The organism is Flavobacterium sp. N2550 (genome assembly GCF_025947265.1).
GTDB classification, from domain to species: domain Bacteria; phylum Bacteroidota; class Bacteroidia; order Flavobacteriales; family Flavobacteriaceae; genus Flavobacterium; species Flavobacterium endophyticum.
Window position 1 is genome coordinate 2,999,985 of the sequence record NZ_CP110007.1, and the last position, 57,671, is coordinate 3,057,655.

Sequence of the window (57,671 nt, forward strand, 5' to 3'; positions counted from 1 at the left end):
CCAATCAGTCATAATCAAAAAGCCCAAGATAAACCCTACGGAATATCTTGGACTAAGCTTATGAAACAGAACGCTTACAGCTATTCTTTTATGATTTTGTAAGTTTCAGTTTTTGAATTCGTATTTATCTTTACTAAATAGGTTCCTCGCGAAAGGCTTGAAACATCTACTTGTTTATCTCCATCAATATCCATTTTTCTCATGACTTCTTGTCCCAACAAGTTATAGATGGCAACATTAGAAACTTCTTTTAGCCCAGAAATATTCAATACGTTTGTAACTGGATTAGGAAATAATTTCACTTTATCTTGACTTATATCCTCGGTGCTTAATGCTGGGGGTGTTACCGTGAAGTTGGTCACATCAAAATCTAAAACTTTTGGATCGGCCCAAATTCCGACACCAAAATATATCGTTTGATTTGCCGCTAGATTTGTTACCGTAACCGATAAAGTTCCTGTTTCAGTGTTAAACGATCCTGAATACGCTCCTGATAAACAACCTGAAATTACTGTTCCATTGCAATCAGAAAAAGCCATCAAGCCCATATAATCTGTCTTGATAAGAATTTCAAAATACGCTGTTTCTCCTGCAACTGGTCCTGATGTATATTTAAACATATAATCATCACCTTGAGAAATAAATACATCATCAAAACAAGTCGTGTTAAAACTTAGCGTGCTGCTAAAACCCCCTGTTCCTTGGCAGTTTGGTGCAGATGTTACCCAAGATCCTGGACTTCCTGCTCCTGGCGTGACAATATTAGGTTGCGTAAAGCCACTTGTTATAGGAATGGCATTGGCACATGAATATTGCCCATAAGAGGCTATTCCTCCTATAAAAAACGTAAAAAGTAATAAAGTAATTTTGCTCATAGTTTATTGATTTTAAGTATAATAATCTCAAATTTAGCTAATTACTTTTTATCACAACAAAAAAAGACAGCTTTTTAGAAACTGTCTTTTTTATGATTTATAGAAATTTACTTTAATCGTGATTTTCAATCTGCTTATAGGCGTCGATTACTTTCTTAACTAATCTATGACGAACGATATCTTTATCATCAAGATAGATGATGCCGATTCCGTCAATATCTTTCAACACCAGAAGAGCTTCTTTCAAACCAGAAATCGTTCTTCTCGGCAAATCGACCTGACCGGGATCTCCAGTAATCATGAATTTGGCATTCTTACCCATACGCGTCAAGAACATTTTCATCTGGGAGTGTGTTGTGTTCTGCGCTTCATCGAGAATAACGAAGGCATTGTCGAGCGTACGTCCGCGCATGAAAGCCAAAGGTGCAATCTGAATAATTCCTTTTAGGATATAATCTTCGAGTTTTTCATTCGGCAGCATGTCTCGTAGCGCATCATATAAAGGCTGCATATACGGATCTAGCTTTTCTTTCATGTCACCAGGAAGAAATCCAAGGTTTTCACCAGCTTCAACAGCCGGACGCGTCAAGATAATTCTTTTGACCTGCTTTTCTTTCAGCGCTTTTACTGCCATCGCAACACCTGTATAGGTTTTTCCTGTCCCGGCGGGACCAACGGCAAAAACCATATCGTTCTTGTTCATCGTATCGACGAGCAACTGCTGGTTTGGAGTCATCGCCTTGATGATTTTTCCTCCTACTCCATGAACCAAGATTTTGTCATGGTCGCCCATTCTTTCGATTTGCTGGCTTCCTCCTTCAATCACTCTTTCAATAACGTTATCGTCAATATTATTGTAGCGTGTGAAGTGGAGCATCAATCGCTGGAAACGGTTTTCAAACTCGTCTAAAACTTCTTTTTCTCCAAAAGCCTTAATCGTAGTTCCTCTGGCAACAATCTTTAATTTAGGATAATATTTTCTAATGGTTTCAAGATGAGAGTCTTGAGCGCCCCAAAAATCTTTTGGCGCGATGTCTACGAGTTCGATGGTTCTTTCGTTCAAAAGCTATAGTATTAAATTAAAAAATTATCTGGCTATTTTGTTAGCTTTGCATATCTCAAATTTAATAAAAATTTAGGCGCTTAGGCGTTAATGTTATAAACAATTTTATGTCAATAATTACCCTTACGACCGATTTTGGATACAAAGACCACTTTGTCGGTACTTTAAAGGGCAAGATTTATTCTGAATATCCTGATGCTAAAATTGTAGACATTTCGCACGAGATCGATTTGTTCAATGTTTCTGAGACAAGTTATATTATTGGAGCTTCGTATTCTAGCTTTCCAAAAGGAACTGTACATATAATAGGAGTTGATTCTGAATTACACCAAGAAACACAGCATATTGCCATGCAATGGAACGACCAGTATTTTATCTGTGCCGATAACGGTATCCTAAGTATGCTGACGCAAAAGATCATTCCACAGAAAATCGTGTCTATTAATATTCACGACAGGCTAGCCATTAATGCTACAGCAATGGATGTTTTTGTAACAGTCGCTTGCCATGTTGCACGCGGTGGCTTGTTGAATGTCATCGGAAAAGAAATTACCAAGATAAAAGAAGTAACCGAATTACAGGCTGTTGTCAGTCAAGACAGCAGTTCTATTAAAGGCTATGCAATCTATATCGACCATTTTGGCAACGTGGTAACGAATATTTCAAGGCAGCTTTTTACCGAAATCGGAAAAGGAAGAAAATACGAAGTGAGTTTTAAAAATTATAAATTAAAGACCATCTTGCCGAATTATTCTTCGATTATTAATTTTGAGCAGAATTCCATGAAATTTTACGAAGGAAAGGAACTTGCCATTTTTAATGAAGCTGGTTTTTTAGAAATCGCAATGTACCGCAGCAACCCGAATTCTGTTGGAGGCGCTTCAAGTTTGTTGGGATTGAAATATCGGGATTTCGTAAGCATTAATTTTATTTAGCTTTAAGCTGTAGGCAATACGCTTTAAGCATACAAAAAGTCATAAATCAAAATTCATAAATCATATATCAAACATTATGTTCGTACGAATTGTAAAACTATCCTTCCATGAAGAAAACATTCCTGCTTTCTTGGAAAATTTCGAATTGATGAAGGAAAAAATACGAAATGCCCCAGGAAACCGTTTTCTAGAATTATACCAAGATAAAAACAATCAGAGCATTTTTTTTACGTACAGCTATTGGGAGACGGAAGAAGATCTGGAAAACTATAGGAAATCGGCTCTTTTTGATAGCGTCTGGACATTTACAAAGAAATTATTTAACGACAAACCTGAAGCGTGGAGCGTGGATAAGCTGGTAACGCTTGAATAATTTTTGATTTTAGATTTTAGATTTTTGACGTAACTTGTCCCACTTCAAACATTCAACTATCAACTATCAACTATCAACTATCAACTATAAACTATAAGTTATAAATGAAGTCAATTTTACTACGAGAGATCAAATCCTTTTTCGGTTCGCCGATCGGTTATTTGGTTATTGCTATTTTCCTCTTGCTCAACGGACTTTTCCTTTGGGTTTTTGAAGGCGATTTTAATATTCCTAATTCGGGATTTGCAGACTTGAGCCCGTTTTTTACGTTAGCTCCCTGGATCTTGATTTTTCTTATTCCAGCCGTAACCATGCGAAGTTTTTCGGATGAGAAAAAACAAGGGACTATTGAGTTGCTTTTCACAAAACCTTTAAGCATTTGGGAAATCGTAAACGGAAAATTCTTTGGCGCGTTCTTATTGATCGTAATCGCTATTATTCCGACTCTCATTTATGTGATTATGGTTTACAATCTTGGAAATCCAGAAGGAAATTTAGATTTCGGAAGTACCTTAGGTTCGTATTTCGGGTTATTATTCTTGATTGCTTCTTATACTTCTATCGGAATTTTTACTTCTACGCTTTCTGAAAACCAAATTGTCGCATTTATAATTTCGGTGCTTTTGTGCTTTGTGTTCTATTTCGGATTTGACGGAATTTCAACTTATGCTGGAGGATTCGACCTTGTTGTATCATCAATTGGAATGGATTATCATTTCAAAAGCATGAGCCGCGGCGTATTGGATACGCGAGATATTCTTTATTTTGTAAGCATTACGATATTGTTCTTATCCTTTACTGCTTTTAAACTTAAATCTTTGAAATCGTAATGAAAGCCTCTAAGAAAAAAAGCCTGCAGCAGCTCGGCCTTATCATCATAGCCGTAATTGCGGTAAACATTGCCGGAAACTTCTTTTTTAAGCGATTCGACCTTACCAAAGACAAACGCTATACGCTGTCGAAAAGTACGCTCGACATGATCAAAAAAGTCGATCAGCCGTTGTATATCGACGTATTTCTTGATGGACAGTTTCCACCAGAATTTAAACGTCTGCAAGGAGAAACAAGACAGATGCTAGAAGAATTCAGAGCATATAACTCTAACATTATCTTTAATTTTACGGATCCTTTGGCCGACGAATCTAAAGCAGATCAATTTGTTGCCGAATTGTCGGGATTGGGCTTCTCTCCTACCAACATCCAAAGCAACAAAAACGGAAAAAAATCAATGATTCAGGTTTTCCCGTGGGCTATTGCGAACTACGGTACTAAGTCTGTCCGCGTTCCTTTATTGATCAATAACTTCGGAAATAATGCAGATGAAAATATCAGCAAATCTGTACAATTATTAGAGTTTGCTTTTGCTGATGCTCTTACAAAACTGGCTACGACCGAAAAGAAAAAAATTGCTGTATTAAAAGGCAACGGCGAGATGAACGACAAATATCTGGCGGATTTTATCCTAAACTTAAAGGAATACTATCTGATTGGAGAATTCAATCTCGATTCGCTAGCCAATGACCAAAACAAGACGATGCAGAATTTGGCTCATTTTGATGCAGCTATCATTGCCAAACCAACCGAAGCATTTACAGATTCTGAAAAATACATTCTAGATCAATACATCATGAATGGCGGCAAGACGCTCTGGCTTATCGACAAAGTCGTGGCTGATATTGACAATCTTCAGAATGAGTCTCAGTCCGCTTTGGCGTATCCACTAGAGCTAAATCTTGACGATATGTTTTTCAAATACGGTATCCGTATCAATTACAATTTGGTTCAAGATTTGTTATCCACGCCAATTACAGCGCGTTCTGAAAATGGGGACTTCCCTATCGACTGGCTGTATTCGCCTATCATAAAATCGGGAGAAAACCATCCGATAAATAAAAATGTGAACTTGGTAAAACTAGAGTTTGCCAACCAGATCGATACGCTAAAAAATAATATCAAGAAGACAGTATTGCTGAAAAGCTCTCCTGAATCAAAACTTGTCGGGTCTCCAATTGAAATGAGCTTGCACCAGTTTATGGAAGAACTAAATGAAGCCGAGTTTTCAAAAGGGAACCAAACATTAGGTGTCTTATTAGAAGGAAAATTCACTTCGGCTTTCAAAAACCGGGTGAAGCCTTTCAAGGCAGACAAATCGCTTGACGAAGGAAAAAACAACAAGATGATCGTGATTGCCGATGGCGATATTATCAACTATACGTATGTCAACAAAAAACCGCTTTTGAATGGTCTAGACCAATGGACACAGCAGATTTATGGCAATAAAGATTTTCTGATGAATTCTATAAATTATCTGCTAGATGACAACGGACTTATCAACATCCGAGGCAAGAATGTAGAACTGCCGCTTCTTGATGAAAAGAAAGTAACAGAAAATTATACTTTTACCCAATTCATAACTATTGGATTACCAATTCTTATCCTCGCAATTTTTGGATTATTATTTACCTACCTCAGAAAGCGTGCGTATAGCAAATAATGTTAATAAATTGGTTTTGTTTTAGAATTAGTTTAAGATATATTTGTGCAATGTAAAATTTTGTAGTTTTACAATCCTTATTAAATAAAAGACGAAAATGAAGTTTATAGTATCGAGTTCATACTTATTAAAACAATTGCAAGTTTTAGGAAGCGTTATCAATAGTAGCAACACCTTGCCTATTTTAGATAATTTCCTTTTTGAATTGGATAATAATCAATTGACTGTTTCTGCATCCGATTTGGAAACAACAATGTCTGCTACGCTAGAAATCGATTCTACGAGTACCGGAAGCGTTGCTGTTCCAGCAAAATTGCTTTTGGAAATCTTGAAAACTTTTCCAGAGCAGCCGCTTACTTTTACGGTGGAAGAAAACAGCACGATTGAAATCAGTTCTAATTCTGGTAAATATGCCTTGGCCTATGCTCCAGGCGAAGAATTCCCGAAATCTGTAAACCTTGATGATCCGTCTTCTACTATCGTGCCTGCTGGCGTTTTGGCAACTGCTGTAAGCAAGACCATTTTTGCTGCTGGAAACGATGACTTGCGTCCAGTAATGTCTGGGGTATTTTTCCAGTTCTCTCCAGAAGGACTGACTTTTGTGGCAACCGATGCTCACAAACTAGTAAAGTATGCGCGAACTGACGTAAAAGCATCACAAGTGGCTGATTTTATCATGCCGAAGAAACCATTGAATATCTTAAAAAGTATTCTTGGAACTTCTGAAGCAGAAGTAAAAATCGAATACAACGATTCGAATGCTACTTTCTCTTTTGACAATTATGTATTGACTTGCCGATTGATTGACGGAAAATATCCAAATTATGAAGCGGTTATCCCAAAAGAAAATCCAAACAAATTGATGATCGACCGTTCTCAATTCTTGAGCTCGGTTCGTCGTGTTGCGATTTTCTCAAATAAAACTACGCACCAAATTCGTTTGAAAATTGCTGGAGCAGAATTGAATATTTCTGCCGAAGATATCGATTACTCAAACAAAGCGGAAGAGCGTTTGACTTGTGATTATCAAGGCGACGATATGCAAATCGGTTTCAATTCACGTTTCTTGACCGAAATGCTGACAAACTTGCAATCAGACGAAATCATGCTGGAAATGTCTCTTCCTAACAGAGCAGGTATCCTTACTCCTGTTGACGGACTAGAAGAAGGCGAAACAGTAACGATGCTTGTAATGCCGGTAATGCTGAACAACTAAAATCTTTTTTATGCGCAATATCATCAAAGTATTTCCTTTTTTAGCGGTTTTTCTTTTTCTGTCTTGTTCAGATGACGACGGAAGAACTTTAGGTGAAAACGGATTTACTTTTAACGGAGCTTTTCATGTTTTGAACAATGCTTTTGTTACGGATGACAATATTGTAGATGAAAATCCGAGTACCATTTCTATAGTGCTTTCAAATGTAAACCTGAGCGATTCTACTGCCGTATCGAACATATCTAAAGTCTATTTTGATTTTAATGGTGTCAATTTGGAACCAGGAACTTTAACCGATATTCCTAACTATTCTATTGAAACAGGTGGCGCTTTTGTACAAAATGCAGAAGATGAAGATTTCACGTATACAAACGGTACTTTCTTGCTAAAAAGTTCAGACCCTGGGCTGACAGCAACTGAGAAAACGGTTACCATCAATTCTGTTACAGAAACTAAAGTTGACCTTACATTCTCGTTTACAAGAGCTGATGGCCAGACTTTTACAGGAAAATACAACGGATTATTTACTGACTTGAGCAGTACCGAATAAGCTACAACCAACCCTTTATACCAAAAAATTACCGTAGTCTCTTTGAGCTACGGTTTTTTATTTATAGGTAAGCTAAAAATTATTTGTCGCTGATGCGGATAAGCTTTTTATTAACGAACTCTTCAATTCCTAATTCTGACAATTCCCTGCCATACCCCGAGCGTTTGGTTCCGCCAAAAGGCAAATCCGGACGAGATGCTGCATGTTCGTTGATAAAAATCATTCCCGTTTCAATCTGGCTGGCAACTTCGATTGCCCTGTCAATATTTTGGCTAAAGACAGAACCGCCTAATCCAAAAGTAGAATCATTGGCCAACGCAATTGCTTCTTTTTCGTCCTTTACTTTATAGAATGAAGCTACAGGTCCAAAAATTTCTTCATGATATGCTACCATTCCTGGCTTGATATCGGTTAAAATTGTAGGTTCAAAAAAAGCTCCTTCTCTGGCAATTCGCTTCCCTCCCAATACGACCTTCGCTCCTGCTTTTACGGTTTCATTTACCTGCTCTTCAATCTTCTTGGCAGCTTCCTCACTGCTCAAAGGTCCAACTTGAGTATCTCTTTCCATAGGATCGCCTATTTTCAACCCTGTGAGCTTTTCTTTAAACTTTTCCAGAAATTTATCAGCTACTTCTTCTACCACAATAATTCTTTTAGACGAGGTACAGGCTTGCCCCATATTGCCGAATCTTCCCTTGACGGCATTTTGTACGGCCTTGTCCAAATCAGCATCTTCTAAAACAATGAAGGGATCGCTACCTCCTAATTCCAAAACCGATTTCTTTAAGTTTTTTCCAGCGGCTTCAGCCAAACTAGAACCCGCCTTTTCGCTTCCCGTCAAAGACATACCTACAATTCTCGGATCTTCCGCAATTTTAGCGATTTTCGGGCTCGAAAGAAATAAATTAGTATAGATTCCTTCCTTAGCACCGGCTTGCCTAAATATTTCTTCTATGGCTTGAGCACATTGCGGAACGTTGGAAGCATGTTTCACCATGATTACATTTCCAGCCATAATATTCGGCGCAGCGACCCTTGCTACTTGATTAAAAGGATAATTCCATGGCTCGACCGCAAGAATGATTCCTATCGGAGTGTATCGAACGAATGCCTTTCCATCTTTTACCTCAATAGGTTTGTCTTCTAAAAAAGTAGCGGCATTTTGGGCATAATATTCATATACCGAAGCGCACATGTCAATTTCTGCTTCGCTTTGGGCTATCAGTTTTCCCATTTCGAGCGTTATCAATTTTGCCAGTTCTTCTTTTCTTTCGCGTAATATCGACGCCACATTCATCAAAAGCTTGGAGCGTTCTTTTACTGGAACCGATTTCCAAACTTGATACGTTTGATCAGCTTGCGCTATTTTTTGCTCAACAGTTGCTGCCGAAAATTCTTCAAAAGATTTGACTTCTTTATTGTTATAGGGATTGATTGTTTGGATTGCCATTTTTTAATTATTTATGCATTAGTACTACTTCTTTCGTGTAGTGCCAACATTGGAATATCGATCTTATAGGACATTTTTTTTGTCAGACTTGAACTAAAGAAGTCTTCCCAAAAACCTCTTCTTTCCGTCAGCATGGTCAGCATATCGATATGCTGATTATTTATAAAATCTTGGATGGTTTCTTTTACGTCGTCATGAGGAACGACAAAAAACTGGACTGGCCAAGCACTGCAGCGACCTTCCCATATTTTAATCTCTTCATCTGAAATAGTAGAAGATGATTTCTTGACATATAAGCTTTTAATAGAGGCATTAAATTTTACTGCAATTTCGACTACGCGTTCCAAAGCCTCAAAATCTTTTTCTCTATAAAGATTGGTAAAAGCGATTGTTTTTATTTTCTTGTATCTCGCTTCTATCGGAATACTCAGTACCGGAACTGTAAGTGAGGTTATAGCTTCGCCTGTCTGAGAACCAAAAAGCGAGTCAAACCAATTCGAAACGCCGCTTGTTCCCATAACCACTAAGCTTATATTATGTTCTCCCACCGCATCTTGCATCGCAAAAGTTAAATCGCCCGATTTGAGTAAGTGTGTTATTTTAATATGTCCCATTCCATGAGCATCGGCTATTCTCTGAAGTTTCGGAATATAATCTTGAAAATGGGCCATCTGCTGAAGCTCAAGCGAATCATACATTTCCTTAAAATTAATCGGAATTTCAGCCCCATCGATAATTGGCATATCAAAAGTATGAAGCAACATTATCTCTGCTTCAAGCGAATCTGCCATTTTCAGCGCGTAGAGAAAAGCATTATCAGCTATTTCTGAAAAATCTGTTGGAAAAAGAATGCGTTTCATAATACAAGTCGTTTTGTACATATAAAGTTACAAAAAAGTAAAGCCTAAAGAAAATCATACGCTTGAAGTTTGCTTTTATTTAACACTGTCGGTGGTTTTGCCACATAGCAACTTTCCTGCTATCTTTGCATAAAATAAAAAATATGCTTTCACAAGATACTATCGTTGCCTTGGCTACTCCATCAGGTGCTGGAGCGATTGCCATCATTCGGATTTCGGGAAAAGATGCACTGACAATTGCGGCTTCGTTATTTGAGTCGGTTTCTGGAAAAGACATCCTGAAACAGAAGACGCATACCATCCATCTGGGGCATATCGTCGACGGCGCGAAAGTATATGACCAGGTATTGCTTTCTATTTTTAAGGGTCCTAATTCTTATACGGGAGAAAATGTGATTGAAATTTCATGCCACGGCTCGACTTACATTCAACAGCAGATTATTCAATTGTTGCTCCGCAAAGGATGCAAAATGGCCGAACCGGGAGAATTTACGCTCCGCGCTTTTATTAATGGAAAACTGGATTTATCGCAAGCAGAAGCTGTAGCTGATCTTATTTCTTCAGAGAATGAAGCTTCGCACCAGATTGCCATGCAGCAGATGCGAGGTGGTTTTTCTAATGAAATTGCCAAGCTCCGTGAAGAACTCCTGAATTTTGCTTCCCTAATCGAACTGGAATTGGATTTTGCAGAAGAGGATGTAGAATTTGCCGATCGTACGCAATTTCATGAGCTCTTGGAACGCATCGAATTCGTTTTAAAACGACTTATCGACTCGTTTGCAGTCGGTAATGTGATTAAAAATGGTATTCCTGTTGCGATTGTCGGCGAACCAAACGTTGGGAAATCAACCCTTTTGAATGCTTTGCTGAACGAAGAACGTGCTATCGTTTCTGAAATTGCAGGAACAACACGTGACACGATTGAAGACGAGCTTGTAATTAACGGTATCGGCTTTCGATTTATCGATACGGCTGGAATCCGAGAAACTGCAGATATTGTGGAAAGTATCGGTATCAAAAAAACTTTTGAAAAGATTGAACAGGCACAAGTTGTCGTTTATCTTTTGGACAGTTCCCAGATTTCGGATTTCAGACTTCAGACCTCAGAAAATAGCAGGCTGCATACTATAAAAATTGAAGTTGAAAAGATAAGAAATCAGTTTCCGTTAAAACCTTTAGTCATTATTGGAAATAAAGCTGATATGCTGACTGAATCTCAAATCGAAAATTTAAAATCTGAAATCCCTGAAATTCTTTTAATTTCTGCTAAAGAAAATACAAATATTGAAGACTTAAAAAATCAGCTACTTTCCTTTGTGAATACAGGCGCCCTGCGAAATAACGAGACTATCGTGACCAATACAAGGCATTATGATTCCTTGTTAAAAGCGCTGGAAGAAATCCAAAAAGTCAAATTCGGGCTGCAAACTGGAATTTCAAGCGACCTGATGGCAATCGATATCCGCCAGGCTTTGTATTATTTTGGAGAAATAACCGGGCAAGTAACTAATGATGAGCTCTTAGGAAATATTTTTGCTAACTTCTGCATCGGCAAATAGAGAGGTATAAAAAACACATAACATCACAAACAAAACCAGTTAAAAAGCTTGAAAAACAGCATTTTAGCTGGTTTTTAATTTTTGCGATATTTTGCATTGGTTTGCGTTTTTTGTATCAGATTTGTACCCCATTTGTACCTCAAAATTATTTTTTTTTCGAGGTACAAATCTTGGGAGAGATTATGGCACACGCTGACACACAGAGGCACATGTAGACACTGAGGGACATAAACAGTCACAAAATGAGTTCAAACTTGAGCGTTCCAAAAATTTGCGAGTTTTGTAAAAACCGCTTTACGGCCAAGACATTTAAAACCCGATTTTGTTCCCACACCTGTAACCGCAAGGCTTACAAGGCCAATGGGCGTCAAAAAAAGATTGAAAAAGTCATGGTCGAAACTGAAAATAGTGCAAACCACGATTTGCACACGATTAAGGCCATGGAGTTCCTAAATGTTGGTCAGGCCTCGGTATTACTCGGAATAAGCAGGAGGACAATTTACCGGTTAGTTAACAAAGGATGTCTGAATATTGGAAAATTTGGCAGCCGTACCGTACTTAAAAAAAGTGACCTCGAAAGCTTTTTCGAGCTGCCTGCAGAGGTACAATTATTTACACCTGTAAAGGAGTTCCCCGGCCTGAACAACTGCTATACGATATCGGAGATTCAGCAGCGCCATGGAATATCGCCCGCTGCCCTTTACAACCTGTTGCAACGCTACGGCATTGCCAAATATGCGGTAGGAAGATACACCTATGTTGCAAAAGAGGAGATTCATTCAATCTTTAATGCTGATGGATTATGAAAAGGATAAAGGTAACACTGAGAAAGAAAACAATGTCAAAAGGAAGGCTGTCGCTGTATTTGGATTTCTATCCGCCCTACTTCAATACCGCCACCGGAACGTATTCCCGTCGCGAATTCCTGCGTATCCACCTTATTGCAAAGCCCAGGAATCAGTTCGAAAAGAATACAAACATAGAGAACATGCACACGGCAGAGCTCATGTGCACAAAAAGGCAGAACGAGGTCAACAAGGAATTCATCTACACCCCCTTCGAGATCGAGCAGATTAGGAAGGACAAGGTACTTGAGGGCTCATTTGTCAAATATTTCAAGAAGCAGGCGGAGTACAGGGAAGGTCCGAACAAGCTGATATGGGACAGCAGCATCGCGCACTTTGAAAAGTTTGCAGATGGGCGCGATTTCAGGTTCAGGGACATCAATGCAGACCTGGTGGAAGATTACAAGGAGCACCTGCTCAAGGCAAAAAGTATGAGGGACACGGGAAAGAGGCTTTCAAGAAATACCGCCTTGTCCTACTTCAATAAAGTGAAGGCTACGCTAAGAAAAGCCTACAAGGAACAGATACTTGCAAGTGATGTGAATGCGGCCGTAAACGGCATTACAGAGTCGGAATCAATGCGGAACTACCTGACCCTTGAAGAGGCCGGTGCCCTTTCCAGGACGCCCTGCGAGAATGATATCGTAGGAAGGGCAAGCCTGTTCTCCATCCTCACCGGCCTGCGCTATTCGGATATAGAGAAACTCACCTGGGGCGATGTCCAGCAGTACGGTGCGGACACCTATATCAGGTTCCGCCAGGAAAAGACCGAGCACGCGGAAAACATGCCGATCTCCGATCAGGCACGCATGCTGCTTGGAATTCCCGGTGGAAAAAAGGACATCGTATTCCAGGGACTTCAGAAATGGGATGTCTACAGGCACCTCCCGGTTTGGCTCCTGCACGCCGGCATCACAAAGCACATTACCTTTCACTGCTTCCGCCATACCTACGCGACCTTGCAGCTTGCTGCCGGAACAGATATATTTACGGTATCCAAGATGCTGGGACACAAAAGCATCAAGACCACACAGGTCTACACCAAGCTGGTAGATGAGAAAAAAAAGGAGGCGGCCAATAAGATTTCATTCTGACAGCCGGTCATTCCGCTGACCGGAATTTTCCCTCGACTTCCCTTCGGATCTCAAGGCCGGTCCTGATCCTGCCGGACCTGATCCAGTCCTCAAGTTCGGAGCGGTAGAAGTACAGCTTCTTGCCTACCTTGTTGACAGGTATCTCGTTCCTGCTCACCTTGGAATAGATGGTCGCAACCGAAAGATGGACGAGCTTTGAAGCCTCATGCACATTTATGGGCTCGTCCGTCTTTATACTTCCGACGCCTGGCTTCAGATGCTGCTCTATCCTTTCGATCCTTCGAAAGATTTCATCAATCTTCTCATACAGAATCTTCTTTTTAAAAGTCTTCATATTCAAGTAATTGAATCATGTAATTTAAAGTAAAACGACATGATTTTATTGCATTGGCTTCTATGGGTCTGGATTGGCATCCCATGTCATCACATTGGTCAGCCGTTAGGTATGGCAGTACGATATATTGAGATGATATATTGAAAGGTATTCATTATTTACAGCATTGAAAAACTGCTTTAGGGAGGCAAGCCTTGTCAAACCTTTCCAATACAAAACGGATAAAAAGGCAGCTAATTTATTGCGTCCCTCGCCGGTTGTCAGCCAAAAGACTACGGCATAATGATTTGCTCCCATGCTCGCAAACCACCCTGTGGGACTTATTCCGTTTCCTTTTGGCCGCCTGCTCCTTCCGCACTGTTTATCTGCTTTCTTTTTTCCCGTTTTTTCTTTTGGAAAAGGTAATGCGAAGCGCAGCGAGCTGGGGAATCTGGAAAGTGGGAATTTGTTTAATCTTAAATTTAGGAATCATGGGACACAACCTCAATTTCAACGAGAACACGGGACGCTACTCTTTCTTTAGCGTCCAGCAGAAGGCATGGCACGGACTGGGCCAGATTGTAAGCGACTATCCGACCAGCGAGGAAGCCATAAAGCATGCGGGCCTTGACTACGAGGTGCTTAAGAAGCCTGTAGTAATCAGGGAAGGCACGCCCATAGCGGGCACGGATATCGAGATACCCGAGCGTTTCGGGACCTACCGCAGCGACACCAACCAGGCATTTGACGTGGTGGGCAAGGACTACCAGATTGTGCAGAACCGCGAGGCGTTCTCTTTCTTTGACGCAATTGTCGGCGGGAATGACGGCATACTGTACGAGACTGCAGGAGCACTGGGAAGGGGCGAGAGGATTTTTATCATCGCCAAGCTGCCCGATTATATCAGGGTTGGCAACGGTGACGATGTCACCGAAAAATACATCTTCCTGACCACATCACACGACGGCAGCGGCAGCATTACGGCGGCCTTCACCCCTATCAGGATTGTGTGCCAGAATACCCTGAACGCCTCACTGAAACAGATGAGCAACGTGGTACGCATCAAGCACACCTCAGGAGCAAAACAGCACCTTGAAAATGCGCACAAGGTCATGGGCCTTGCCGACAGTTTCGGCTCAAGGCTTGAAGGCATCTTCAACCACTGGGCCAAGGTGAAGGTGACCGACGGGGAACTGAGGAAAATACTGGAGGTGGCACTCTGCCCCAATCAGGCAACACTGGAAAACCTGAAAAGCGGCAATGCCGACGAGAACTCGGCCATATTCAAAAATACGGTGGATGATGCCTTTGCCTATGCCATGGTGAGCGATTCCCAGCAGATGGATACTACCAAGGGCACGCTATTCGGCGCATACAATGCCGTAACGGGCTATTTCCAGAACGTGCGCAAGTACAAGAATGAGGAGGCGAAGCTGCAGAACATCGTACTGGGCGGAACGGCGCAGGCCAAGGGCCAGAAGGCCTTTGATTTGTGCGCAGGCTTTGCCGAGAACGGAAGCGCAATACTGAACTGACTATAAACCTGTTCGGGCATTGCTCAGGCAAAGTGCCCGAATCCTAAAAATTTTAAGCAATGGCAAACTGGTGCAGCAACTGGGTAATTTTTCAGGGAGATGAGAAGACCCTCAGCAATATACAAGAGCTCTTCAGCGCTATGAAGGCGCGAGAAGAGAAAACAGGACACGGGCAGCTGCCCGAGTTCGCGGGCCCTGACGACAGGCATTTCTTCAATATCTATTTCGAGCAGGACAACCCGGGCGTATTCCAATACGAGACCAAGTGGGCGCCAAATACCGAGGCCCTCGTAGCCATCGCAAGACAGCACAATGCTGGCTTTGTACAGGACTATGAGGAAAGCGGCTGCATGGTATTCGGAAAGGCAACCTTTGCCGATGGCGTGCTGAGCGATACCTGTCTTGACGGGGCAGATTTCAACGCCTACGAGTATGATGAGGAGCAGGACACGTACCTTTTCGAAGGCGAGGCCTACGAAAGCAGCTGCGAGATACTGGAGACCCTGCTGGAGCGCAAGATGGCTGTAAACGATATCGACGTGCAGGTGGATGAAAGCCTTTAACAGGAAAAAAAAGGCCCGGCCACAAGCCGGGCCTCTACTTATGCAAAGCCCGGCTGACCGGCCAGATACCTTCGGCGCAAGGCACTCCCTCCATCCCTCGGGAAAGCCTCGCGCCGCTGGGAAATGAAGCAACCACCCCGGACATCCAGCCAAAATGCTGTGCGCCCAGGGCGGTTGCGTTATGGTACGGGTAAGCCCCGCGTTTACCATTTCAGTACCTGTACCGGACCTGCGGCAGGCTAGTCGCTGCTGCTGAATTCAAATTCCAGCTCCCGCTCGTTGCCGAAAGTGTCGGATATCCATACCCTGAAGGACTGTTTCACCGATGATTCCGAGGTATAGTACAGCCTGAAGTTTCTCTCCTGAAGCGGATACAGGTCGTTGGGCAGGTACGGCGGCTCGTCGTAATACTGGAGGCTTCCCGCCCCCTCGTATTGGAAATACCTGATAAAGTACCTCGTTTCGCCAAAGGTCTGCTCAGGCTCGATCACGAGCCTTATCTCAATCCTTTCTCTCAACCCAATGGCCTGCGGGACCGGCATCACCGAGACGGCAAAGGGAAAGTCCTGGCGTATCTCCAGCTCCCCGCTTCCGCAGCCGACAATTGCAACCGGAAGGATAACAAGGCAGCCGGCTGCGGCCATCCTGCAGAATAGCATATAAATCTTCTTCATGACAGTCAGTTTAGGTTAATGCGTATGCCCATTCCCGAGGAAGGCCTGAATTGCTTCTGGGAGGTACCCCATAGCGCCAGCGCTTTTCCCTGCAGGAGCAGGACGATGCGGTTCGAGACAAAGAGTTCTAGGGACATGAGCCCCTGCACGCCGTAGACCAGCCCGTCCCGGTTCATTATCAATGCGCCGTCAGGCAGCACTTCCTCCCCCTTATTAAAGTATTCGTAGCCCACCGCCCCAGCCAGGCCGGCGTTGAACGAGAGGCTCCTGGAGCCATCCCCAAAAAGTCGCAGGACATATCCCGCGTCAAGCATGAAGGTCTGTTGGGACAGGGGCCGACCACGGTAGCGGTGCTCCCTTTGTCCGTACTCCAGCCCGTAGCGCTGGTAATTGCCTTTACTTGTATAGGCAACCAGTGCCATGTTCAATGAGAAATCTTTCAGGGGCTGCTGGACGGCGAACATACCGGCACCCGCCTCTACACCAAATGTACCTCCCACCATGCGCTGGGACCAGGCTGCTTGGCAGGCCATTACGGCCAGTAGCGCCACGATAAAGTATCTGTATACTCCTTGCATGGCCTCAGTACTTTAGATGGATCCCGTCAAGTTCCCTTGCCCTGAGCAGGTCGGAATACTCCACATGGATGGCCTGGTTCCTGTTCCCGTGCTTTTCAAAGACCTCGATAATCAGCTCCTTGTCGTTCGACAGGGTAAAATGGTCCAGCAGGAAGACGTTGGCCTCATGCGTGTGGCCCTTGACATCATCCAGTGGCCTGTAGCTGCGAAGGGGAACAAGCGGGCGGTCCTGTGCCACGGCACGCCTGCCCACCTTCTTGTCGGCCACCCTGAAACTCAAAAAGTCGACCCTGAAGGGGCTCCCGGTACTGTTATGGATCTCGGTATGAAAATAGTATTTCCCCTGGTGGACATAGAGGCCCTTGATGGCAAACCTTATGCCGTAGCCCTTGGACCCGAGGTGCTTTACACTTCTTTTGTCCTTTGTGAATATGGTCTCCATGAGCAGTCCTGCTAAGGTTGGAGGGCTGCTGCCCAGGTCCTCGAAGAGCACCCTGTCGCTGGCTATCCTCCCATGGCCGGTTCGCATCTTGAGCAGGTCATAGCCGAGCACCTCCGGGGCGGGATTGTAGCACACATCGAAGGTGTAGAACTTCCCGTCCTCGGTGATGACCGAAAAATTGGTCTCGCCCTCAAAATCCTTCGTGGCCGCCTTGATGCGCAGCACGTTGCCAGCATCCTCAGCCTTGCCCGCGGAAAGGTTGCCGCTGCCAAGGTCGACATACCGTATCCCGGCGGGAAAGATGATATGGCTGGTCTTGTCGTAGGTGACCTCCATCTGCAGCGCCTCCACGCTGCCCATTTCCAGGGCGGAGCCTGCATTTTTGTAATTTTGGGCATGGGAGGCATGCATGCCTCCCAGCAGGGCCATCAGCATGGCCGCATTCTTGATCAGATTCTTCATGATTTTTACTGTTTGATTGTTGTTATTTTTTTGATACCAGCAGCAGCTCATAGGAAGCCGGCAGGTGCACCTTTGGTATCTTTACCTTCTTGGAGAAATAGCCGGATATGCCCTGGACCACCCCGCGGCTAAGGTCGGCCGCCATCTGCTGTCCTGCAGACTGGGTCATCATGATGCTGGTCCCCCCCGAGGAGGCCATGTTGCCCGCCACCTGGCTCAGCGCGTTCGCCTCGGGATTGTAGGGTATGTTGAGCCCCTTCAGCCCGTCGGTATCGTAGGCCGCCATGCTCACCGGTATGATTGTGCCCTGGCAGATCACCGAGTTGACCACCAGCTGGAGCCTGCCCGCCTCAAATTTTGGAACGGCCGTTACAAGGCTGCCACTGGGAACGGTGACCCCTGCTACCGCAGCGGGCTCGAGCAGCCTGAGCTGCACCGAAACGCCAGGTGTGACGGTCTGGTCCTTGTGGACGCATGCCCTTACGCTGTTCCTTGCCGCAGCAGAAGCCACAGCAGGTGTGCCATGCGGGGATAGGCTTGACACGACAGCCGGCGACGCGGCATCGACGCGCTGGAAAGGTTCCTCCTTGGTGCCTGCGGTCTGGGGAGTAGAATCCTTCTGGATGTTGCCCGGGAAATACTTCGAGGCCATCTGGTAGGACTTTTCCATGAGGGCGAGCTGGTTCTGGATGCCTGCCCCGGAAGGTCGTGCCGATTGCTCGGCCATCTGCTTTCTCAGCCCTGCCAGCTCCTGCTTCAGACTCGCGCCCTCATCATTCTGGTAGAAGCTGCCAAGGCTCGCCCTGGCATTGCGGTAGCTTTCCAGCCCTGGTGGCTTGGGAGCTTCCGCTGGTTCCTTGTGCACGGAGTCCCCGGGCTCCTTTTCCTCCCAGTAATCCGACAGTGTGGTCACGGCCCTTTTCTTTTCCTCATTGCGCTGCTGGAGCATTTCCTGCTCGTAGGCCTTGCCCTTGTCGGCAGGCATATCCGAGCCGATCGCCTGCGGCACCGCCTGGTTCAGCCCCCCGGCTGCCGCCTCCTTTTCAGCCTCCTTGCCCGAAGGGGCGAAGATCATGTACAGGCAGCCTGCACATACGAGTGCCATAAGGCCTATTATTGCATACTTCCTGATCGCTGCGTTGCGCTGGGCCGGAGCCTGCGTGCGGTCCTGCGATCCTGCCCGGCTCTCGCTTATGAAGATATCGGGCTGCTTGTCCTTGTTTTCTCTCATCGTTCTTTCTTTTGTAGGTTGTTAGCATTTTCCGTTATGGGATTGCGGATGGTCCCGTAACCGGGGGCTTCCTTATCCCCCATTTCTTTCCTTGCCTGCAGGAAGACCAGAAGGGCCATCACCAGGTACAGCACAAAGCTGCACCAAACCCACCTGCGCTGGGCCGCCCTTGGCAGGGACCTCCAGCGCTCATCCAGCCGCTGGTCCCAGGCGGGGCCTTTTGATCCTGGCGGTCTCATGGCTGCCTGGGTATTACCTCCATGTCGCTGTTCTCCTCGATGCGGAACTTTTCAATGCTGAAGCCCTGCGGGTTGCTGTCCGAGCGCACCGAATTCACCAGCAGGCACGAGGTGACGAGCCTGCGCCTTGTAAGGCTGCTCGAGCGTATGATGTGCTGCCTGGCATAGGTGACCGCCCTGTAGGGATAGCTATCGAAATCACAGCGGATGCTATCCACCTCGATGCGCTGGTGGATGTTGCCCGAGATGATCCTGTTGTAGTAGCCTTTCTCGGCAAGGTCCTGGTAATAGTCAAAGGCGCTCTTGTCTGCCAGGCTGAAGGCCCTGCTCATATTGCCCTGGATCGCATCCTTGTCCGGGGCCAGGGTGAAGAAGAGCTCATGGAAGCGCCGGATATGCTCCCTGGCCTCCACGGGCCTGTTGATCGACGCGTCCTGGGACAGGGCCAGCATCAGCGATTTGCCGTTGTCCAGCACATAGATCTTCTGGCGCTGCTCCTGGGTAAAGCTGTAGGATTTCCAGATAGCAAATCCTGTAGAGAGGAAGCACAGCACGGCAAACACCAGTGCATACAGCCTTATATTCCTGAAACTGTTCTCGATATTCCTTAGTGTCTTGAATTCCATAGTTTATAGGAGTTTATTTGAAGTTATCATTTCAATAGCTGCCCGCTGATATTGCCGGCCGCGCTTCCCGCTCCCGCCCCTGCAATGTTGCCCACCTTCTGGGCCGTCTGGTTCACATTGCGGTTGAAGTTCCCCATCCCTCCTGCCTGGATGACCCATCCGGTCACTGTTGGGATCGTGAAGTAGCCGATGATGCCGATGATCATGAAGATGATATAGACCGTATTGGAGGTATCGGGAATGAAGGCCGGGTCCGAGAGGTTCTCGATGTCCTGCTGCAATATCAGGGACTGGATCCTGGCCAGCATGGAACTGAACAGGTCGGCCACCGGCAGCCAGAGATAGACTGAGATATAACGGGTCAGCCATTGCGTCAGGGTGGACTGGAAACCGTCCCAGATGCTGATGGCAAAGGCGATCGGCCCCAGTATCGAGAGCACTATCAAAAAGAAGGTGCGTATGGTGTCGATGACCAGGGCGGCGGACTGGAACAGGATCTCCAGCAGTTCCCTGAACCCGTCCTTCATGCTTTTTTCCAGCTGGAACATGCCGCGCTCCAGGTACATGCCCGACATGGTGGCCAGGTCCGAGGGCGACCAGCCCAGCTCGTTGAGCTGGCGGTCGAATTCCTCGTCCGAGACCAGGTAGGCGGTCTCGGGATTGCGCAGCATGGCCTCGTATTCCAGGCGGTCCTTCTGCGCCTGCAGCGCATTGAGGTCCAGCACCTGGCCCTCCAGTATCCCGTGAGTGCCGGTTACGATCGGGCTCAGCACGGCATTGATGGTCCCCAGGACCATCGTGGGAAAGAACATGATGCACAGTCCCAGTGCGAAGGGTCGCAGCAGCGGATAGACGTCGATCGGCTCCGCCCTGCCCAGCGCCTGCCATACCTTCAGGGCCATGAAGAAAAGCGCACCTAGCCCGCCAAGCCCCTTGGCCACCACTGCCATCTCCGCAGAGAGCGGCATCATGTCGTCGTACAACGAGCGCAATACCTCGTGCAGGCTGCTGAAATCTGCTTGCAGTACCATCTACCAGTATTTTTGGTCAGGCGTGCCGTAGAGTTCCAGCACGCGCCTGGTATCGTTCTTCTTCTTGGCCCTGATGAAGCTTACCGAGATGTTCTTGTTGGTATAGTAGCGCACCAGGTTGTAGTAGTTCTTGACCTGGCCGTGAACCCTGTCGATCACATCCATGCGCTCTTTGTCGTTGAGCGAAAGGCTCGAGGCATTGACGATCTGCCTCAGGTCGTTCAGTAATCCCGTGCTCTCGTTGAGCAGCCTGGCATAGCCGTTGCCGATGGCGCTGAGCTCGGTGGCGGAAAAATTGGGATCGTTGAGCATCTTCCCGAAATTGCTGACGTACAGCTCGGAGATGTCCCCGACCATCAGCACGGTCTCCTGTACTTTCCTGGCGTCCTTGACAAGGTTGTTCACGGCCTTCAAGGCATCGTAGTATTCCTTTCCCTGGTTGTATACCTTCTGCACTTCCTTGAAATTGTCCAGCATGCTGCTGGCCGTGGCAGAGGTATGGACGATCTCCTGGGCCGTATTGACAATGCCCTGGGCCAGGTTGGTGGGATCGCTGACCACCCATTGTGCGCGGGTCGGGGCAAGGGCAACGCAGGCCCAGGCCCCGATAGTTAGAATGAGGTTTTTCATATCTGTGGTTTTAAAATGTTACGCAATAGTTGCTTCGCGGCGCCTTGCCGCTATCCTTTTTATGGCGAGCTCTACGTTCCCGCCCAGTTCGGCCGCTAAGGCCAGCACCTCCATCTTTTCGGTCTCCTCGGTGGTATAGGCCAGGTATTCCTCGAGGCTGACCTCGGTGGCGTACACCGCGGACTGCGTGCCGCCCAGGCCGATCCACACTTCCTTGTACAGGCGCGAGGGATCATTGTTCATGTTGATGGAGAGCACCTGGGCCTTTTCCTTGTCGGTCAGGCCCAGCATGGCCTGGATGTCGTCGAACTTGTTCATGTACTTGCGCTGGTCCAAAAGGATTTTGCAGTCGGAATTGTTGATGATGCTCTCCTTGACAATCGGCGACTGGATGATGTCGTCCACCTCCTGGGTGACCACGATCGCCTCGCCGAAAAATTTACGGACGGTCTTGAAGAGATACTTTATGTACTCGGCCATACCCTCCTTTGCTATAGCCTTCCAGGCCTCCTCGATGAGGATCAGCTTGCGCACGCCCTTGAGCCTTCGCATCTTGTTGATGAATACCTCCATGATGATGATCGTCACTACTGGGAAGAGTATCTTGTGCTCCTTGATGGCGTCGATCTCAAAGACGATGAAGCGCTTGGTGAGCAGGTCCAGCTGTCTGTCCGAGTTCAGCAGGTAGTCGTATTCACCGCCCCTGTAGTAGGGCTCCAGCACATTGAGGAAATTGGCCAGGTCGAAGTCCTTTTCCCTGACCTTCTTTTCTTGCAGCAGCCTGCTGTAATCACCACCGACGTACTCGTAGAAGCCATTGAAACTGGCGTCACCAGCATCGGTGCGGATCTTCTCGATATAGCCGCTGACCGCATTGGACAGCGCCACCTCCTCGGCCCTGGTGGGCGGCTCGTTGTCGCGCTTCCACAGGGTAAGGATCAGGGTCTTGATGCTCTCGCGCTTCTCGATGTCGTAGACGCCGTCCTCGGTGTAGAAGGGATTGAAGGCGATCGGGTTTTCCTCGGTATAGGTGAAGTATACCCCGTCCTCCCCAATGGTCCTGCTTCGGACCAGCTCGCAGAGCCCCTGGTAGCTGTTACCGGTATCCACCAGCAGCACATGTGACCCTTGTTCGTAATATTGGCGCACCATATGGTTGGTGAAGAAGGACTTGCCCGACCCGGAAGGCCCGAGTATGAACTTGTTGCGGTTGGTGATCACCCCGCGCTTCATCGGAAGGTCGGATATGTCCAGGTGGATCGGGCTGCCGCTCAGCCGGTCGGCCATCTTGATGCCGAACGGCGAGGGCGAGCTGCGATAGTTGGTCTCCTGGGTGAAGAAGCACAGGGCCGGCTCGATGAAGGTGTAGAAGCTCTCCTCGGCCGGAAAGTCGCCCGCGTTCCCGGGCATCCCGGCCCAGTAAAGGGTCGCGGCATCCACAGTGTTGTGCCTTGGCCTGCATTCCATCAGGGAGAGGGCGCTTCCTGTATCGTTGCGGATCTGCTTGAGCTCCGCCGGATCCTCGGACCAGGCCATCACGTTGAAATGCGCCCTGACCGAGGGCCATCCGTAGGAATGGGCCTCATTGAGGTAGCGCTCGATCCATTCCTTGTTGATCTGGTTGCTGCGGCTGTAGCGGCCCAGGGAATGCATGGTCCTGGCCGACTTCTCGAACTGCCTGAGGTTGTCCTCGCTGTTGTCCAGGAAGATGTACTGGTTGTAAATGTGGTTGCAGCCCAGCAGCAGCCCCACCGGGGCGGCGAAGGAAAGCATGCAGTCCGAGCGGTCCGTGGACAGCTTCTCGTAGCGGCTCTGGGCCGAGGCATTTCCCGGCAGTTCATCGGGATCCGAGAGCGTGTGCACGCAGAGCCTCTTGTTTCCTACCCTTACCTCCTCAGGGCCCAGTCCAATATCCTCCAGTATGGCAGTACCGCCCTTGTCCAGGGCCAGGTATTCCTGAAGTATCCCTGTCCTGTCGGCATCTCCCACAATCTCCTCCTCTCCCAGCCGTGCAAGGGTGATGATGCCGGAATCGTTCAGGATCCGCTCGAACTGCGCCACCGCTTCCAGGAACCTCGTATTGGCTTCCCTATCCCTGGCTTCCCTAGGTACCAGCGTGCCCCTGCAGAGCGTCGAGAAGTTGCTTTTCATCCTCATGCGCTCCCTGGTGGTCCTGGTAAGGAACAGGTAGCAGTAATGGTCCAGGAAGGGCCTCTCGTTGAAATGCCTCTGGTAGGACCTTCCCAGGAAGGTCATCCCTTCCCCGGCCAGATCGGGCCTGTAGCCTTCCTTGAGGAACCAGTCCTGCTTGTGCACGATCGTATGGTCCGGCAGGGTCTTTATGGCCTTGTGCCAGGCAGAATGCAGCGCCTCGTATTCCGGGGAGCCTACCGTGAAGAGCTCCGGCAATTGCACGGCAAAGCAGGCCGTGATGTCGGCATCCTTGGAAAGGATGCAGTTGCCTTCCACTGCCAGCAGCGGAAGCCTGGACTCGAGCGTGGCCGCCCTTGAAGTGTTTCTCATGGTTCTTTCCTTTTGGTTGTTATGATGCTTTTTGAGGCGGCCCGCCTGCATATGATATACCGCGGGTGCGTGGCCCTCGCCCGCTTCTTCATCAGGCCGTGCTCGCCGTATTTCCTGTTCATGGCAGCGGTCTGCCAGACCACGAGGACGCCACCGCCCGCACCTACGGCCAGGCACACGTAGGAATTGCATCCTGACAGGTAGAGCACCATGACCAGGATCAGGATGCCCAGCAGCCCTCCGGCGAACAGGAAGAGGTACTGCGCCTTGAGTCCCCTGAATTCCACCGTCCTTCCGATGCCCCTGTTGATCGTATATTTCTTCATGGCTATGGGATTACAGGAAGAAGGAACGAAGTATGGTAGCTGCCACGATTAGGAAGATGCAGGCCCCGAACCAGGAGGCGGCCGTCTTGCTGGTGTCGGGATCACCGCTGCTGAATTTGTTGTACACCTTGACCCCGCCGATAAGCCCCACCACGGCACCTATGGCGTAGATGAGCTGGGTGGCCGGATCAAAATAGGAGGTCACCATCTGGGTGGCCTCGGAAATGCCTGCGGCACCGTCGCCCTGCGCAGATGCCTGGAACGCCGCCAGCAGCATAAGTGCCGCAGCGGTCGTCCTGTCTAAATTTTTTCTCATAAAAAGTCGTCTTTGCCTGCATCGTGCAGAATTATGCGCAAATGTATTGTGGCTAGTATCGGCAGTTCGACGCATTGCAGTCCTTGGAAGCAGTTGGCACCGCTTGGCCAGAAAGGGGAATGGTCGGGCCTGGCAACAGTGCGGACCGCGCATAAAAAAAAGCCAGGCACAAGGCCTGGCTTTCCGATCGCCACTACACGAAATCCCCGATATCGAAATCACGGTGCGCATCATCCTGCAGATCAGCAGGTCCGGGAGCTGTCCTGTCCAGAAGTATGGCAAGCTTCCGTGCAGAGTCTCCCAGAGCGCTCTCGAGCAGCGTCAGGAGATCGGTCCCATCAATTTTTTGAACCGTAGCTTTCACATGCGATAGGGATGCCTCCGGATCCTGTCCGGAAATCGCGGTCCCCGCAGCGCTCAGTTCCTCAAAGGTAACCCCCATGGCAAAACCGTCTCCGACGCCCCCGAGCCCGTATCCCATCAATTCCTCTTCCTCCTCTTCAAGATCGGGCAGCACGCCCCTTGCCACTTCAGGTGATTCGTATGTATCTATGGGATCGCTGTTGTGGCTTTCTGTTGTAAAATTATCAATGGCATGGCCTTGACCGCCATCCTGTCCGCGGCTGTCCTGTATTTGCACCGGCTGTCCTTCAGACCGTGGCTTTCCCATCACATCAGGATAGTCCTGTCTTTCCTTTTCCTCTTCGCTGTTGTCCCTTTCCTTGCGGAACCTGTCCTGCAGCAGCAGGGCGATAACCCCCAGCAAGGCAAGCAGGATCAAATATTCCACCTTCATAATATTGGCTTGTATTTGTCATTGAAGCTCTCGATGATCTGCTGGCCAAACTCCCTGAAATGCAGTGCCAGTACATTGTCAAGGTAGGCATAGATCGATATCTTGTCTTCGCCGATCACCTGTACGATACGCGTGAGCCTTTCGTGGAATTCGGGCCTTATGTAGACCGACTTGCCGCTGCGTGCATTGGATGCAGCATCCGAGAAGAACAGCTCCAGGTAGTCGCCCCTGCCCTGTACAGGAGCAGGGGGCTCTGGTGCCGCTTCCCTTTTCCTGCCTCCGGCACTGGAGGGACGCGGATCCGCGGGACGGTCTCCGGCCATCATCTGCATCAGCTCCCTTTCATCGATCATCCCCTTTTCCTTGTTGCTGTCGGTACTCATAGTCCCGTTATTTTCAGGAATTCCTCCATAAACTCCGTAAGGTGGCACTCCCTGGCCAGCTTCTCATCGGCCGGAAGCAGCGTGGAGCGGAACACGCTCCTGCCCACGGCCATGCCCTCCTTGCGGAAGCGCTTGCTGTCGGTAATAAAGGTGTTCATCAGCCGGAGACCCATTCCCGAAATTATCCCTTCGTAGGTATCATAAAGCCCAGACTTTTCGCGGCCATCGACCTGGTTCCAGAACAGGCTTATGCTCTTCAGCGTGCCCCTTCCCTCCTTGATGAGAATTTTGTGGAGCACCTCGGTAAAGCTCAGGGTGCTTTCCAGTACGAACCTGTCCGCGGTGATGGGTGAAAAGATGTGGTCCACCCCCGCCAACAGGGTAATGACACCAAAACTGTTGACCGTGCCGGGAAGGTCCACCAGTACCACGTCCAATGGCTCTCCGTATCCCGCCAGATAGCTGTCAGCCGTTTCCTGGAAAGAATCCGCCATGCACTGCACAACCGGATAGGCCTTCTTGCCAATTGTGGTAAACTGCTGGTGGGCCAGCCTTTTCAGGTGCTGGTTCTCCATTACCTGTTTCAGGTCGCGCTCCCGGAGCTGCACCAGGCTGTATTGGGGGAAGTCGCAGTCAAAAACCGCAACGTTGTAGCCCATCCTGTAATGCAGCAGGCTCGCCACCAGGGTGGTGAACGTGCTCTTGCCCACGCCACCCTTCTGGGTGGAAAAGGCGACAAATTGTGTTTTTCTCTCGGTATCCATAATTATAAAGTTTTACGTAGTTGCAGATTGTGTTGCAGACATACGCCTTCCCATACAGCGGCAGGGACTGCAGTACCGCACTGGCCATGTATAGCCTTCCTTACGTACTGCACGTAGTCCGCAGCGCATTACGGCGACAGCTGCATGCGTAGTGCCAATCGTACGTACGGGCGTAGCTACGCCGCTGCATGCTTGACTGTGCCCCTGACCAGGTGATGCCTAATTCAGGGACAAAGGAAGGCGGATACCTACACACAGCGCTGGGGAGGTCCCTTTTTGGAACCCGATGGCACCCTTTGGCCTGGAGGCACCTGATCCGATGGCCATCACCCCGCTCTAACTTTGCATGGAAAAAATCAAGGGAATGGACAAAGCTGCCGGACAGCTTTACCCCGTTTGCCCCAATCCGTCCCGCAGGGCGGATTTTCTGTTCGGCAGAACAGAGCAAGTTGTGTTTTCAGGCACTCCAAACTCCGTTGGTGCCGGAAAACGACTTGCCCTTGCAGGGGGCCGAAAAACGCCCTCCAGAGTCGGGGTTTTTAAAAAAGGAATGGTATGGAAAATAAGAAATCGCCTAAGGGCGGACGCAGGCCAAAGCTGCACCCCCGTACGCACCGCTACGTGTTCCGTCTCGACGACACGGACAATGAAAGGTTCCTCAGGGGCTTTGAGGCCTCGGGCCTGGATAGCCGGGCACGCTACATCACCCACATACTGTTCTCAAGGGAGATCAGGACCGTGAGGATCGATGCCGAGGCCAATGACTTCCATGTACGGCTCACCTCGCTCTTTGGCCAGTTCCGCGCCGTCGGTACCAACTACAACCAGGTCGTGAAGATACTCTACAGGAACTTCTCGCAGAAGAAGGCGGCTGCCTACCTCTACAAGCTGGAGCAGCAGACCGCGCAATTGGCCCGGTGCTGCACCGAGGTGATCGCACTCACGGAATCCTTCAAAAAGGAATACCTGGAAAAGCGCAATGAACCATGATTGCCAAGATCGGGCATGGCACCAGCATTGCCGGGGCGCTCAAGTACAACATGGACAAGGTCGCCAGGGAAAACGGCACCATCCTGTGCCTGCACAGGATGGCCGAGAATCCCACAGGGAAGTACAGCCTGGGCGAGCTGCGCTCCGCCTTTGACCCCTACCTGTCCGCCAACAGGCGCACCGAGAATCCTGCCGTGCACATATCGCTGAATCCCGATCCCAAAGACGGGGTGAGCGACGGGCTCTATGTCCGGCTTGCCGAGGCCTACATGCAGGAAATGGGCTATGGATCCCAGCCCTATGCAGTATTCAAGCATACCGATACCGAACGCACCCACATACACATCGTATCGACCTGCGTGGCCCGCGATGGCACCAAGATCTCCGATTCCTATGAAAAGCGGAGGTCCATGAAAGCCTGCAGGAAGCTCGAAGCCCTGTACGGTCTCAGTCCAACCCTTGAACGGAGCACTGCCGAGACTCTTCCCGGCCTCGAGCCCGTCCATTACGGCAGGGGAAATGTCAAGGCGCAGATTGCAGCGGTGGTGCGGCATCTGCCCCGCCACTACCGCTTTCAGGGCATCGGGACCTACAACGCACTGCTCTCGCTGTTCAACGTCAGGGCCGAGATCGTCAACAGCGAGAGCTACGGGCGGCCGCGCCAGGGACTGACCTATTTCGCGCTCGAGGATGGCATCAGGACCGGCATCCCCTTCAAGGCCTCGCTTTTTGGTAGGGAAGCGGGGATAGCCCGCCTGCAGGAACACTTTGCCCGTTCCAAGGAGACCATGGCAGATCCTTCAATACGCAAAGGCCTAAAGGAGCTGATATTGCCGCTGATGCATGCCAACCCTCAGCGGGTAGCTTTCTGCAGGGCGACGGCCAACGAAGGCATCAGTACCGTGGTGCTGGATAACGACCAAGGACGCACCTACGGGATCACCTTTGTGGACCACAACACCAGGACGGTATGGAACGGCTCGCAGCTGGGCAGGGAACTCTCAGCAAATGCCTTCCATGCGTTGTGGCACGAGCGCACGTCAGAGGAAGCACCAGTTCGGCAGGAGCTATCAGAGGACACGCAGAGGATCAATGCAGATGGCATCAGGTACGATGGGCCGTTGGATGCATTAGCGGCCGCAGGTCTGATCTTTTCGGGACTGCTGCCGGGAACTCAGCCGGAGGATTACGAGGAGATTGCTTTTGGCAGAAGGATGAAAAGAAAGAAGAAAAAAGGAAAGTAACCCATTAACGATAATGATATGCAGGGAGAAGACGATCTGAGGGGACTGGCCAAGATCATGGCTTTTATGAGGGCAGTGAGCCTGTTGCTACTGCTCATGCATTTTTACTGGTACTGCTACGGGCTCTTTGACCGTATGGGATGGACGCACGATATTGCCGGCCAGGTGCTGGTGAATTTCAACCGGACCGCAGGGCTGTTTTCCCATCCGCTGTATACCAAGCTGTTTTCCCTGCTGCTTCTGGCGCTCAGCTGCCTGGGTACAAGGGGCGTGAAGGACGAAAAGATGACCTGGCCCCGCATCCATGGCGTCTTGTTTTCAGGCCTGCTGCTTTTTGTGGGCGGGACCTACTTTGCCGAAGGACATTCGGCGGATCTTGCGCCCTACTACATCCTTGCCAGCGCCTGTGGCTACCTGGCCCTGATGGTGGCCGGGATATGGACAACGCGCCTCCTGAAGGGCAACCTGATGCAGGACGTGTTCAACAACGAGAACGAGAGCTTTCAGCAGGAAACTGAACTGATGCAGAACGAGTACTCGGTCAACCTCCCCACCCGCTTCTACTACAGGGGCAGGTGGAACAGGGGCTGGATCAATGTCGTGAATCCCTTCAGGGCCACGATCGTGCTGGGAACTCCCGGATCGGGAAAGTCCTACGCGATTGTCAACAACTACATCAGGCAGCACATCGAGAAGGGATTTTCCATGTACATCTACGATTTTAAGTTTGACGACCTCTCCACCATCGCCTACAACCACCTGCTCAGGCACACCGACAAGTATCCCGTGCCACCGAAATTCTATGTCATCAATTTTGACAACCCGGCGCGCAGCCACCGCTGCAATCCCATCAATCCGGCCTTCATGACCGACATCTCCGACGCCTACGAATCGGCCTACACCATCATGCTGAACCTGAACCGCAGCTGGATCCAGAAGCAGGGGGATTTCTTCGTCGAATCGCCCATCATACTGCTGGCGGCCATCATATGGTTCCTGAAGCTCTACCAGGGCGGGCGCTACTGCACCTTTCCGCATGCCATAGAACTGCTCAACAAGCGCTATGCCGACGTCTTCACCATACTAACCTCCTATCCCGACCTGGAGAACTATCTCTCCCCGTTCATGGATGCCTGGCAGGGCGGCGCGCAGGACCAGCTGCAGGGCCAGATCGCCTCGGCCAAGATACCGCTCTCCAGGATGATTTCCCCGCAGCTGTACTGGGTGATGACCGGGGACGACTTCTCACTGGACATCAACAATCCGAAAGAGCCCAAAATCCTCTGCGTGGGCAACAATCCCGACCGCCAGAACATCTACTCGGCGGCGCTCGGCCTCTATAATTCCAGGATCGTGAAGCTCATCAACAAGAAGGGCCAGCTCAAGAGTTCCGTGATCATCGACGAGCTGCCCACGATCTACTTCCGGGGGCTGGACAACCTGATCGCCACGGCAAGGAGCAACAAGGTGGCCGTCTGCCTGGGCTTCCAGGACTATTCGCAGCTGACAAGGGACTACGGCGACAAGGAAAGCAAGGTGATCCAGAATACCGTGGGCAACATCTTCAGCGGGCAGGTGGTCGGCGAGACCGCCAAGAGCCTGTCTGAGCGCTTCGGCAAGGTGCTCCAGCGCCGCCAGAGCATTTCCATCAACCGCAACGACAGGTCCACCTCGATTTCCACACAGCTGGACAGCCTGATACCGGCTTCCAAGATCGCTACCCTCACCCAGGGCTTCTTCGTGGGGGCGGTATCCGACAATTTCGACGAGCGCATCGAGCAGAAGATCTTCCATTCGGAAATTGTTGTCGACAATGAAAGGGTGGCCAGGGAGGCGGCAGGCTATAAAAAGATCCCCGAGATCCTTTCCTTTACCGACAGCCAGGGAAAGGATACAATGGACAGCCAGATCACTGCCAACTACCGGAAGGTCAAGTCCGATATCGAGGGCATCATCACAAGCGAGCTGCAAAGGATACAGGAGGACCCGGACCTGCAGCACCTGGCCCGCAAGGACTGATGCCTGAAAAGGTCAATTATTCGCATAATTAGGTTAATAATGGCCATCCTGTATAGACTAACTTCGTGGTATTTTAATTGAACCATGCACTACGAGAATTCATTTGTATCCTACAGCATCGAAGGCGGCGTGCTTCATATGGTATGCCGCTCGGGCGTCCGCATCACTCTAGCCGATGCGCGCAGCATCGTTGCGGACCGGCTTATGGTGCAGGGTGAAAGGCCGCTTCCCGCCCTATGCGAACTTACCGGAATCCTCGATGCCGATTCCGATGCGCTCGAGTTCTTTGCAAGGGAAGGCATGGTGCTGATCAGTGCCATCGCTTTCATTACACATGAAAAAAGGCATCTGGAATATCTGGTTAAATATTTCCTGAAGAGAAGCCTTCCGGCCATACCTTCGGCAGTCTTTAGCCATCTGCACCAGGGACTGGAGTTCCTGAAACATCGTACTTAACCTGCAAGGCCATGCATCAAGAAAAAAACATCAGAAGGCTTCACGCTGCATGCCAGATGCTCCTGGAACTGGCGGCAGGAAATTACAGCTTCCGCGCGGACAGGTCCCAGGAGGACGATTTGCTGGAAGTACTCCTTACCCTGCTGAACCTGATGGCAGAGCACGGCAAGGATGCCCTGTTGCATAAAGGATACGTCAACCCCCATAAAACCTACAGCTATATAATCCAGGAAGCCCTCCTGCTGGACCGGCAGGGAAACATCACTGGGCATACTGCTGCCCTTCCTGCCCTGCTAGTCCGCAACGACCTTGTTGGCCTGCCCGTTGAGAAGCTCATTGAGACGCGTGACCTATCCCGCTGGGAACAGGCCTTTGCGGAGCTTACTGCCGGGCATCTTGACCATTTGCTTATTCCCATCGAATTTTCTATTCCCCTAGACCTTGTCTTCACCCCGCTCTGCGCGGTATCCCGTTTGGCACCATCGGATAATTTGCTGATTGGCTTTATCGTACCGGAACCGCCAGCTGCAGAAAGTCCTGGGCAGGAGTCCGTAGCTATTGCTGCAAGGGGCACCGAGAGCGATGATGCCGAGCTCATGCAAAAGGTATACGACTTTGTGCTTACCCACCAGGAAGGACCCTTTCCCAAAATAAGAGCCCTGGCCAGGATGTTCTCCACCAACGAGTTCAAGCTCAAGAGCGGCTTCCAGCATTATTTCAGGACCTCGATCTACCAGCTCTACAACGAGCAGCGACTCAAGAAAGCTTTCCTGCTGATCCGTTACAGCAAGAAGGCCCTCAAGGATATTGCCTATACCGTAGGTTTCACCACCTACAGCAACTTTGCTCGCGCCTTCAAGATCAAGTTTGGCTGCGGTCCGGGAGAGATCCCAAGACGCAGGTTCGGCCAATGACTACCTTTTTAGGTCACCACATTCCCGATTTAGTATTTGCTGGCTTTTGATGTTTTGGAACTTTACAATGCAAAACAACCCAAACCCGCCTTATGAGACCAGCTGCAAAGAGAATATTTATCGAGATCGTCTGTTACCTGTATATACTCCTTTTCGTCTATGCGGCGGTAAGCAAGCTGCTGGATTTTGAGAATTTTGAAGTGCAGATCGGGCAGTCTCCGTTGCTTAGTTCCTTTGCGCAGCCACTGGCCTTGTCCATAATTGCAATTGAATTTTTAATTGTGCTGATATTACTGCATCCAGCTTACAAATTGCCGGGCCTTTACCTGGCCACCTCCATTATGGCAATGTTCTCTTTGTACATCTACTGGATCCTGAACCACAGCACCTTTATTCCCTGCTCCTGCGGCGGAGTCCTGGAAAAAATGAACTGGGATGAACATCTCTTCTTCAATCTGGCCTTCCTGTTTGCCGGGATAGCGGCAATAATACTTTTCCCTTCGACAATGGCCGCAAAAAGAAAATTCTTCCTGCTAGTGTTCACACTATTGCTTTCAGCCCTGTTTATGGCAGCTCTTATCTACAAGGCAAGCCAGATAACGCACTATAACAATAAATTTATCAGGATACTTTCTGCCACTACTGCCCGGAAAGTGGGCAAGATGGATCTTGGGCTCTCCTCCTATTACATCGCGGGTTATGATGGCAAGGATCTCTATCTTGGCAATAATACCTCCCAGCTGCTATTGACAGCAATAAACAGTAATCTGACGACAAAGTCCATCATACAGCTGAAACTGCCTGATACGACACTGCCCTATCGTGCGGTGTCCCTGAAGGTAACATCTTCCCATATCTATGCCTACGATGGGATGGTTCCGGCTGTCTTTAGGAGCGGAATCAGTGGGCAGGGCATGAAGCGCCTTAATGCCGGAGATCGATTCTTTTCCCTTGCACAACCGGTCGCTTCCAACCGCATGGTATTGCGCACGCAGGCCGCAGTAACCGGCGAAAGCACCATGGGCTTACTCAATACCAGCGAAGTTTCCAGGACCAGCCTTTTCCCCTCCTTACTGGAGAAACAGTCTGACGGTCTTTTCGACACCGATGGGACTTTGCTGTACAGTAAAGAGAGGGACAAGATCGTATATATCTATGCTTACAGGAATCAATACGTGATTGCGGATGCCCGCCTGCAGGCCATACGCCGCGGAACAACCATCGACACGATCTCCAAGCCCGATCTTGCAGTTGCCCACCTCAAATCCCGTGGAGAGAAAAAACTGGAGAAAGCTCCCCTTGTTGTCAACAGGACTGCTGCCATAAGTGGCAACCTGCTATTTGTCAGCAGCGGTATTCCTGGCAGATATGAAAGCAGCGCCATGTGGAAAAGGGCCAGCATAATTGACGTATACGACTTTGAAGACCAGAAGTATCTGACAAGTTTCTATATCGATGATCAGGATGGAAAAAGGATGAGAAATTTTACGGTGGAGTCCGGCCAGCTGTATGCCTTGATTGGCAGCCACATTGTGCACTACAGGCTGGGGACTGCGGTAACAAAATATTACAAGCCTTCATCGGAAGGCGAAAGACCTATTGGCCAATAGCGGGCGTATGGCTGAAAACCCGTAAAAAGAGTAGGCCCAATTTAATCAATTTTAATTATGAAAACTTCATTTATGAAAATCGTTTTACCGGCGCTTATCCTGATGACAGGCGTGTTAAGTGCATTCGGTACAAGTGCAAATGCAGACACTGCAGAACAGGCTTCCGTGTGGGGCTATCGCAAAATCGTCGGTTCGCCACAGCCTTGTGAGCGCATCAAGATGTGCGACCAGGTGCCAAACTTCGTCTGCAAATCAACTGCAGGAGAAAATCTCTACCAGCTGATCGCTCCGAACAATTGTCCTACCCTGCTCTTCCACAGTGTAAACAATTAAAGATAGGCCGCCAAGAGGGCGGCCTTTTTTTATGGCATAAGATATTTGTCAAACCATGCCTCGAAACGGCTGGTCAGGTCTTTCTGTTTCTCCCTGTCCAGTATGACGTGCTCCTCGCCGGGATACACCAGCAGGGTGTGTTCCTTTCCCATCCTGCGCAGTGCCAGATAGAATTCAACGCTTTGCATGTAATTCACATGGCGGTCATTCTCCCCTGTCCATGACAATAACGGAGTGGATACCCTGTCCGCTTTCAGTATGGGCGAATTGTCAAGGTAGTGGCTTAATCCTTCAAAGAGTGACTTTTCCATGCGCTGCTGCTGGTGTTCAAAACGCCAGAAATCAGGCCTTCCGTGGTTCCCCCCGACATAGAGATAGCTGCTCACAAGGTCCGTCAGGGCAGCTCCCGATAAGGCGGCCTTGAAACGCCCTGTCTGTGTTATGATATAATCCGTTTCATAACCCCCGAAGGAATGCCCCGTAAGGCCAAGACGTTTGGGATCAACCGGATAATCCTTGATGACCGAATCAACTGCAGCCAGGACACAATCCGTGGCCGAGTCCCCCATCTCCCTCATGCGGTAGGCAATGTCAGGCAGCAGGATAAAATATCCCTTGGCTGAGAGGTTGGCGGGATTGAATCCCGTCATGTTATAGGCCGAAGGATTCACATAGGCGTTGAGAAGATAGCTCTGCTTCTCATAGATGCTGACGATCATCGGATAGTTCTTGTCTTTTTGAAAGTCAGCAGGAAATATGAGCACGCCTGTGAGCTTCTTGCCGCCAACCTGGTAATGGACAATTTCGGACCTGCCCCAGTGGTACTCGTGCTGCTGTTTATTGCTCTGGTAGACAAGGGATGCCTTGCGTCCCGGTTTCACGCTGAGCAGCTGCGGTGGCAGGTCGTACCTCTGGGCCGCGAAAGTAAATACATCGGCGCCAGAGGCCTTTACCAGGCTTTCCAGCTGCTGGTCTGCCTTGTACAGCAGCTGCATCTGTCCTATTCCGGTCCTTGAGTAATACCCTTCAAATTTTCCGGTCCGGCTTGCGGCTATAAATACCAAGGGTGCACCGGTATCGTAAACGCCCAGCAGGTTTTCATAGCCGTGCATCCTGCGACTGTGTCCGGGTTCCGTTTCCGCCAGCCTGTAGGTGGTATGGTCTGCCCTTCCACCGGTCAATTTCCTGGCCTTGCTTCCATCGGGAAAGAGTTCCCAACAATCATACTGGTCGTATACTATGAGGCTCGCACCGCCTGCTGCAAAGCCGGCCGCGCCATACATCGGCCTTTTGCCCGCGCGGTCATACTGCCTGTTGTCAAATTCGACATTGAGTGCCTGCGTCAGGTTGCGGTGCAGCTGCCGCCGTATGTCATAGGCCCACCAGTGGTAGTCCTTTGCATAATAGAGGTAGTCGCCGTGCGGATCAAGATAAAATCCCGAGCTGTTGCCTTCCTGATTGCTGATAATCTTGGTCCTGGCTGCTGTAGCAAGATCCATAAGGTACATGTCGTACGGCCCGTCATAGTCGGTCTGTGGCTCATACTGCATCGGGTCCCACAGCAGCGCATGGCTGCCGCTAGCAGAACCGCTGGCTAGAGGATATTGGCGGTCGCTAAGCATTAATACCTTATCACTCTCTACCTGCCACAGCCCGAATTTGTGCTGCAGGTATACATCGCCGTACATCTGCTTTCGGGGATAGAGCTGCTTGTCGTCTGCCCTCCATACCTGGACAAGCGATTCCGGCGCCGTCGATGGCGGCTCGGAAACAGCGAAAAAGACCCTCTTCCCATCGTTCGAGACCACGGTGAAATCGAAGTCGCCCAGCAGCTTCATGCCCTCCGGAATACCTTTCCCTCCCATTGCGCCGCATTCCTTCAATATCTTCTTTTCGCTGTCAAACAGGTATATCCTGCCTGAACCATTGTCTTCCCTGATAAATGATACGAAGTCGCCTCCCCATGCCAGGCCCGAAAATGGCTTGTCGGCAGTCATAGCAGGTGTTACATTTCCTTGCGTCCCGTCAATTACTGCAACGGCGTGGCCGTTGCCTCTTCTGTAAGCGACCGCCACCTTTGACTGGTCGCTGTTCCATTTCCATGAAGTGATACCCTCTAAGGTCATCTGAACCGCTCCCTCTGGAGAGAATACCTGTAGAGTATGGCCGGAATCCTTGTATTTTGAAAACGTGAAAAGCTGCCCGCTGCGGCGGTTGAAATCGAAGAACTGGCAATCGGGATGCTTCCTTGTCTGCCCTGATTTTAGGTGTATCACTACTAGTGTGTCACCCTTTATGCCTGCGAAGTACTCCTCTTTGTAAAACCTGCCCTCATTTCCGGCGCTTATCACAAATTGCTTTCCCGATTGGATGTTTCTGGCAAAGAGCGTATCTCCTGAGGGATTTTTCACCCGATAGCTTGCCCAATTGCCTTTTGCCGATAAGTTGTCGGAAATGAGGAAGCTCCACCTCTTGTAATCGGGCTGCCTGAGTTCTTTTTTAACCTGCCCTACCGCCTTGCCTGCTGGCAGCAGCAAAGCGATAAGCAGATAGAAGGCGATGCTGCAAAGTCCCGCACGCTTCCTGTATTTTTTAGTATCCATCATTCTGGGGTGCTAGTTTGGGATTGAGTATGATTTCGCGTTCCGGCAGTGGCAGGAGCCTGTCGGTGGAGCTCCAGCCTGGCTTGCCTGGACCAAGGACAGCATCGAGCCATCCAAGGCGTTTCAGGTCAAAGAAGCGATGCCCGAATTCGCAGGCCAGTTCGATCCTGCGCTCCCGCATTATGGCAGTAAGCAGTTCATCCTGTGAAGCTGCCGCGATTATGGGAAGGCCTGCCCTTAAGCGGATACGGTTAACATCTTCCAGGGCCGCATCGGAATTGCCCAGCCTCATTTGTGCTTCTGCCCTGATCAGGTAGAGTTCCGGCAGGGCAATGATGATCGAATACTCGACAGAAGTCCCTGTATTTTCGGCCTGCTTGTACTTATAGATATGCGACCACGATTCAGCTCCCGATATCACCACCTTGGTCCAGTTGGCTTTTCGCAGGTCATCCTGCTCGAAGCTTGCCATAAAATCAGAAGAAAGGGCAGACAGTGGCGGCGGCCCGGACTGGAAGCTGAACGTGGTCGCTTCCAGCGTGTTGTTGCCTTGCATGCCAGGAGCAAACTGCCAGATCGTTGACGGGGCTTCCTTCAGGTACGCCTGCTCCAGGTCCGTTATCCATGTATAGGTTCCCGTCTGGGCGATAACTTCGCTGGCCGCAGCAGTTGCGCCTGCCCAGTCTCCCTGATATAGCCTGATCCGTGACAGGAAGGCAAGGGCAGCAAATTGGTTGGGACGGGTCCGATCGATAGCGGCATATCCCACGGGCAGCAGCGCTGCGGCATCGGCCATGTCCCCTGCCGCCTTGTCAAGTACCGTGTCATAGCTCGACCGTGACACTGCCCTGTTGGACTGGTAATCCGTAGTTGATATATAAGGCACGTCACCAAACAGGCAGGCCAGGTAGAAATGCAGAAGCCCCCTGACCAGAAGGGCTTCGCCGGTGAGGTGATTCTTCTTTTCAGTGCTGATGGTTGTCGATCGGGAAAGGCCATCGATAATGGCATTGGCACCATAGATCTGCGTATAGCTGCTGTTCCACAGTTCCTGTATCTCAGTTCCGGCCGGCTGCAGGGCATTCTGCGCAAAGCTGAAGGAGAGGCTTCCGGGGCCGCCGTGGAACTCCAGCTCGTCGGCATACAGGCCCAGCTGGTGGGAAGTGCCCGTAAGGGTACCCGACAGTACGCCGCTTTCGCGCATCTTGGTATAGATTTCAGTCATTGCCGCGGCGGCGGTCGCCTCATTTTCGAATACGGCCGGGGCAGTCAGCTGGCTGTTGGGAAGATCTACCTCCGTAAACTCATCGCAGGAGATAAGAAGTACCGTCAGCAGAATGTAAATTAGCTTTTTCATAGTAGTTGCATTAAAATGATATTTGAATTGAACTGCTGTAGACCCTCAGCGGCGGAATGAAGCCCGAGATCCTGAATTCGGGATCTGCACCCTTGTGGTTGGTAAGGGTCAGCAGGTTCTGCCCCTGCAGGCTCAGCTTGCAGCGGAATCCCTTGGTCCACTCCTTAGGAAGGTCGAAAGTGAGGGAAACGTTTTTCAGGCGGACGTAGGAGGCGTCAGAGATGACGGCATCGCTCTGCGAATACAGCGTCTGTGCCTGAAAAGCCTGTGCATCCGCCCCGGAGCTGAACCGCTGTACGCCGCTGCTGTCTCCCGGCGCCTGCCAATTCCCTGCCAGGCTCGCCGGCTGGTTGGACATGGTCCCCGGCAGCAGGCCGCCGAAGCGTTCGTTGAAGTTCTGTTGTTTTACGAACTGGAATAGGAAGTCCAGTGATAGCGGCCCATAGGTCAGGGTATTGCGGATACCGCCAAAAAACTCGGGATTGAGGTCCTTGGTATATACCTTGTCATTGATTGCATCGATCGTCCCGTCTGAATTGGCATCCTGGAACTGGTACAGGCCCGTCTGCGGGTCGACTCCTGTAGCATGGTATACCCTTACGATATTGAGCGGCGCGCCAATGACGAACTGGTTCTCGTATGTCGAGCCTTTCAGCCCGGGAAAAGAGCGCAGTTCATTGCGGGCCCTGCTGAAATTGATGTCGGTGGACCAGGTAAGCTTCTCCCCGATGATATTCTTGGTACTGATGGTGATCTCCAGGCCGGTGTTCTGTACCACGGCATCAAGGTTGGACTGAATCGACGGGAATCCCGTAGTACCCGGCAGCGGTATGCCTACCAGCTGGCTCGAGGAACGGTTGCGGTACCAGGCAAGGGTTGCATAGATCCTGTCCTTCAGGAAGCCCAGCTCAAGTGCGGCCTCAAATTTTGTATTGGTCTCCCAGCCGAAGGCCGGATTGTACAGCCTGCTGGGTTGCAGTCCGGCAACACCGTCATATGGCATCCCGGTCAGGCTGTACGTATCGAGATATTGATAGTCGCCGATCTGGTCGCTGCCGCTGGTCCCGTAGCTGGACCTGATCTTGGCAAAGCTGATCCACGGCATGCCGTCCCTGATGAAGTCCTCCCCGCTGGCAATCCATGCCGCACCGACAGCGCCGAAGGTGGCGAATCGGTTATCGGGGCCGAAGCGGCTCGACCCGTCCCTCCTTCCTGTAAGGTTTAGGAGGTAGCGCCTGTCCCAGTTCAGGTTGGCACGTCCGAAGAAGGCCTGGTAGCGGTACTGGGTCTCGGTGCTTTCCAGTACGGAGAAGAGGCTTGCAGATGCAGGATTGTCGATGAGCTGGTTGCTCACAAAACCGTAGCCCATATGCGTAAGCAGGTTATTCTTCTGTTCCTGGAAGGTGGCTCCCGCAAGCAGTTCAAGCTTTGCGGGGCCGAATTCGGCAGCGTAACGCAGCTGCGGCTCTGCGATCCATGAACTTCGCGATGTGGTGGATGCCATTGCCAGTGAAGACTCGCTTCCCAGCCCGTAGGCCGGATTGTACATGGTCGAGGGCGAAGTGACCAGCTCCCTGTGCCTTATGTCGGTATAGCCGAGCGCGGCCTTGGCCTGCAGTCCCTCGGCGATGTCGTAGGACAGGCTGGTGTTGGCCATGAGATCCTTGGTGCTGCTGATGAATTTGCCTTCCAGATTGCGAAGCGGGTTCTCAAAGGTGCCGTTCTCCCAATTGAGCGACCCGTCGCTTCCGTACAGCGCGGGTGCATTGGGAGCGAGCATCATGGCCTCCCTGAGCAGGTCCGCTGAAGGGAGGTCGTTGTCCTGCACGGTATAATTTGCCGAGAAGCTCATACGGAACCTGCTGTCCGTGCTGCGGTGGTTGATCCCGGAATGCAGGTTCCCCTTGCTGTATCTGAAATCACCGGGAAACACCGTGGTCTCCCTGTTATAATTCCCATTCAGGACAAACTGTGTCGTCTCGCTCCCCCCGGATAATGAAGCCTGCAAGGCATTGAAGCTCGCGGTCCTTCCCGCAAGCTCCTCCTGCCAGTCCGTGTATCGGTCCTGGCTCCATGTCCCGTTCACATCGTAGGCGTTGGCAGGATATTCCGTAATCCCGTCATTTGCATAGGCCTGCCTTCGCATCTGCAGGTACTGGCGGGTGTCCATCAGATCGCTGAATTTGGGGATGGACGAGAGTCCGCCCGTAACTGTTGCCGTAAAGGTGGTCTTGCCTGCCCTGCCCTTCTTTGTCGTTACAAGCACTACGCCATTGGCGCCCCTCGAGCCATAGATCGCCGTGGCATCCGCATCCTTGAGTACCTCGATACTTTCGATATCCCCGGGATTGATGCTGTTCAGCGGGCTGGTCGCGCCGGGCTTTGGCCCCATGGTATAGTTGCTTCCGATGGGGTCGCTGGCATAAGGAACGCCGTCAATGATGAAGAGCGGGCTGTTGCCGTCATTGCGAAGGCTGTTCAGCCCGCGTATCTTGATGTCAAATCCCCCTCCGGGCATGCCAGTGGTCTGCGTAATGTTAACTCCAGCCATCCTTCCTTGCAGGGTAGCAAGGGCATTGGTTACGGGCTGGGTTTCGATTTCCTTTGCAGTTACCCTTGCAATGCTGCCGGTACGCTCCTTGTCTTTCACTGAATAGTATCCTGCATTGATCACCACTTCCTCCAGCTGCTTTGAGTCTTCTGAAAGCGTTATGTTCAATACGCTTGAGGTGATTGTAATTTCCTGTGTGGTGTAACCCATAAAGGAAAAGGTGAGCACCTCTCCTATTTTGGCGTCGATGCTGTACCTGCCCTGTTCATCTGTTATGGTACCTTTACTGGAACCTTTTACCGTGATATTGACTCCTGGCAGCGGTCCCTGTTTGTCGGCAACTGTCCCGCTTATAGCAGATTGGAATAGCAAGGACGCAGACTCGGGCCTGAGATAGTTGGCATGCATGTGGCTGCACCAAAGCAATAGCCCTAAAATAAAGGCATGATAGCCCTTATTCAATGAAATTATTTTCATAATTTTGAATTGTTAAATGAAACGTCAGTTAGTTTAATCATGCCTTCTGCTGGCTCCGCCAAGAAACAGCAGTGGGCTTTTTTTGTGTCTGTTTAGTTTGTCATTCGCATACTGGTTTTATTGGTTAATGGTTAGCTAGTTAAGGGTTATTGCCATTATCTTCCGCACAGGATGCCCGGCCCTTTCCCCATAACTAACTCGGAGGTGGGTGCCGTGAAGCCGGGCTGGTTAACTAAAAACTAATTCATGCGCAATACCGGATCTAGAGTCACTACAACGATTGCGAAACTTGGCAAAAAAAAGGAGAAGTCGCTTAGAATAAAAGCTGTATGAGTTTTGGTGCTTCCTTAAAAAGGAGGCGTGGGTTTAAACTCAGCTTATTGCCATTGAGGTACTGGTATACCGTGCAACAATAAGTGAGCCCACGCCGTATGGCGTGAGCATTTACACTTATCTCCCCGTTGCAAAAATTACCAGTTTTCAATGGCGGGATTCAAAGCGAATGCTTCATATAAATTTTTGAAGTATCGCAAAAATACAATCCTTATGGATTTAAGACAAATATAATTAAAATTTAATACCGTTCGCTATCGCGAACGATTTTTTTGAAGTAATAAGTTTATTTTGTTGTAAACAATCAAAAATTGAGTAATAAAAGGAACAAATCTATCACACCCCACGATATGCTTATTTTCAAGCATATGTGCAATTTTATTGCTGAAAAATGGATAAATGGTAGACTTGACTCTAATGGCAAATCAGTAAGCAAAGCTAAGTATGCTGATGAATGTGATTTAGCTAAAAGCACAATTACCAAAATCGCAAGTTCAGAAGGATATAATTTACCGTTCCTTACGATAGTAAAGATTTGTAAAAAAGAAGAGTTTCCGTTATCTCAGTTTTTTTCGGAATTTGAAAAAAAATATAAGATGAAGTATTAGTTATATAAAGATGCGAAAGCATCTTTATTTGTAATCGAGTTATTATAAATATATAATTTTACTGGTATTAATCTTATGATATTTACAACGTTGTACAACTACCTTAGGTAGTTAATAAGACCAAAACAATTCTAACCTCGTAAATATCAATATGAACAACCCTGAAGTAGAGTTAATATCAAGTCAAAAGGATTTAAAACAATTGCTAGAAAGGTTTAGCAGTAACGAATTATTTGCATGCGATTTTAAGTTTGCAAAGAGAGAATATCTTAACACTTTAGTTGAAGCAATTAATGTTGATAATCTAGACTTTGAAAATAAGAACTTCTTTTACTGCAACAAAAGAAAGATTCACATTTCTGAAAGTTCGTCTGGCAATATATGGATCAGTACAATAGGCCTAGTAGCTCGAAAAAAGATGACAAGCAATAAGTCCGTTAACGCCTGTCTAAATCAGCACACCGTGATTTCCCCCTTGCTGGAGAAATCAATCGAGCTTTGTAAAAGTGATACAGTGTACGATATTGATAGTTATGATTTTGAAACCCTAAATCTAATATCTACTTCCCTATTTCACAATTCTTTATTTTACATTGAAGTATTCTGCAAAGCGTATTTATCGTTATGTGATGTTAAGCCTCGACATACGCATAAGGTATCAGATCTATTCTCAAATTTAGTAGATGTTATGTACCAGCAAAATCATAACGATTCTCTTTTTCATATTTTAATCGTAAATAAGATTGCGCCCGTAGTTGACTATATAACCAAAATTCCAGGGCATTTTAAAGAACATAATGTAAAATATGATGACAATGCCGGCGATACTACCGTAATTGTGTTTGATGAGGATTCATTGAGCGATATGAAATCGACTTTTGAAGAATGTGATAGTTTCATATTAGAACTTTTTTACCGCGGCACAGAGGCAAGTTTAATTATGCAAGGTGCATATCAAAGAATTCTGGATAAAGCAAAGAGTGAAAAATCAAGAAATAAAATAAAGGACAAGTACAAGTACCTTATAGACCAATCAAGCTTTTTGAAGTAAGAAATGGTCCTTATCAGAAAATCCTAGTTTTGATCATGGAATGAAACCTGTACTTATAAAATTTCTTCCTAAACTGGCTGCTGACAAGTTATTTAGCTTATAAAAGTATAGTTATTAAAATAGAGCAGGCGATACTGTTTAATTAATAACCTATTTAAAATGGTTTTGCCCTTAAAGTCATCTGTATAATTCCCATACTAAATTAAGTTTTTTAGCTATTAATTTTCAAAAATTTCTTACTTTTCAAATTATTTTACACATTTACTAAAAAATGGAACAGAAGGAATTTATCAATAGGCTAAACAATTTGCGTTCTAATTTCATGGATCCATCTCAAGCTAGGGCCATGACTAAGCTTCTCAATATTGTCTCTTCTGATATCTATACTGAAAGTCAGCGGTTTTTTTATGAGATGATTCAAAACGCGGATGATTCATGCTCACTTGATAATAATTCTGTATTTATAGATTTTCGTGACAATGCCCTTATTATATCGCACAACGGTGAACAATTTTCAGAGGAAGATATAGATTCTATCACAGATGCTGGTGCAAGCACAAAAACATCAAAAAAGGCAACAACGGGATTTAAGGGTATAGGCTTTAAGTCGGTATTCATGAAATCCAAAAGAGTCAGCATATTCTCAGGGGGATTTCAGTTCCGATTCGATAAAGATGCTGTAACCAAGGATTATCCCTGGCAAACAATTCCGATTTGGACCGAACTTAATGACCTACCAGAGAATCTTCGAGATACTGTTGAAGGTTTGTCTCATCCGGTAATCACTATCATTGAGATGGCCGACGCGCATGAATTGAGAAATTCACTGAATGAGCTTTTAGGACAGGGGCAGATTCTATTATTCTTGAGGAGAGTATGCAAAATTGAGATCAAATTAAATGGAAAGATTGTAAATACAATAAAAAAAGAAGTTGGTGGCGAACAACAATTGTCAAAAAATGTAATATTATTTTTCGATGACGTACCAAAAAGTTCCTGGCTTGTCCGAACTTTTTCCGATATCCCCGTGCCAGCCGAGCTATCCAGTTCCTTACAGCACGACGAAAAGGTACCGGAAAAGTTAAGGTCGGCAACTCATTCAGAACTTACGTTTGCGGCAGCATTAGATGGAGATAAGATTGGAAAACTTCCTAAAGAACAAAGTCTTATCTATACATTTCTGCCCACCAAGGTAACAGAGTTTGCTCTTCCATATCTTATAAACGGAAATTTCTTGACAAATGCACCAAGGGAATCTATCCATCAGGACTATCCATGGAATAACTGGCTTTTTGAGGAAATTGCAAAGCTTAATTTTGTTTGGTTAAGTGAACTCGCACTTAGCGGATATAAGTTTCAAGTTCTAAAACTGCTTCCCAAGAGATACGGTCCTTCAAGTAATATGCTCAAAAATTCTTTTGATAGCGGCTACAATATTTCGGGTTCACGCAAGTTCCTTCCCGCAAACAATGGTGATGTGTTGTCACCAAAAGAAGCGCTAAATGATAAAACTACTCTTTCAGAGCAATCTTTTATAGATAAAAATATCATCTTGGATTTTCTGCGCGAAAAAAATGGCTTTGTTCTAAACGTAAACTGTTACCTACATCCTCATTTGGAAGAAAAGAGCAAGCTTTCTTACATTACTGTTGCAGAATTTACCCTAGACAATATTACCGACTTTTTTGCTTCTGAAAATTTTGTTCGAAGCCACGGTATAACCGAGAACTTTCAGCTAATTGAATTTTTAAAAGACAGGTCGGACAGTGATCATCAAGGCATCTTGTTTGAGGATGTTAAAAAACTTCCTTTTGTATTTGATGAGCACGGTACTTTACGTAATCCTAAAGACGGTGTCTGTTTTCCTGCAGGAGACGGTCTTCAGACTTTTGATTTAGGAGATGTTCGTGTAATACATGTTGATGTCTTCAAGAAGATTCAAGAAAATCAGAAGATATATGACTGGCTTGTGCAACTCGGCACAGAAACACCTTCTGAAACTGCCTATATAAATATGATGATCCTTCCATACCTTGGAGATGAAGGATTTGTAACAGAGGAAAACTTTTTGAAGCTTACAGGCTACCTTGTTAAAATGTATAAAAAAGGTATTGTTACGGAAGAAATGCTTTCCAGACTCCGAACTCTTGCACTCAAAACCAATGGAGATACTACAACTTTCATTCAGGCTCAAAAATGCTATTTGTCTCAAATTTATAGACCAAAAGTTAACTTGGAATCTGTCATTAACCTACCCTTTGTCTCAGAAGACTATCTACAAATTGGATATCTCCAACCAGATATGCAGGTATTCTTTAAAGCCTTAAGTGTAAAGGATAGTATAGAAATAGAAACCATCACCTCAAATTGTGATGTATCAAGTATTGCGGACATCACTACATCAGAATGGGTGGCTTTCACTCGCGAAGCTGGTGAGCGCGAGGCGACAAAAAAAGGTGGATATTGTTTTGGTTTAACTAACCTGATACGTGGAGTTAAGCTACCATCATTTCTACATCATACTGCCACTGATTTTGAATATAGCAAGATGTTCTGGAAGTACATGTTAGATAACTCAGTACATGCGCGTGAGCTTTTGACAAATGCTACATTCTGTTATGGACGAGGTAATGGCCTAAATAAATACTCTGTACCTGTAGAAAACTATTTTAAATATTTTGTTGCAAATAATAAATGTATCCCGACTTCACTCGGCACTTTAGAAAATTCTAAAGACGTATTTTTAAGCTTAAAAGAGATAAGGGAAATTGCCGGTGAATATTTTCCAGTCTTAGAGTATGGTGATGACATAACTACCGACTGGCATATATATTTTAATTTTAAAAAGAAGCTAGAGATAACCGATTATCTTTCCATACTGGGCAAGATTGCTGCAAAGGAAGGCCCTTTGCTAAAAAAAGACATTAAAAATATCGGTAGGATATATAATAAGCTGGCGGGTCTGCTACCCGACCTTACCTTCGAAGAGAAAACAAAGATTAATGACTGGGGCAAAAAAGGGTATCTTCTGTCCGCGAGCGGAACATTCGAGCCTGTTTCAGAACTGAAAAATATTAGCAAAGATGGCTTCTCACATATTAATGGCCTAAAATTATTTAATATCCCAAGCAATTGCGATAAGGACAAACTAGATTCGCTGATAACAGAATTTGGAATTTTGACCATCAGGCATTTTATTCCTCAATTTGATGGCTCACTTACTGACAATGACCTGAAGAATAGATTTGAAAAAGTACTTCCTTATTTAGCGCTTATTGCGCAACAGAGGTCTCTTGAAGACACTGATGAATTTGACCGTTTATTTGCAATGTTGGATGACTTGACTTTCAATTCAGCCGAGGAGATATACCTCTCATTCATGGATGGGGAAAATTTGGTCACGGGTCCTTCAATCAAAGTATATCGCGCATCAAATTGTATTTCATACAAAGGAAAATGGAAAAGTGAACGCATTCTGCTTGAACTAATTGATGAATTAAGAGAATATCTTTCTTTTTCTGGCACAAATGAAGAACTTAGATTCCTACTATTAGAGCCAGATTTAGCTGAAATTAAACTCTGGCTTAAGGAAAAGGAAATTGATTTATCCAATCTGCGTGCGACTAAAAAATTTAAAACTAAAACGGTATCACTGGAACTAGACATCACCATGCAAGAAAGTTCCAAGACTCCAGATTTGGAAATACCAGCTGTAAACGGAACTTCACCGACCGTAAAGCCATTCACAGCTAAATATAAACCAACTAATTTTGATTATACAAATATACCAGTGCATGAACCTCCAACAGTTTCAACTGGTGGCTCTGTCGAAAACGATAGTCAAAATTATATGGAATATTATGACATGTCAGATGAAGAAGCAAGAAAAGGTTATGGAAAATGGTCTGAAGAATTTGTTAATGGTTACTTATTAAAAAAGTATCCTGCCGATTCGATTAAATGGATGAATGAGCACGAGGAAAGTTACAAGCCCTATGATTTTGAATTACACATCGATAGCGAAATTTTTTATATTGACGTCAAAGGAACGCCATCTTCAACTAAAGATTTGGTATTTCTTTCACCTCCAGAGTGGCGGTTTATGATACAGAAGGGTGAAAAATATTCTATCTATCGTATTTATAGTGCAGACACTTCAGAACCAAAAATAAAAATTGTTTCGAATCCTGCGTTTCAAATAGCAAGTGGGGCGTTAATACCATATAAACCTTCCTTAGTAATTTAAGAATTTCAATTAGGAAATGGATGTAATGTTGTATTAAAAAATTAATGATCATATGTATATAATATATCATCCTCAAGGGAAAATATTCAAAAATAAAGGAATGGTCATTTATCATGATGCATTTGGTGAAAAAAATGAGGATCCCTATCTATGGAATAAGCAATTTCTTCATTCCTTTTGCCATATCACACAAATGAAGTCCGAAATAGGTAACATTAATTTTTGGGTTAGTGGTGACACTTTTCCAAATTTTAAGCATCTATACTGCGATTGTGTTTTCGTTGTGGAAAGCAAAGTTTATTGGAACCAAGCCAACAACATCTCACAAAATGATAATGTTGTTGATAATCTCCAAACATATAATCATCATTACAAGTGGGGTAATTTCCAACATCCTTTCAAACGTAGAAGAAGGTATACACTGAAAGCTGATGAGAAAAAGAGTTTTCAGCCTCAGACAAAAGATGGTTTTTTGATTGATATTGTCCCTTTTTTAAAAGATATTGGTCTAGATTTGGTTAGGCTTCGTAGTCAAATGAAAGCTGGTTACCAAGCAAAACCTGTCAACCTCGAACCTACACAGGCTGAGAAATTATACAAATACTTAGTTCAAAAGTCTGATATCAAAATATATGGGTATCAAATTGCAGATATTCACCCTTAGTTAGTTTTTTATTTGCTAATTACCAGATCCTTCAACCTATGGCAAGACTCAATATTATCAATCAAAGCATATGATAACTTTAAAATCATTCCGATTAAAATTGTCGGGATGGTACTTTAAAAAGATGAATGTTAAGTTGAAAATGCAATAAAGATATTGCTGTAATAGTAATCAGTCTTTATTTTTGATAATATTGAAAACCATTGTTTGCAGCAATTGAAATCAAGGGAGAGATTGTATTTTTTAGCTGATCATAACAGAAATTGTTTTTGTCCTCACTTAAATTAAACAAATAAAAATATTCCTCAAGTAATTTAGATTTGGAGTTAAACTTTGACACAATTTCAAATGCGGTTTTCTGAAGATCGTAAAACTTGTCGAAATGTATGTCCATACTTGGAAGCTTGTCACTTTTTATTGAATTATAAACTGTGTCAATAGGAACCAGATTCCACATAAGATCATGGGAGACAAAGGCATGGGGCACGAAATGGTCCAGCGCATATCTTTGGATGCTGAGTTTTGTATCAGTATATATGCAGTCCACTGTTCCCAATTCCCTGAATACAACATCCCAGTAGTTCTTTCTCTGGTTTGTGAGCGATCCGCGCATTGGTGGCTTTATAAGTTTTCCCGGAATATCCGGTACGTTGGGATTACGTACCTGTAGGAAGTTCGAAAGGTTCCAGTAACAGAAATCTTTCAGTATCCTTGCATTGCTTTTCAAATAGTTAAGCCACATGGGATTTACTTCAATTCGATCGGAATATAGTGCGTATAGTGACTGATTATGGAAGCGTTGGGATTCGGTATAGATCCTATTCTGGTATTGCGAATAGTTCTCGCCCTTGTTTTTACTGACCCATGGTGTTAGGAACCAGTGGGGAACATTCTTATCGAAATGATTCAACAATGCTATTGTTTTCTTATTGTCGCTACTCAGTAAAATTTGGACCACATGATCTTTTCTTGCTATAATGGGAATCATTTCGATCTCCACTATATTTCCAATAGCTTGCTGGATCATATCCTGCCCGCCAAAAGATACATGGAAATAGTTAACAGTATACCATGCATTTGCGAGCATGCTCGCAAATAGCTCCTTCTTGGCTATTACCCTTTTGCCCTGCTCTACAGTTTCAATAATTGACAGTAACCAATAATATTTATAAGTGGCTGAAGTATTGTTGAAAACTGACGATAGTTTGTTTACATTAAGTAGTGACGAAGATGGTAAGCTCATTTGTTTTTGTAAATAAGTAGATAAAAATGGAAAAATATTTAATTTAATTTTCTATTATTATCCTGCATAATTTGTATGCCTAAAAATACCTATAAAAGTTTGCTTATGGCTGATGATACTGAAAAATTTATTTGTTATGCATGTGTTGGTGAGAATTATCTAAAGTCAGAAATTGAAAGACTGGGCGAAATTCAGAACTGCTCTTATTGTGAAAACGAGGATATTGAATGCTCTACCCTTCCAGAAATTGCAGACAGGGTCGATATTGCATTTCAACAACATTACACTCGGTCTCCCGAATCACCGCCCGACCACTATTCGATTGACCATCTCAAAAGTTTGGATTTTTGGGAACCTGATGGATCTAGGGTGATTGAAGCAATAGCTGAAGCCGCAGAAATTTCCGAAGAGCTCGCGATGAATATCCAGGAAATCCTGGAGGAAAAATATTATAGCCGGTCTGCAATAGAAATTGGTGAATCTACTGAATATGATAGTGATTCATTTTACGACATTAAAGAACCTAATGACAGGGAGTGGCAGGGCAAATGGTCTAGTTTTGAATTGAATCTTAGAACAAGATCAAGGTTCTTTAGCAAAGAAAACGAAGAACTACTCGTATCAGTGTTCGATAATCTAGAACTATTTAAAACTCATGACGAAAAGCCAATTGTGAAGACTATAGGTCCTGAGACAGATATCACTAGTTTATTTCGGGCCAGGACGTTTCAATCTGACATCAGATTAGAAAAAGCCTTGCAACAACCGGAAAAAGAGCTTGGCCCTCCCCCTCCTGAATTTGCAACCGCGGGAAGGATGAACGCTAGGGGCATCTCAGTTTTTTACGGTGCAACAAAACTCGACACTGCACTATCTGAAATCAGACCCCCCGTGGGAAGCAAAGTAGCAGTGGCTAAGTTCAATCTATTGAAACAATTAAAGGTCCTGGATCTCACTGCACTATCCACCACTACTGTAGAAGGAAGCATATTTGATACCAGCTATTCTGAACTAGTTTCAAAGACAATTTTTCTTAGAAAGCTCAGTCAACGTCTTACCAGGCCGATCATGCCTGATGATGAACATTTTGACTATTTGGCAACTCAGGTGATAGCAGACTTTCTAGCAGCCGAATACGCATTCGATGGAATCATCTTTCCATCGGCTCAGTCACCTGATGGCGTAAACATTACTATTTTTAACCACGCGTCAGCAGTGGAACCTATTAAGCATCCTGAAGGAGCAAAAGTCGAAGTAACACTTTATGATTGGTATGACGAGGAACAATGTCCAGAATACACGATAACTACTTCCATTCCAAAATATAACATCGAAAAAAAGGATAACCATTTTTTTGATCTGCCATTACCCTACAGTAGGGAAATTAGTAGGTTGGTTTTAAAGAGTATCCTAGCAATTGATTTGGAATCCATTACTATTGAACACGTATCATCGGTCAATATTAACACTAGCAGTTACCCCGTCAATTCAAGATCATACGAACGAATTGACAGACCTGATGATACTTCAGGATTTACATTTTAAAGCTAACTTACATTATGACTCTAATAGTTTCCTGGATAGGTGTAGACGATAAAAAATCGGAAAAAAAGATTGCTTCACTGTATCTTGCTTCTGACAGCAGATACAGTTGGGGAAATCTTGGCAAATATGATAATGGTGTAAAAGTCTTTCGATGTATAAACGCTCCTGAAATTTTTGGCTTTTGCGGTGATGTATTATTTCCCTCCAATCTTGTCAGCCAATTAATAACACAAATTGACAATGGCCTGTTTTTTTCAGACAATGAGACAAGCACAGCAAAATCAAAGAAAATCGCTGATTTCATAAGTGAAGCAGTCAAGTACTACCCCACGGTTGCTTTCAATCAAAACTTTACAATAATCTATGGTACAAGGATAGCAGATGACTTTCATTTATTCAAATATATTCACAACTACAAAACAAGGACATTTGATTATAAAGAAATTGATCTGCCCCCTGTGTCGGGAAAAGTTTTCAGCGGAGGTTCCGGTTCAGAGGAATTTGACAAAAACTATCTCCCTTATGAAAATCCAAGACACAACGAATATCGTACAAGCAGAGGTGTATATCAATGTTTTGTAAGTACACTGAGAAATATCAAGGATAAATTTTCAGGGGGCGCACCCCAGATAGTAGGACTGTACCGTAAGGGAAATGCAGTGCTTTTTGGAAGCGTTATTCAGGAAAAATTGTACATTTACGGTCGGGAGTTCGTTCAAAATAAAAATGCCGACCAAATCGAATGGCGGAATGAAAATTTTGAAAGAGCAAATTCCGAAAACGGTAAGATATTAGATGGCGCGCAAAAGCAGCCTGGTACAGATGCAACTCCCTAGCTCTCCACTACTTTGATAACATAAATGGGGAGGTCGAGGTGTCTGGCAGCCGCAAGCTGCCATTAGGGAATTCAAAATGCAATAGTAGTGTAAATAGATAGCACGCCCATCTCTAAGTGGGAGGTCCTGGCGCAAATCCAGGCTGCATTTTTATTATATCTTAAAGTCATCTATCAATCTGGAAATCTTATGAATAAGCAGCTTTTTATAATTGGAAATGGATTCGACATCTTTCACGGGATTCCATCAAGATATTCAGATTTTGAAGCTTACGTCAAAGCTTCTAATCCTTCCCTCTATGCAGCACTGCAGGAATATTTTGTTCAGGATGAGCTTTGGTCCGATTTTGAAGCTACTTTGGCACTGATCGACACAGACAAGATTGTGGAAGATGCAGCCCAATATCTCGACGACTATGGCGCTGAGGACTGGAGTGATGCCGGACACCACAACTATCAATATGAGATGCAGCGAGCTATTGATTTGGTCACTGTTGATTTGCGGAATGCATTCATTGCATGGATACTTGATCTTGAAATTCCATCCGAAGGAAAGTTATTGCTTCCTGAAGACGCCACTTACTTATTGTTTAATTATACCAAAACATTGCAACTATGTTATAGCATACCAGAGGATAGAATCCTTTATATCCATAACAAGGCAGTTAATTTGGAGTCGGAGATTATTTTAGGGCACAGCCGAGAACTGAGTGCCGAAGAGTCGTTTTCTAATTATAAAAGTGATGGAGAAATGGAAGATTATGACGTACGCGTCATGGAAGGTAATGTCATACTGGATAATTATTTCAAAAACACCTACAAGGATACACCTACAATTATTTCAGAAAACGAAAATTTTTTCCGCAGTCTTTCCAATATCGATGAAATAATAGTATTGGGGCATTCTCTATCAGCTGTTGACCTTCCCTATTTTGAAAGAATTGTTGACTTTGTTAGTCCTGATTGTAAGTGGAAAGTTTCGTATTTCGGAGACAAGGATAAACCAGTTGGAATTTTGAAATCCATTGGAATTCCTGAGAGGAATATCACCCCAATAAAAATTGAAGAGCTACAGCGATAGTAGTTTGTTCTGGTTGTAATAATTTATTAGGGAAAAATTTTGCAAATTAAACTTTAATCTAAATGCATGAATTTTACATAAAAATATTTGCAATTCGGAGTGATATTTGATACCTTCGTTTTATCGAAAGGACTTAATTATGAAGAAGATGGGCAAAATGCAGAATAACCTGAAGCGCGGAAACGTTTACCGCAGGGCCGATCTTGCACAATTTTCCAGCGCTGTGGACAGGCACCTTTCAGAGCTTGTTAAAGAAGGTACCTTGGTAAAGCTTTCCCAGGGGTTGTACCATTTTCCGAAGCAGTCGGCCTTCGGTCCGGTTCCTCCGGAAGATGCTGTCTTGGTACGATCCTTCCTCAAGGATGAGGATTTCCTTATAACTTCCCCGAACGACTACAACTCCTTGGGAGTCGGCACTACGCAGCTCTACAATAAGAGGGTCGTTTACAATCACAAAAGGCATGGTGAATTTGAGTTGGGCAGCACCAGGTTCAGTTTTGTAGCCAAGCCGCGATTCCCAAAAAAGGCAACTCCGGAATTCCTGCTGGTGGACCTTGTAAATAACATAGGGAACCTTGCCGAAGATCCTGAACTTGTTATGCGCCAGGTGCAAAGCAGGGCTCTTTCTATGGATGCGGTAAAGCTAAAACAGGCCGTAAGGTCTTATGGAGGTGTGAGGGCCAAGAAGGTCTTTGCTCCTCTCCTGTCTCTTTAATTCTTATACCATGACTACCTATCTGCACCAGTACAAGGATTTCCCAGATTTGCTTTCCATCCTATCTAGTGAGACGGGAATCCTTCCACAGCTTATTGAGAAGGACTACTGGATCATGCACGTGCTTTATGGCCTGAAGCAGCTGGGCTTCGCCTTTGAACTCAAGGGCGGTACTTCGCTTTCAAAAGGCTACAATATCATCCACCGCTTTTCCGAGGATATAGACATCCGCATCATGCCGCCTGAAGGACACAGCGTAGAGGTCAATCCGAAAAAGATAAAAGATACGCATATAGCTTCTCGTAAGGACTATTACGACTGGCTTGCTGCTACAATTTCCATTGAGGGCATCATTGCCGTGGAACGCGACACAGCATTTGATGACCAGCGTTATTACCGCAGCGGCGGGATACGTCTGATCTATGAAAGCGTTACAGGCAGCGTTCCCGGACTAAAGGATGGCATATTGCTGGAAGCGGGCTTTGATACGGTCACACCGAATACCTTTGTAACGATCTCGTCTTGGGCATATGACAAGGCTATTGCTACACCTGGCATTGCTATAACTGACAACAGGGCTATGGAGATCGCCTGCTATCATCCCGGATACACCTTCGTGGAGAAATTACAGACCATAGCAACCAAATTCAGGCAGCAGCAGTCCGACGGCATGATCCGTCCCAACCTGCTACGCCAGTACTACGACGTGGCATGCCTGCTGGAGCATCCCGACGTAGACAGCTTCATTGGGACAAAGCTATATAATGCACACAAGGCCGAGCGTTTTCCCAAGCAGGACCTTGAAATACCACTTGCCAAGAACCAGGCTTTCCTCCTGGAAGAACCTTCCCTGCGAGCCGCTTACGAAACGCAGTATGTTGGAACAGCCGCACTATACTACAAGGGACAGCCTGTGTTTGATGAACTGCTGGCCAGGATAAAGAAAGACCTGTCCCGTTTCTAACTTTTTATCTTTGCTCATGAGGCATCTTCCTCCTCCAGCTTCTTCTTGAGTGCCTCGACGAAAAAGGTGGGCGACAATTCATTCCTTGCCTTGAAGGCATTGACAAAGCGCTGGGTGCTGGTGAAGCCGCATTCCTCTGCCAGCCCGCCATTATTGTATTCCCGCAGTTTTCTTGACTGCTTCAGTTCCGCCGTGATATAATCTATCTTCAGATCGTTGATGTATTCCGTGAACCTCTTGCCTCTCTCCTGCGCAATGGCACCGGAAAGATAGGTCGTATTGGTCTTAAAAGAGGCCGCCAGCCGTGCAAGGCTCAGGTCCTTATCCAGGAACTTCTTGTCGCGCTCCCACTTCTCCAGCTGTGGAATGAGCTTGTCGAGCGCTTCCCTGCTTATGTCCGTCTGGTCCCTGGACTCCTTGGTACTCTGCCTCCTTTGGGTTGCGTCGTTCTGCTCCATCAGCTGCTCGAATTTTCGCTGCCAGTCCCTGCGCTGGCGCCGGTGCCGCACCACAATAATGACAGCGGCGGCTGCAGTTAAGAAGATGGTTACAATAAGGTAGCTCTCATTGCGGTCCTGCCTGTCCAGTTTTTCCTGTATCTTTCGGCGTTCTTCCATCAGCTCCTTTGTATCGTATTCTTTGTGCATCCGCTCAAAGAGATACGACTGCGTAGATCGGATGACGCTGTCGGCCTTGAGCAGCTGGTCGACATAGAAGAGTGCTGCCTTGGCATTGTCATTCTTCTTATAGTACCGCATCAGCAGCTCGTAGTTCTCCCTCAGGTCGGGCCTCATGTAGCCCTGCTCCCGGAAAATCCTGTCCACGTCCTTCAAGTGTGGAAGCCCCAGGGATTCTTTCCGAAGCGCCCAGTAGCTCTTGCCTATGTAAAAGTGCGCTACCGCAATGTTCCCGAAATCATTGTTTTCCTGTATTGCGGGCATAGAAGACTTGATCTCTGATATGGCAGTGGCATAGTTGCGAAGGAAAAAATTGTTTACACCCGAGGTATGCCGGAAGTAGGAATCCATCTCATGGTTTTCCAGCCGGTCGGCCTCCTTCAGGCCAAGGCTGATATAGCTGCCGCAGGTACCATAGTCCCCGAGCATGTTATAGCACAGAGCCAGGGAATGCAGCGTGTTGAGGTAGGCTCTTGCATTATGGTCCCTGAAGAAAATCCTGCACTTCTCAAACAACAGTATGGCATCTTCATAAAAGCCAAGGTAATATTTGAGATGGGCGATGTTGTAAGTGGTCTTGCTCTTGAGGTACTGGTCATCGGTAGCCGAGATAAACCCATCTGCCTTGAGGTAGTTGTCAAGCGCCTCATTGTGGCGCTTGAGCCCGTAAAAGGCAATTCCCCTCGAGAGGTACGCGCTTCCGATCAGCCTCTTCTGGCCCGACTGCAATGCCGCGCTGACCATGCTGTCGGCATAGGCGACCTTTTCCTCTCCATCCCTGTAATGGATGTAATTCTTGTAGCCGTAGACGATCTCGTCCCAGTTCTTCTCGCCCTTTGCCTTATCGATAAAAGCCTTGAGGTAGGTTTCGCGCAGCAGCGCATTCTTGGCATGCAGCTCAATATTGTCGAATAGGTAATCGAAGGACTTCTGGGAAAGGCTGTCCCGGTATGACGGAGGCCCCGCTGCATGGGAAAAGGCCGCAAGCAGGCAGAGCAAAAGGGCAATCAAATTCTTTAGTACCATTTGAAGGAGCTACAGTAGGTAAGGTTTGCAAGGGCGCAATAGTAAACGTAGGATTTTCTGTATGGTTGGGGTTAACCAAATATACTGATTAAGTAACTAGAAATCTAAAAATTAACATTAGAATGCCCTGTTGATTTTCATAAAATCCACAGCCGATATTATGCAAAGCCACAGCCGGCGGGTTGCGGGCCATTTTTCATGCATTTAGCTTTGTCGGGAATTCAAAAGCGAAACGGGCCATCGTGGCCATCAGATTCAGCTTACCCGGGTAAATGGACTGAGAGAGGAATCAGTAACATTTTAAACCTAAATCATGAAAAAAATATTTCCCGTAGCCTTGTTGCCGCTGATGGCAGCAATCATCTTGTCCTGCTCGCAGGACGAGCCTCAGGCAGGACAACATCAAGAAAATACCACCCTGAAAATGGCCTCTTCAACAGGAACTTCGAGCCATAGTACGATAGGTACCACGCACAACCTCATACTGGACGAGCTCCTGTTGCATCCTTTGCCGGTACCTACCAGCCCTGCCGAAATTGACAGCACGGTCGCTGCAAGGATGCAGCACCACGGCTTTCCCGTTTCGGGTTGCGGGGATGGCAATCCGGCCGGACTGGCATCAACCATAGTGCAGGAGCCGATGCCCTTCTACAAGAACTGGCTGCCTTTTTCAGACCTGTCTGCCGAAGCGGTCACATTCCTGACCGATTTCCTGCAGGAATTCCAGGCGATCCACGACAGGGACGCACAATTGGTCTTGGTGGGTTCGGCATTGCCAAATGCACAGGCAGACACTGCCCTTACACCCGGTGACAAGGAAATCCTTCTTACGGTCCTTTCGATTACAGAGGCTTCCCTGCTGTACGGAAAAGAGAGGAAGGACAAGGATTGGGAGACTTCGGTAGGAAATATAGTCGCCGCCGCAAGGGGAGCCCAGCACGGGACGCCCTATGCTCTCAGGCTCAGCCTTACCGCAGGCATGATCCAGCACTACAAGAACCCCACTGATTAGCAATGCCAGTGAAAAGCGGCAGCGGGCCACTATCCAGGAATTTAGCATCCCTGCTGCTGCTTTTCCTTAATATCCTGGGACTGATCCTGATCTGGGAATTACTCTCCGTCGACGAGATGATACGCTATCAAGGAAACGGAGGCATCACCTCCTGTGAGTTCAGGGCCCAGACGCTGGTCCTTCTGGCAATAGCCACCACCAATCTCTCGGCAAGCCTTATCGCGCTCCTTGCCTGCTACTACAGGCCACCGCCAAGGTACTAACCCATAATTGTCATTTCTGCAATGCAATACCAGCCTAAATTTACCATACACAAGCTCCGGAACGATAGCGGAGAAATCCATTCCGTCCCTAGTCCTGCTTCCCAGATC

The 57,671-nt window shown here is 47.1% G+C and carries 52 protein-coding genes (1 of these 52 only partly in view); 29 read left to right on the forward strand and 23 right to left on the reverse strand.

Annotated elements, in window-relative coordinates; all coding sequences use genetic code 11:
• Positions 1–80 precede the first annotated feature (80 nt).
• Both OLM56_RS13250 and OLM56_RS13255 read right to left on the reverse strand, forming a co-directional pair.
• A complete protein-coding gene (locus tag OLM56_RS13250) occupies positions 81–875 on the reverse strand; it encodes a T9SS type A sorting domain-containing protein (RefSeq protein ID WP_264527287.1) in 795 nt (264 codons plus the stop codon).
• A gap of 112 nt (positions 876–987) precedes the next feature.
• On the reverse strand, positions 988–1,938 hold the full coding sequence (locus tag OLM56_RS13255) for a PhoH family protein (protein WP_121377625.1): 951 nt from the start codon (positions 1,936–1,938) through the stop codon (positions 988–990).
• A 107-nt stretch (positions 1,939–2,045) separates the two neighbouring features.
• On the opposite strand from OLM56_RS13255, the gene OLM56_RS13260 reads away from it, so the two are divergent.
• The 6 genes from OLM56_RS13260 (at position 2,046) to OLM56_RS13285 (ending at position 7,506) form a co-directional block, all read left to right on the forward strand.
• Positions 2,046–2,873 carry an S-adenosyl-l-methionine hydroxide adenosyltransferase family protein gene (locus OLM56_RS13260; RefSeq protein ID WP_264527288.1) on the forward strand — a complete coding sequence of 276 codons (828 nt, stop codon included), beginning with the start codon at positions 2,046–2,048 and terminating at the stop codon, positions 2,871–2,873.
• A 76-nt stretch (positions 2,874–2,949) separates the two neighbouring features.
• Positions 2,950–3,246 (forward strand): putative quinol monooxygenase, encoded by a 297-nt coding sequence (locus OLM56_RS13265; RefSeq protein WP_264527289.1) that lies wholly within the window; start codon positions 2,950–2,952, stop codon positions 3,244–3,246.
• Between the two features lie 104 nt (positions 3,247–3,350).
• A complete protein-coding gene (gldF, locus tag OLM56_RS13270) occupies positions 3,351–4,076 on the forward strand; it encodes a gliding motility-associated ABC transporter permease subunit GldF (RefSeq protein ID WP_264527290.1) in 726 nt (241 codons plus the stop codon).
• Complete coding sequence (gene gldG, locus OLM56_RS13275; protein ID WP_264527291.1) at positions 4,076–5,740, forward strand: gliding motility-associated ABC transporter substrate-binding protein GldG; 1,665 nt, start codon at positions 4,076–4,078, stop codon at positions 5,738–5,740. The genes gldF and gldG overlap by 1 nt, the downstream gene beginning before the upstream one ends.
• A gap of 97 nt (positions 5,741–5,837) precedes the next feature.
• Positions 5,838–6,956: a DNA polymerase III subunit beta gene (gene dnaN, locus OLM56_RS13280; protein WP_121377620.1), complete on the forward strand. Its 1,119-nt coding sequence runs from the start codon at positions 5,838–5,840 to the stop codon at positions 6,954–6,956.
• Between the two features lie 10 nt (positions 6,957–6,966).
• A complete protein-coding gene (locus OLM56_RS13285) occupies positions 6,967–7,506 on the forward strand; it encodes a hypothetical protein (RefSeq protein WP_264527292.1) in 540 nt (179 codons plus the stop codon).
• Positions 7,507–7,585: 79 nt separating this feature from the next.
• Here the strand turns inward: OLM56_RS13285 and OLM56_RS13290 are convergent, their stop codons facing one another.
• Positions 7,586–8,956 carry an NAD-dependent succinate-semialdehyde dehydrogenase gene (locus tag OLM56_RS13290; RefSeq protein ID WP_264527293.1) on the reverse strand — a complete coding sequence of 457 codons (1,371 nt, stop codon included), beginning with the start codon at positions 8,954–8,956 and terminating at the stop codon, positions 7,586–7,588.
• An 11-nt stretch (positions 8,957–8,967) separates the two neighbouring features.
• Positions 8,968–9,816, reverse strand: a complete 849-nt coding sequence (locus OLM56_RS13295) for a universal stress protein (protein ID WP_264527294.1) — start codon at positions 9,814–9,816, stop codon at positions 8,968–8,970.
• A gap of 143 nt (positions 9,817–9,959) precedes the next feature.
• On the opposite strand from OLM56_RS13295, the gene mnmE reads away from it, so the two are divergent.
• From mnmE to OLM56_RS13310, 3 genes are all read left to right on the forward strand, one after another.
• Positions 9,960–11,375, forward strand: coding sequence for a tRNA uridine-5-carboxymethylaminomethyl(34) synthesis GTPase MnmE (gene mnmE / locus OLM56_RS13300; protein WP_121377616.1), 1,416 nt, complete (start codon positions 9,960–9,962; stop codon positions 11,373–11,375).
• Positions 11,376–11,617: 242 nt separating this feature from the next.
• Positions 11,618–12,181, forward strand: coding sequence for a helix-turn-helix domain-containing protein (locus OLM56_RS13305; protein WP_264527295.1), 564 nt, complete (start codon positions 11,618–11,620; stop codon positions 12,179–12,181).
• Positions 12,178–13,314, forward strand: coding sequence for a site-specific integrase (locus OLM56_RS13310; RefSeq protein WP_264527296.1), 1,137 nt, complete (start codon positions 12,178–12,180; stop codon positions 13,312–13,314). The genes OLM56_RS13305 and OLM56_RS13310 overlap by 4 nt, the downstream gene beginning before the upstream one ends.
• A 7-nt stretch (positions 13,315–13,321) precedes the next feature.
• Here the strand turns inward: OLM56_RS13310 and OLM56_RS13315 are convergent, their stop codons facing one another.
• Positions 13,322–13,648 carry a helix-turn-helix domain-containing protein gene (locus OLM56_RS13315; protein WP_264527297.1) on the reverse strand — a complete coding sequence of 109 codons (327 nt, stop codon included), beginning with the start codon at positions 13,646–13,648 and terminating at the stop codon, positions 13,322–13,324.
• A 470-nt stretch (positions 13,649–14,118) separates the two neighbouring features.
• Here OLM56_RS13315 and OLM56_RS13320 point away from each other — a divergent pair, with 470 nt between their 5' ends.
• Together OLM56_RS13320 and OLM56_RS13325 are read left to right on the forward strand one after the other, a co-directional pair.
• A complete protein-coding gene (locus OLM56_RS13320) occupies positions 14,119–15,162 on the forward strand; it encodes a DUF932 domain-containing protein (protein ID WP_264527298.1) in 1,044 nt (347 codons plus the stop codon).
• 59 nt (positions 15,163–15,221) lie between these two features.
• Positions 15,222–15,725, forward strand: coding sequence for a hypothetical protein (locus OLM56_RS13325; RefSeq protein WP_264527299.1), 504 nt, complete (start codon positions 15,222–15,224; stop codon positions 15,723–15,725).
• Positions 15,726–15,964: 239 nt separating this feature from the next.
• Here the strand turns inward: OLM56_RS13325 and OLM56_RS13330 are convergent, their stop codons facing one another.
• The 13 genes from OLM56_RS13330 to OLM56_RS13390 all read right to left on the reverse strand — a co-directional run bounded on the left by OLM56_RS13330 (position 15,965) and on the right by OLM56_RS13390 (position 26,746).
• The gene (locus tag OLM56_RS13330) at positions 15,965–16,399 is read right to left on the reverse strand and encodes a DUF3872 domain-containing protein (RefSeq protein ID WP_264527300.1); all 435 of its coding nucleotides are present in this window, start codon (positions 16,397–16,399) and stop codon (positions 15,965–15,967) included.
• 5 nt (positions 16,400–16,404) lie between these two features.
• The gene (locus OLM56_RS13335) at positions 16,405–16,977 is read right to left on the reverse strand and encodes a conjugal transfer protein TraO (RefSeq protein WP_264527301.1); all 573 of its coding nucleotides are present in this window, start codon (positions 16,975–16,977) and stop codon (positions 16,405–16,407) included.
• Between the two features lie 4 nt (positions 16,978–16,981).
• Positions 16,982–17,881 carry a conjugative transposon protein TraN gene (gene traN / locus OLM56_RS13340; RefSeq protein WP_264527302.1) on the reverse strand — a complete coding sequence of 300 codons (900 nt, stop codon included), beginning with the start codon at positions 17,879–17,881 and terminating at the stop codon, positions 16,982–16,984.
• A 22-nt stretch (positions 17,882–17,903) separates the two neighbouring features.
• A complete protein-coding gene (gene traM, locus OLM56_RS13345) occupies positions 17,904–19,112 on the reverse strand; it encodes a conjugative transposon protein TraM (RefSeq protein ID WP_264527303.1) in 1,209 nt (402 codons plus the stop codon).
• 235 nt (positions 19,113–19,347) lie between these two features.
• Entirely contained in the window at positions 19,348–19,977 is a 630-nt protein-coding gene (gene traK / locus OLM56_RS13350) for a conjugative transposon protein TraK (RefSeq protein ID WP_264527304.1), read from the reverse strand.
• Between the two features lie 26 nt (positions 19,978–20,003).
• Positions 20,004–21,008: a conjugative transposon protein TraJ gene (gene traJ, locus OLM56_RS13355; RefSeq protein WP_264527305.1), complete on the reverse strand. Its 1,005-nt coding sequence runs from the start codon at positions 21,006–21,008 to the stop codon at positions 20,004–20,006.
• The gene (locus tag OLM56_RS13360; RefSeq protein ID WP_264527306.1) at positions 21,009–21,638 is read right to left on the reverse strand and encodes a DUF4141 domain-containing protein; all 630 of its coding nucleotides are present in this window, start codon (positions 21,636–21,638) and stop codon (positions 21,009–21,011) included. It abuts the gene before it with no gap.
• 18 nt (positions 21,639–21,656) lie between these two features.
• Positions 21,657–24,161: a TraG family conjugative transposon ATPase gene (locus tag OLM56_RS13365; protein ID WP_264527307.1), complete on the reverse strand. Its 2,505-nt coding sequence runs from the start codon at positions 24,159–24,161 to the stop codon at positions 21,657–21,659.
• Complete coding sequence (locus OLM56_RS13370) at positions 24,158–24,487, reverse strand: DUF4133 domain-containing protein (RefSeq protein ID WP_264527308.1); 330 nt, start codon at positions 24,485–24,487, stop codon at positions 24,158–24,160. Before OLM56_RS13370 ends, OLM56_RS13365 begins: the two co-directional genes overlap by 4 nt.
• A 10-nt stretch (positions 24,488–24,497) precedes the next feature.
• Positions 24,498–24,764: a DUF4134 domain-containing protein gene (locus OLM56_RS13375; RefSeq protein WP_264529020.1), complete on the reverse strand. Its 267-nt coding sequence runs from the start codon at positions 24,762–24,764 to the stop codon at positions 24,498–24,500.
• A gap of 232 nt (positions 24,765–24,996) precedes the next feature.
• Positions 24,997–25,599, reverse strand: a complete 603-nt coding sequence (locus OLM56_RS13380) for a hypothetical protein (protein WP_264527309.1) — start codon at positions 25,597–25,599, stop codon at positions 24,997–24,999.
• Positions 25,596–25,982, reverse strand: coding sequence for a DUF3408 domain-containing protein (locus OLM56_RS13385; protein ID WP_264527310.1), 387 nt, complete (start codon positions 25,980–25,982; stop codon positions 25,596–25,598). Before OLM56_RS13385 ends, OLM56_RS13380 begins: the two co-directional genes overlap by 4 nt.
• Positions 25,979–26,746 (reverse strand): ParA family protein, encoded by a 768-nt coding sequence (locus tag OLM56_RS13390; RefSeq protein WP_264527311.1) that lies wholly within the window; start codon positions 26,744–26,746, stop codon positions 25,979–25,981. The genes OLM56_RS13385 and OLM56_RS13390 overlap by 4 nt, the downstream gene beginning before the upstream one ends.
• A gap of 555 nt (positions 26,747–27,301) precedes the next feature.
• Here OLM56_RS13390 and mobA point away from each other — a divergent pair.
• The 7 genes from mobA to OLM56_RS13425 all read left to right on the forward strand — a co-directional run bounded on the left by mobA (position 27,302) and on the right by OLM56_RS13425 (position 34,312).
• Complete coding sequence (gene mobA, locus OLM56_RS13395; RefSeq protein ID WP_264527312.1) at positions 27,302–27,736, forward strand: conjugal transfer protein MobA; 435 nt, start codon at positions 27,302–27,304, stop codon at positions 27,734–27,736.
• A complete protein-coding gene (locus OLM56_RS13400; protein WP_264527313.1) occupies positions 27,733–28,980 on the forward strand; it encodes a relaxase/mobilization nuclease domain-containing protein in 1,248 nt (415 codons plus the stop codon). The genes mobA and OLM56_RS13400 overlap by 4 nt, the downstream gene beginning before the upstream one ends.
• 18 nt (positions 28,981–28,998) lie before the next feature.
• Positions 28,999–30,999 (forward strand): conjugal transfer protein MobC, encoded by a 2,001-nt coding sequence (gene mobC / locus OLM56_RS13405; RefSeq protein ID WP_264527314.1) that lies wholly within the window; start codon positions 28,999–29,001, stop codon positions 30,997–30,999.
• An 84-nt stretch (positions 31,000–31,083) separates the two neighbouring features.
• Positions 31,084–31,455 (forward strand): hypothetical protein, encoded by a 372-nt coding sequence (locus OLM56_RS13410; protein WP_264527315.1) that lies wholly within the window; start codon positions 31,084–31,086, stop codon positions 31,453–31,455.
• Positions 31,456–31,466: 11 nt separating this feature from the next.
• Positions 31,467–32,369, forward strand: coding sequence for a helix-turn-helix transcriptional regulator (locus OLM56_RS13415; protein WP_264527316.1), 903 nt, complete (start codon positions 31,467–31,469; stop codon positions 32,367–32,369).
• Between the two features lie 92 nt (positions 32,370–32,461).
• The gene (locus OLM56_RS13420; RefSeq protein ID WP_264527317.1) at positions 32,462–33,979 is read left to right on the forward strand and encodes a MauE/DoxX family redox-associated membrane protein; all 1,518 of its coding nucleotides are present in this window, start codon (positions 32,462–32,464) and stop codon (positions 33,977–33,979) included.
• Positions 33,980–34,036: 57 nt separating this feature from the next.
• Positions 34,037–34,312, forward strand: coding sequence for a DUF6520 family protein (locus tag OLM56_RS13425; RefSeq protein ID WP_264527318.1), 276 nt, complete (start codon positions 34,037–34,039; stop codon positions 34,310–34,312).
• Between the two features lie 29 nt (positions 34,313–34,341).
• Here the strand turns inward: OLM56_RS13425 and OLM56_RS13430 are convergent, their stop codons facing one another.
• Genes OLM56_RS13430 through OLM56_RS13440 form a run of 3 tightly spaced genes read right to left on the reverse strand, consistent with a single transcriptional unit; the run spans position 34,342 to position 41,300 of the window.
• Positions 34,342–36,918 (reverse strand): alpha/beta hydrolase family protein, encoded by a 2,577-nt coding sequence (locus tag OLM56_RS13430; protein ID WP_264527319.1) that lies wholly within the window; start codon positions 36,916–36,918, stop codon positions 34,342–34,344.
• Entirely contained in the window at positions 36,905–38,272 is a 1,368-nt protein-coding gene (locus tag OLM56_RS13435) for a RagB/SusD family nutrient uptake outer membrane protein (RefSeq protein WP_264527320.1), read from the reverse strand. The genes OLM56_RS13430 and OLM56_RS13435 overlap by 14 nt, the downstream gene beginning before the upstream one ends.
• A gap of 10 nt (positions 38,273–38,282) precedes the next feature.
• Positions 38,283–41,300, reverse strand: coding sequence for a SusC/RagA family TonB-linked outer membrane protein (locus OLM56_RS13440; RefSeq protein WP_264527321.1), 3,018 nt, complete (start codon positions 41,298–41,300; stop codon positions 38,283–38,285).
• Between the two features lie 644 nt (positions 41,301–41,944).
• On the opposite strand from OLM56_RS13440, the gene OLM56_RS13445 reads away from it, so the two are divergent.
• From OLM56_RS13445 to OLM56_RS13460, 4 genes are all read left to right on the forward strand, one after another.
• On the forward strand, positions 41,945–42,241 hold the full coding sequence (locus OLM56_RS13445; protein WP_264527322.1) for a hypothetical protein: 297 nt from the start codon (positions 41,945–41,947) through the stop codon (positions 42,239–42,241).
• A 151-nt stretch (positions 42,242–42,392) separates the two neighbouring features.
• Positions 42,393–43,292 (forward strand): hypothetical protein, encoded by a 900-nt coding sequence (locus OLM56_RS13450; RefSeq protein WP_264527323.1) that lies wholly within the window; start codon positions 42,393–42,395, stop codon positions 43,290–43,292.
• Positions 43,293–43,563: 271 nt separating this feature from the next.
• Complete coding sequence (locus OLM56_RS13455; protein ID WP_264527324.1) at positions 43,564–47,538, forward strand: sacsin N-terminal ATP-binding-like domain-containing protein; 3,975 nt, start codon at positions 43,564–43,566, stop codon at positions 47,536–47,538.
• Positions 47,539–47,590: 52 nt separating this feature from the next.
• Complete coding sequence (locus tag OLM56_RS13460) at positions 47,591–48,202, forward strand: hypothetical protein (protein WP_264527325.1); 612 nt, start codon at positions 47,591–47,593, stop codon at positions 48,200–48,202.
• Positions 48,203–48,380: 178 nt separating this feature from the next.
• Here OLM56_RS13460 and OLM56_RS13465 read toward each other — a convergent pair whose 3' ends face one another.
• The gene (locus OLM56_RS13465) at positions 48,381–49,445 is read right to left on the reverse strand and encodes an HNH endonuclease domain-containing protein (RefSeq protein ID WP_264527326.1); all 1,065 of its coding nucleotides are present in this window, start codon (positions 49,443–49,445) and stop codon (positions 48,381–48,383) included.
• 105 nt (positions 49,446–49,550) lie between these two features.
• Here OLM56_RS13465 and OLM56_RS13470 point away from each other — a divergent pair, with 105 nt between their 5' ends.
• The 5 genes from OLM56_RS13470 (at position 49,551) to OLM56_RS13490 (ending at position 54,585) form a co-directional block, all read left to right on the forward strand.
• A complete protein-coding gene (locus OLM56_RS13470) occupies positions 49,551–50,990 on the forward strand; it encodes an RES family NAD+ phosphorylase (protein WP_264527327.1) in 1,440 nt (479 codons plus the stop codon).
• A gap of 14 nt (positions 50,991–51,004) precedes the next feature.
• Positions 51,005–51,826 carry a hypothetical protein gene (locus tag OLM56_RS13475; protein WP_264527328.1) on the forward strand — a complete coding sequence of 274 codons (822 nt, stop codon included), beginning with the start codon at positions 51,005–51,007 and terminating at the stop codon, positions 51,824–51,826.
• A 189-nt stretch (positions 51,827–52,015) separates the two neighbouring features.
• Positions 52,016–52,906, forward strand: coding sequence for a bacteriophage abortive infection AbiH family protein (locus OLM56_RS13480; protein WP_264527329.1), 891 nt, complete (start codon positions 52,016–52,018; stop codon positions 52,904–52,906).
• A 139-nt stretch (positions 52,907–53,045) separates the two neighbouring features.
• A complete protein-coding gene (locus tag OLM56_RS13485; RefSeq protein WP_264527330.1) occupies positions 53,046–53,621 on the forward strand; it encodes a type IV toxin-antitoxin system AbiEi family antitoxin domain-containing protein in 576 nt (191 codons plus the stop codon).
• 10 nt (positions 53,622–53,631) lie between these two features.
• Positions 53,632–54,585, forward strand: coding sequence for a nucleotidyl transferase AbiEii/AbiGii toxin family protein (locus OLM56_RS13490; protein WP_264527331.1), 954 nt, complete (start codon positions 53,632–53,634; stop codon positions 54,583–54,585).
• 14 nt (positions 54,586–54,599) lie between these two features.
• Here the strand turns inward: OLM56_RS13490 and OLM56_RS13495 are convergent, their stop codons facing one another.
• Positions 54,600–56,288 (reverse strand): helix-turn-helix domain-containing protein, encoded by a 1,689-nt coding sequence (locus OLM56_RS13495; RefSeq protein ID WP_264527332.1) that lies wholly within the window; start codon positions 56,286–56,288, stop codon positions 54,600–54,602.
• A 313-nt stretch (positions 56,289–56,601) separates the two neighbouring features.
• Here OLM56_RS13495 and OLM56_RS13500 point away from each other — a divergent pair, with 313 nt between their 5' ends.
• Together OLM56_RS13500 and OLM56_RS13505 are read left to right on the forward strand one after the other, a co-directional pair.
• Entirely contained in the window at positions 56,602–57,300 is a 699-nt protein-coding gene (locus tag OLM56_RS13500) for a hypothetical protein (RefSeq protein WP_264527333.1), read from the forward strand.
• Positions 57,301–57,584: 284 nt separating this feature from the next.
• Positions 57,585–57,671: the beginning of a helix-turn-helix domain-containing protein gene (locus tag OLM56_RS13505; protein WP_264527334.1), read on the forward strand. 702 nt of this gene lie beyond the right edge of the window; only the first 87 of its 789 coding nucleotides appear in the window; its start codon is at positions 57,585–57,587; its stop codon lies off the right edge, out of view.

Bases quoted from the DNA above. Each gene is read 5' to 3' on its own strand.
- OLM56_RS13250 (WP_264527287.1), bottom strand. From the start codon at position 875: ATGAGCAAAATTACTTTATTACTTTTTACGTTTTTTATAGGAGGAATA.
- OLM56_RS13260 (WP_264527288.1), top strand. From the start codon at position 2,046: ATGTCAATAATTACCCTTACGACCGATTTTGGATACAAAGACCACTTT.
- OLM56_RS13265 (WP_264527289.1), top strand. From the start codon at position 2,950: ATGTTCGTACGAATTGTAAAACTATCCTTCCATGAAGAAAACATTCCT.
- gldF (WP_264527290.1), top strand. From the start codon at position 3,351: ATGAAGTCAATTTTACTACGAGAGATCAAATCCTTTTTCGGTTCGCCG.
- gldG (WP_264527291.1), top strand. From the start codon at position 4,076: ATGAAAGCCTCTAAGAAAAAAAGCCTGCAGCAGCTCGGCCTTATCATC.
- dnaN (WP_121377620.1), top strand. From the start codon at position 5,838: ATGAAGTTTATAGTATCGAGTTCATACTTATTAAAACAATTGCAAGTT.
- OLM56_RS13285 (WP_264527292.1), top strand. From the start codon at position 6,967: ATGCGCAATATCATCAAAGTATTTCCTTTTTTAGCGGTTTTTCTTTTT.
- OLM56_RS13290 (WP_264527293.1), bottom strand. From the start codon at position 8,956: ATGGCAATCCAAACAATCAATCCCTATAACAATAAAGAAGTCAAATCT.
- OLM56_RS13295 (WP_264527294.1), bottom strand. From the start codon at position 9,816: ATGAAACGCATTCTTTTTCCAACAGATTTTTCAGAAATAGCTGATAAT.
- mnmE (WP_121377616.1), top strand. From the start codon at position 9,960: ATGCTTTCACAAGATACTATCGTTGCCTTGGCTACTCCATCAGGTGCT.
- OLM56_RS13305 (WP_264527295.1), top strand. From the start codon at position 11,618: ATGAGTTCAAACTTGAGCGTTCCAAAAATTTGCGAGTTTTGTAAAAAC.
- OLM56_RS13310 (WP_264527296.1), top strand. From the start codon at position 12,178: ATGAAAAGGATAAAGGTAACACTGAGAAAGAAAACAATGTCAAAAGGA.
- OLM56_RS13315 (WP_264527297.1), bottom strand. From the start codon at position 13,648: ATGAAGACTTTTAAAAAGAAGATTCTGTATGAGAAGATTGATGAAATC.
- OLM56_RS13320 (WP_264527298.1), top strand. From the start codon at position 14,119: ATGGGACACAACCTCAATTTCAACGAGAACACGGGACGCTACTCTTTC.
- OLM56_RS13325 (WP_264527299.1), top strand. From the start codon at position 15,222: ATGGCAAACTGGTGCAGCAACTGGGTAATTTTTCAGGGAGATGAGAAG.
- OLM56_RS13330 (WP_264527300.1), bottom strand. From the start codon at position 16,399: ATGAAGAAGATTTATATGCTATTCTGCAGGATGGCCGCAGCCGGCTGC.
- OLM56_RS13335 (WP_264527301.1), bottom strand. From the start codon at position 16,977: ATGCAAGGAGTATACAGATACTTTATCGTGGCGCTACTGGCCGTAATG.
- traN (WP_264527302.1), bottom strand. From the start codon at position 17,881: ATGAAGAATCTGATCAAGAATGCGGCCATGCTGATGGCCCTGCTGGGA.
- traM (WP_264527303.1), bottom strand. From the start codon at position 19,112: ATGAGAGAAAACAAGGACAAGCAGCCCGATATCTTCATAAGCGAGAGC.
- traK (WP_264527304.1), bottom strand. From the start codon at position 19,977: ATGGAATTCAAGACACTAAGGAATATCGAGAACAGTTTCAGGAATATA.
- traJ (WP_264527305.1), bottom strand. From the start codon at position 21,008: ATGGTACTGCAAGCAGATTTCAGCAGCCTGCACGAGGTATTGCGCTCG.
- OLM56_RS13360 (WP_264527306.1), bottom strand. From the start codon at position 21,638: ATGAAAAACCTCATTCTAACTATCGGGGCCTGGGCCTGCGTTGCCCTT.
- OLM56_RS13365 (WP_264527307.1), bottom strand. From the start codon at position 24,161: ATGAGAAACACTTCAAGGGCGGCCACGCTCGAGTCCAGGCTTCCGCTG.
- OLM56_RS13370 (WP_264527308.1), bottom strand. From the start codon at position 24,487: ATGAAGAAATATACGATCAACAGGGGCATCGGAAGGACGGTGGAATTC.
- OLM56_RS13375 (WP_264529020.1), bottom strand. From the start codon at position 24,764: ATGCTGCTGGCGGCGTTCCAGGCATCTGCGCAGGGCGACGGTGCCGCA.
- OLM56_RS13380 (WP_264527309.1), bottom strand. From the start codon at position 25,599: ATGAAGGTGGAATATTTGATCCTGCTTGCCTTGCTGGGGGTTATCGCC.
- OLM56_RS13385 (WP_264527310.1), bottom strand. From the start codon at position 25,982: ATGAGTACCGACAGCAACAAGGAAAAGGGGATGATCGATGAAAGGGAG.
- OLM56_RS13390 (WP_264527311.1), bottom strand. From the start codon at position 26,746: ATGGATACCGAGAGAAAAACACAATTTGTCGCCTTTTCCACCCAGAAG.
- mobA (WP_264527312.1), top strand. From the start codon at position 27,302: ATGGAAAATAAGAAATCGCCTAAGGGCGGACGCAGGCCAAAGCTGCAC.
- OLM56_RS13400 (WP_264527313.1), top strand. From the start codon at position 27,733: ATGATTGCCAAGATCGGGCATGGCACCAGCATTGCCGGGGCGCTCAAG.
- mobC (WP_264527314.1), top strand. From the start codon at position 28,999: ATGCAGGGAGAAGACGATCTGAGGGGACTGGCCAAGATCATGGCTTTT.
- OLM56_RS13410 (WP_264527315.1), top strand. From the start codon at position 31,084: ATGCACTACGAGAATTCATTTGTATCCTACAGCATCGAAGGCGGCGTG.
- OLM56_RS13415 (WP_264527316.1), top strand. From the start codon at position 31,467: ATGCATCAAGAAAAAAACATCAGAAGGCTTCACGCTGCATGCCAGATG.
- OLM56_RS13420 (WP_264527317.1), top strand. From the start codon at position 32,462: ATGAGACCAGCTGCAAAGAGAATATTTATCGAGATCGTCTGTTACCTG.
- OLM56_RS13425 (WP_264527318.1), top strand. From the start codon at position 34,037: ATGAAAACTTCATTTATGAAAATCGTTTTACCGGCGCTTATCCTGATG.
- OLM56_RS13430 (WP_264527319.1), bottom strand. From the start codon at position 36,918: ATGATGGATACTAAAAAATACAGGAAGCGTGCGGGACTTTGCAGCATC.
- OLM56_RS13435 (WP_264527320.1), bottom strand. From the start codon at position 38,272: ATGAAAAAGCTAATTTACATTCTGCTGACGGTACTTCTTATCTCCTGC.
- OLM56_RS13440 (WP_264527321.1), bottom strand. From the start codon at position 41,300: ATGAAAATAATTTCATTGAATAAGGGCTATCATGCCTTTATTTTAGGG.
- OLM56_RS13450 (WP_264527323.1), top strand. From the start codon at position 42,393: ATGAACAACCCTGAAGTAGAGTTAATATCAAGTCAAAAGGATTTAAAA.
- OLM56_RS13455 (WP_264527324.1), top strand. From the start codon at position 43,564: ATGGAACAGAAGGAATTTATCAATAGGCTAAACAATTTGCGTTCTAAT.
- OLM56_RS13460 (WP_264527325.1), top strand. From the start codon at position 47,591: ATGTATATAATATATCATCCTCAAGGGAAAATATTCAAAAATAAAGGA.
- OLM56_RS13465 (WP_264527326.1), bottom strand. From the start codon at position 49,445: ATGAGCTTACCATCTTCGTCACTACTTAATGTAAACAAACTATCGTCA.
- OLM56_RS13470 (WP_264527327.1), top strand. From the start codon at position 49,551: ATGGCTGATGATACTGAAAAATTTATTTGTTATGCATGTGTTGGTGAG.
- OLM56_RS13475 (WP_264527328.1), top strand. From the start codon at position 51,005: ATGACTCTAATAGTTTCCTGGATAGGTGTAGACGATAAAAAATCGGAA.
- OLM56_RS13480 (WP_264527329.1), top strand. From the start codon at position 52,016: ATGAATAAGCAGCTTTTTATAATTGGAAATGGATTCGACATCTTTCAC.
- OLM56_RS13485 (WP_264527330.1), top strand. From the start codon at position 53,046: ATGAAGAAGATGGGCAAAATGCAGAATAACCTGAAGCGCGGAAACGTT.
- OLM56_RS13490 (WP_264527331.1), top strand. From the start codon at position 53,632: ATGACTACCTATCTGCACCAGTACAAGGATTTCCCAGATTTGCTTTCC.
- OLM56_RS13495 (WP_264527332.1), bottom strand. From the start codon at position 56,288: ATGGTACTAAAGAATTTGATTGCCCTTTTGCTCTGCCTGCTTGCGGCC.
- OLM56_RS13500 (WP_264527333.1), top strand. From the start codon at position 56,602: ATGAAAAAAATATTTCCCGTAGCCTTGTTGCCGCTGATGGCAGCAATC.